Origin of the sequence: Pseudomonas sp. IT-P44 (assembly GCF_949768225.1) — a bacterium.
Classification (GTDB): Bacteria; Pseudomonadota; Gammaproteobacteria; order Pseudomonadales; family Pseudomonadaceae; genus Aquipseudomonas; species Aquipseudomonas migulae.
On record NZ_CATKQM010000079.1, the window covers coordinates 1 to 56,926 of the forward strand.

General features: G+C 60.3%; 51 protein-coding genes and 1 pseudogene (1 of these 52 cut by a window edge). 29 read left to right on the forward strand and 23 right to left on the reverse strand.

Going from position 1 to position 56,926, the window contains the following annotated elements; translation table 11 throughout:
- Window positions 1–75 precede the first annotated feature (75 nt).
- The 6 genes from ACM6IO_RS26735 to arcD (ACM6IO_RS26760) form a co-directional block, all read right to left on the reverse strand.
- Window positions 76–1,584 carry a sigma-54-dependent transcriptional regulator gene (locus ACM6IO_RS26735; protein ID WP_008027814.1) on the reverse strand — a complete coding sequence of 503 codons (1,509 nt, stop codon included), beginning with the start codon at window positions 1,582–1,584 and terminating at the stop codon, window positions 76–78.
- 203 nt (window positions 1,585–1,787) lie between these two features.
- On the reverse strand, window positions 1,788–2,150 hold the full coding sequence (locus tag ACM6IO_RS26740; protein WP_008027817.1) for a DUF5064 family protein: 363 nt from the start codon (window positions 2,148–2,150) through the stop codon (window positions 1,788–1,790).
- 12 nt (window positions 2,151–2,162) lie between these two features.
- On the reverse strand, window positions 2,163–3,092 hold the full coding sequence (arcC, locus tag ACM6IO_RS26745; protein WP_008027818.1) for a carbamate kinase: 930 nt from the start codon (window positions 3,090–3,092) through the stop codon (window positions 2,163–2,165).
- 164 nt (window positions 3,093–3,256) lie between these two features.
- Window positions 3,257–4,267, reverse strand: a complete 1,011-nt coding sequence (locus ACM6IO_RS26750; protein ID WP_008027820.1) for an ornithine carbamoyltransferase — start codon at window positions 4,265–4,267, stop codon at window positions 3,257–3,259.
- A 69-nt stretch (window positions 4,268–4,336) separates the two neighbouring features.
- Complete coding sequence (gene arcA / locus ACM6IO_RS26755) at window positions 4,337–5,593, reverse strand: arginine deiminase (protein ID WP_008027822.1); 1,257 nt, start codon at window positions 5,591–5,593, stop codon at window positions 4,337–4,339.
- A gap of 35 nt (window positions 5,594–5,628) precedes the next feature.
- Window positions 5,629–7,056, reverse strand: coding sequence for an arginine-ornithine antiporter (gene arcD, locus ACM6IO_RS26760; protein ID WP_008038651.1), 1,428 nt, complete (start codon window positions 7,054–7,056; stop codon window positions 5,629–5,631).
- Window positions 7,057–7,514: 458 nt separating this feature from the next.
- Here arcD (ACM6IO_RS26760) and arcD (ACM6IO_RS26765) point away from each other — a divergent pair, with 458 nt between their 5' ends.
- Both arcD (ACM6IO_RS26765) and ACM6IO_RS26770 read left to right on the forward strand, forming a co-directional pair.
- Window positions 7,515–8,942: an arginine-ornithine antiporter gene (arcD, locus tag ACM6IO_RS26765; protein WP_008027826.1), complete on the forward strand. Its 1,428-nt coding sequence runs from the start codon at window positions 7,515–7,517 to the stop codon at window positions 8,940–8,942.
- Window positions 8,939–9,802, forward strand: a complete 864-nt coding sequence (locus ACM6IO_RS26770) for a DNA-3-methyladenine glycosylase family protein (RefSeq protein ID WP_414912543.1) — start codon at window positions 8,939–8,941, stop codon at window positions 9,800–9,802. Before arcD (ACM6IO_RS26765) ends, ACM6IO_RS26770 begins: the two co-directional genes overlap by 4 nt.
- Before the next feature lie 140 nt (window positions 9,803–9,942).
- Here ACM6IO_RS26770 and ACM6IO_RS26775 read toward each other — a convergent pair whose 3' ends face one another.
- The 10 genes and pseudogenes from ACM6IO_RS26775 to gap form a co-directional block, all read right to left on the reverse strand.
- Window positions 9,943–11,274, reverse strand: coding sequence for a CoA transferase (locus ACM6IO_RS26775; RefSeq protein WP_414912544.1), 1,332 nt, complete (start codon window positions 11,272–11,274; stop codon window positions 9,943–9,945).
- Window positions 11,275–11,444: 170 nt separating this feature from the next.
- On the reverse strand, window positions 11,445–12,200 hold the full coding sequence (locus tag ACM6IO_RS26780; protein WP_411738967.1) for a methyl-accepting chemotaxis protein: 756 nt from the start codon (window positions 12,198–12,200) through the stop codon (window positions 11,445–11,447).
- Window positions 12,201–12,350: 150 nt separating this feature from the next.
- Window positions 12,351–13,583, reverse strand: a pseudogene (locus ACM6IO_RS26785) (chemotaxis protein); the annotation flags it as partial.
- Window positions 13,584–13,784: 201 nt separating this feature from the next.
- Window positions 13,785–14,177 carry a YbaN family protein gene (locus ACM6IO_RS26790; RefSeq protein WP_253404686.1) on the reverse strand — a complete coding sequence of 131 codons (393 nt, stop codon included), beginning with the start codon at window positions 14,175–14,177 and terminating at the stop codon, window positions 13,785–13,787.
- Window positions 14,178–14,296: 119 nt separating this feature from the next.
- Window positions 14,297–14,905: a biliverdin-producing heme oxygenase gene (locus tag ACM6IO_RS26795; protein ID WP_414912545.1), complete on the reverse strand. Its 609-nt coding sequence runs from the start codon at window positions 14,903–14,905 to the stop codon at window positions 14,297–14,299.
- A 114-nt stretch (window positions 14,906–15,019) separates the two neighbouring features.
- Window positions 15,020–17,611 carry a TonB-dependent receptor gene (locus ACM6IO_RS26800; RefSeq protein ID WP_414912546.1) on the reverse strand — a complete coding sequence of 864 codons (2,592 nt, stop codon included), beginning with the start codon at window positions 17,609–17,611 and terminating at the stop codon, window positions 15,020–15,022.
- 122 nt (window positions 17,612–17,733) lie between these two features.
- Window positions 17,734–18,699 carry a FecR family protein gene (locus ACM6IO_RS26805; RefSeq protein WP_414912547.1) on the reverse strand — a complete coding sequence of 322 codons (966 nt, stop codon included), beginning with the start codon at window positions 18,697–18,699 and terminating at the stop codon, window positions 17,734–17,736.
- Window positions 18,700–18,780: 81 nt separating this feature from the next.
- A complete protein-coding gene (locus tag ACM6IO_RS26810) occupies window positions 18,781–19,299 on the reverse strand; it encodes an RNA polymerase sigma factor (RefSeq protein WP_008038635.1) in 519 nt (172 codons plus the stop codon).
- Between the two features lie 77 nt (window positions 19,300–19,376).
- The gene (locus ACM6IO_RS26815; RefSeq protein ID WP_008038633.1) at window positions 19,377–19,841 is read right to left on the reverse strand and encodes a methylglyoxal synthase; all 465 of its coding nucleotides are present in this window, start codon (window positions 19,839–19,841) and stop codon (window positions 19,377–19,379) included.
- 168 nt (window positions 19,842–20,009) lie between these two features.
- Entirely contained in the window at window positions 20,010–21,011 is a 1,002-nt protein-coding gene (gap, locus tag ACM6IO_RS26820) for a type I glyceraldehyde-3-phosphate dehydrogenase (protein ID WP_414912548.1), read from the reverse strand.
- A gap of 220 nt (window positions 21,012–21,231) precedes the next feature.
- Between gap and edd the strand changes: the two genes are divergently transcribed.
- The 11 genes from edd (at window position 21,232) to ACM6IO_RS26875 (ending at window position 34,841) form a co-directional block, all read left to right on the forward strand.
- Window positions 21,232–23,058, forward strand: a complete 1,827-nt coding sequence (gene edd, locus ACM6IO_RS26825; RefSeq protein WP_008038612.1) for a phosphogluconate dehydratase — start codon at window positions 21,232–21,234, stop codon at window positions 23,056–23,058.
- On the forward strand, window positions 23,055–24,005 hold the full coding sequence (locus ACM6IO_RS26830; RefSeq protein ID WP_008031013.1) for a glucokinase: 951 nt from the start codon (window positions 23,055–23,057) through the stop codon (window positions 24,003–24,005). Before edd ends, ACM6IO_RS26830 begins: the two co-directional genes overlap by 4 nt.
- Before the next feature lie 172 nt (window positions 24,006–24,177).
- Window positions 24,178–24,909 carry a response regulator gene (locus ACM6IO_RS26835; protein WP_007903365.1) on the forward strand — a complete coding sequence of 244 codons (732 nt, stop codon included), beginning with the start codon at window positions 24,178–24,180 and terminating at the stop codon, window positions 24,907–24,909.
- Window positions 24,899–26,368, forward strand: a complete 1,470-nt coding sequence (locus tag ACM6IO_RS26840) for an ATP-binding protein (protein WP_008031017.1) — start codon at window positions 24,899–24,901, stop codon at window positions 26,366–26,368. Before ACM6IO_RS26835 ends, ACM6IO_RS26840 begins: the two co-directional genes overlap by 11 nt.
- A 216-nt stretch (window positions 26,369–26,584) precedes the next feature.
- A complete protein-coding gene (locus tag ACM6IO_RS26845) occupies window positions 26,585–27,844 on the forward strand; it encodes an AGE family epimerase/isomerase (protein WP_414912549.1) in 1,260 nt (419 codons plus the stop codon).
- A gap of 117 nt (window positions 27,845–27,961) precedes the next feature.
- Complete coding sequence (locus ACM6IO_RS26850; protein WP_008032967.1) at window positions 27,962–29,269, forward strand: ABC transporter substrate-binding protein; 1,308 nt, start codon at window positions 27,962–27,964, stop codon at window positions 29,267–29,269.
- A gap of 171 nt (window positions 29,270–29,440) precedes the next feature.
- On the forward strand, window positions 29,441–30,349 hold the full coding sequence (locus ACM6IO_RS26855) for a carbohydrate ABC transporter permease (RefSeq protein WP_008032969.1): 909 nt from the start codon (window positions 29,441–29,443) through the stop codon (window positions 30,347–30,349).
- Entirely contained in the window at window positions 30,342–31,187 is an 846-nt protein-coding gene (locus tag ACM6IO_RS26860) for a carbohydrate ABC transporter permease (protein ID WP_008032971.1), read from the forward strand. Before ACM6IO_RS26855 ends, ACM6IO_RS26860 begins: the two co-directional genes overlap by 8 nt.
- Before the next feature lie 4 nt (window positions 31,188–31,191).
- Complete coding sequence (locus ACM6IO_RS26865; protein ID WP_008038607.1) at window positions 31,192–32,352, forward strand: ABC transporter ATP-binding protein; 1,161 nt, start codon at window positions 31,192–31,194, stop codon at window positions 32,350–32,352.
- Window positions 32,353–32,525: 173 nt separating this feature from the next.
- Window positions 32,526–33,872, forward strand: coding sequence for a carbohydrate porin (locus ACM6IO_RS26870; protein ID WP_192229117.1), 1,347 nt, complete (start codon window positions 32,526–32,528; stop codon window positions 33,870–33,872).
- 114 nt (window positions 33,873–33,986) lie between these two features.
- On the forward strand, window positions 33,987–34,841 hold the full coding sequence (locus tag ACM6IO_RS26875) for a D-hexose-6-phosphate mutarotase (RefSeq protein WP_414912550.1): 855 nt from the start codon (window positions 33,987–33,989) through the stop codon (window positions 34,839–34,841).
- 129 nt (window positions 34,842–34,970) lie between these two features.
- On the opposite strand, the gene ACM6IO_RS26880 is transcribed toward ACM6IO_RS26875, so the two are convergent.
- Window positions 34,971–35,831 carry a MurR/RpiR family transcriptional regulator gene (locus ACM6IO_RS26880; RefSeq protein WP_177318169.1) on the reverse strand — a complete coding sequence of 287 codons (861 nt, stop codon included), beginning with the start codon at window positions 35,829–35,831 and terminating at the stop codon, window positions 34,971–34,973.
- A 242-nt stretch (window positions 35,832–36,073) separates the two neighbouring features.
- Between ACM6IO_RS26880 and zwf the strand changes: the two genes are divergently transcribed.
- From zwf to ACM6IO_RS26900, 4 genes are all read left to right on the forward strand, one after another.
- Window positions 36,074–37,543, forward strand: a complete 1,470-nt coding sequence (gene zwf / locus ACM6IO_RS26885) for a glucose-6-phosphate dehydrogenase (RefSeq protein ID WP_008032976.1) — start codon at window positions 36,074–36,076, stop codon at window positions 37,541–37,543.
- A complete protein-coding gene (gene pgl, locus ACM6IO_RS26890) occupies window positions 37,530–38,243 on the forward strand; it encodes a 6-phosphogluconolactonase (RefSeq protein ID WP_414912551.1) in 714 nt (237 codons plus the stop codon). The genes zwf and pgl overlap by 14 nt, the downstream gene beginning before the upstream one ends.
- Before the next feature lie 17 nt (window positions 38,244–38,260).
- Window positions 38,261–38,926 (forward strand): bifunctional 4-hydroxy-2-oxoglutarate aldolase/2-dehydro-3-deoxy-phosphogluconate aldolase, encoded by a 666-nt coding sequence (locus ACM6IO_RS26895; RefSeq protein WP_008032978.1) that lies wholly within the window; start codon window positions 38,261–38,263, stop codon window positions 38,924–38,926.
- A gap of 265 nt (window positions 38,927–39,191) precedes the next feature.
- On the forward strand, window positions 39,192–39,917 hold the full coding sequence (locus tag ACM6IO_RS26900; protein ID WP_192417067.1) for an intradiol ring-cleavage dioxygenase: 726 nt from the start codon (window positions 39,192–39,194) through the stop codon (window positions 39,915–39,917).
- A 2-nt stretch (window positions 39,918–39,919) separates the two neighbouring features.
- Here ACM6IO_RS26900 and ACM6IO_RS26905 read toward each other — a convergent pair whose 3' ends face one another.
- Together ACM6IO_RS26905 and ACM6IO_RS26910 are read right to left on the reverse strand one after the other, a co-directional pair.
- Window positions 39,920–41,101: an aminotransferase class V-fold PLP-dependent enzyme gene (locus tag ACM6IO_RS26905; protein WP_414912552.1), complete on the reverse strand. Its 1,182-nt coding sequence runs from the start codon at window positions 41,099–41,101 to the stop codon at window positions 39,920–39,922.
- Window positions 41,102–41,110: 9 nt separating this feature from the next.
- Window positions 41,111–41,347, reverse strand: coding sequence for a DUF3820 family protein (locus ACM6IO_RS26910; protein WP_003213031.1), 237 nt, complete (start codon window positions 41,345–41,347; stop codon window positions 41,111–41,113).
- 204 nt (window positions 41,348–41,551) lie between these two features.
- On the opposite strand from ACM6IO_RS26910, the gene ACM6IO_RS26915 reads away from it, so the two are divergent.
- From ACM6IO_RS26915 to ACM6IO_RS26930, 4 genes are all read left to right on the forward strand, one after another.
- The gene (locus ACM6IO_RS26915) at window positions 41,552–42,019 is read left to right on the forward strand and encodes a ferritin-like domain-containing protein (protein WP_008038590.1); all 468 of its coding nucleotides are present in this window, start codon (window positions 41,552–41,554) and stop codon (window positions 42,017–42,019) included.
- 157 nt (window positions 42,020–42,176) lie between these two features.
- Entirely contained in the window at window positions 42,177–44,165 is a 1,989-nt protein-coding gene (locus ACM6IO_RS26920; RefSeq protein WP_414912553.1) for an FUSC family protein, read from the forward strand.
- Window positions 44,152–44,358: a DUF1656 domain-containing protein gene (locus tag ACM6IO_RS26925; RefSeq protein ID WP_207285447.1), complete on the forward strand. Its 207-nt coding sequence runs from the start codon at window positions 44,152–44,154 to the stop codon at window positions 44,356–44,358. The genes ACM6IO_RS26920 and ACM6IO_RS26925 overlap by 14 nt, the downstream gene beginning before the upstream one ends.
- A gap of 10 nt (window positions 44,359–44,368) precedes the next feature.
- Window positions 44,369–45,229 carry an efflux RND transporter periplasmic adaptor subunit gene (locus ACM6IO_RS26930; protein ID WP_414912554.1) on the forward strand — a complete coding sequence of 287 codons (861 nt, stop codon included), beginning with the start codon at window positions 44,369–44,371 and terminating at the stop codon, window positions 45,227–45,229.
- A 121-nt stretch (window positions 45,230–45,350) separates the two neighbouring features.
- On the opposite strand, the gene ACM6IO_RS26935 is transcribed toward ACM6IO_RS26930, so the two are convergent.
- On the reverse strand, window positions 45,351–45,821 hold the full coding sequence (locus tag ACM6IO_RS26935) for a MaoC family dehydratase (RefSeq protein ID WP_008032990.1): 471 nt from the start codon (window positions 45,819–45,821) through the stop codon (window positions 45,351–45,353).
- Window positions 45,822–45,862: 41 nt separating this feature from the next.
- Window positions 45,863–46,807, reverse strand: coding sequence for a lysophospholipase (locus tag ACM6IO_RS26940; RefSeq protein WP_414912555.1), 945 nt, complete (start codon window positions 46,805–46,807; stop codon window positions 45,863–45,865).
- A gap of 215 nt (window positions 46,808–47,022) precedes the next feature.
- Here ACM6IO_RS26940 and fadD2 point away from each other — a divergent pair, with 215 nt between their 5' ends.
- Complete coding sequence (fadD2, locus tag ACM6IO_RS26945; RefSeq protein ID WP_008032992.1) at window positions 47,023–48,711, forward strand: long-chain-fatty-acid--CoA ligase FadD2; 1,689 nt, start codon at window positions 47,023–47,025, stop codon at window positions 48,709–48,711.
- A 383-nt stretch (window positions 48,712–49,094) separates the two neighbouring features.
- The gene (gene fadD1 / locus ACM6IO_RS26950) at window positions 49,095–50,795 is read left to right on the forward strand and encodes a long-chain-fatty-acid--CoA ligase FadD1 (protein ID WP_008032993.1); all 1,701 of its coding nucleotides are present in this window, start codon (window positions 49,095–49,097) and stop codon (window positions 50,793–50,795) included.
- A gap of 178 nt (window positions 50,796–50,973) precedes the next feature.
- Here the strand turns inward: fadD1 and ACM6IO_RS26955 are convergent, their stop codons facing one another.
- Window positions 50,974–51,351, reverse strand: coding sequence for a hypothetical protein (locus ACM6IO_RS26955; RefSeq protein WP_008032995.1), 378 nt, complete (start codon window positions 51,349–51,351; stop codon window positions 50,974–50,976).
- A gap of 235 nt (window positions 51,352–51,586) precedes the next feature.
- Here ACM6IO_RS26955 and ACM6IO_RS26960 point away from each other — a divergent pair, with 235 nt between their 5' ends.
- Together ACM6IO_RS26960 and def are read left to right on the forward strand one after the other, a co-directional pair.
- A complete protein-coding gene (locus ACM6IO_RS26960) occupies window positions 51,587–52,549 on the forward strand; it encodes a YihY/virulence factor BrkB family protein (protein ID WP_192229124.1) in 963 nt (320 codons plus the stop codon).
- Entirely contained in the window at window positions 52,546–53,085 is a 540-nt protein-coding gene (def, locus tag ACM6IO_RS26965) for a peptide deformylase (protein ID WP_008032999.1), read from the forward strand. Before ACM6IO_RS26960 ends, def begins: the two co-directional genes overlap by 4 nt.
- A gap of 120 nt (window positions 53,086–53,205) precedes the next feature.
- On the opposite strand, the gene ACM6IO_RS26970 is transcribed toward def, so the two are convergent.
- The gene (locus tag ACM6IO_RS26970) at window positions 53,206–53,622 is read right to left on the reverse strand and encodes a GNAT family N-acetyltransferase (protein ID WP_226300147.1); all 417 of its coding nucleotides are present in this window, start codon (window positions 53,620–53,622) and stop codon (window positions 53,206–53,208) included.
- Between the two features lie 327 nt (window positions 53,623–53,949).
- On the opposite strand from ACM6IO_RS26970, the gene ACM6IO_RS26975 reads away from it, so the two are divergent.
- The 4 genes from ACM6IO_RS26975 to ACM6IO_RS26990 form a co-directional block, all read left to right on the forward strand.
- A complete protein-coding gene (locus ACM6IO_RS26975; RefSeq protein WP_414912610.1) occupies window positions 53,950–54,891 on the forward strand; it encodes a fatty acid desaturase in 942 nt (313 codons plus the stop codon).
- A gap of 151 nt (window positions 54,892–55,042) precedes the next feature.
- Entirely contained in the window at window positions 55,043–55,834 is a 792-nt protein-coding gene (locus ACM6IO_RS26980; RefSeq protein WP_414912556.1) for a phosphate/phosphite/phosphonate ABC transporter substrate-binding protein, read from the forward strand.
- A gap of 218 nt (window positions 55,835–56,052) precedes the next feature.
- On the forward strand, window positions 56,053–56,586 hold the full coding sequence (locus ACM6IO_RS26985) for a sigma-70 family RNA polymerase sigma factor (RefSeq protein WP_008038576.1): 534 nt from the start codon (window positions 56,053–56,055) through the stop codon (window positions 56,584–56,586).
- Window positions 56,583–56,926, forward strand: the 5' end (the start) of a protein-coding gene (locus ACM6IO_RS26990; RefSeq protein WP_008033013.1) for an ABC transporter substrate-binding protein. It continues 670 nt past the right edge of the window; 344 of the gene's 1,014 nt are visible here — the first part of the coding sequence; the start codon lies at window positions 56,583–56,585; the stop codon falls past the right edge of the window. The genes ACM6IO_RS26985 and ACM6IO_RS26990 overlap by 4 nt, the downstream gene beginning before the upstream one ends.

The window sequence follows — 56,926 nt, forward strand, 5'->3', positions numbered from 1 at the left end:
CTGCTTCGCCTTCGCCAGCAAGCCGGCTCCAACAGGTTGAGGTTCATCGAAAGAATCCGTTCGAACCAACAGCTATTACGGCTTGTTGGGGATGCCGTACTTACGCAACCGATGGGCAATCGCGGTGTGGGAGGTTTGCAGGCGGCTGGCCAGTTGCCGCGTCGAGGGGTAGCTGACGTAGAGTTTTTCCAGCAGGGTCTTTTCAAACTCTTCCATCGCCTGTTCCAGGCTGTCGACTTCTGTGTCGCTCTGGCGCGCCACGGAGGTGCCGGCGATGTCGAGGTCGCCGATGTCCACCAGGCTGCTTTCGCAAATCGCCGCGGCGCGAAAGATCACGTTCTGCAGTTGCCGCACGTTGCCCGGCCAGCGGTTGCCCAGCAACGCCGGGTAAGTGCCCGGCGCCAGGCGACACACCGGTCGCTGAATCTGCGCGCAGGCCTGCTGCATGAAATAGCGCGCCAGCAGCAGAATGTCCTGGCCGCGTTCGCGCAGCGGCGGGACTTCGACGTTGAGCACGTTGAGGCGATAGAACAGGTCTTCGCGGAACGAGCCTTCGCTGACCATTTTTTCCAGATCGCGGTGCGTGGCGCTGAGGATCCGCACGTTGACCTTCACTTCACGATCACCGCCCACTCGACGGAAGCTGCCGTCGTTGAGGAAACGCAGCAATTTCGCCTGCAAGTACGGCGACATCTCGCCGATCTCATCGAGAAACACCGTGCCCTGGTTGGCCAATTCCATCAGCCCCGGTTTGCCGCCCCGTTGTGCGCCGGTGAAGGCGCCGGGGGCGTAGCCGAACAGTTCGCTTTCGGCGAGGTTCTCTGGCAATGCCGCGCAGTTCAGTGCCAGGAACGGTGAACTGTGCCGCGCGCTGATGGCGTGACAGGCCCGGGCGACGAGTTCTTTGCCGGTGCCGGTTTCGCCCTGGATCAACAGCGGCGCATCGAGGGCTGCAACCCGCTGCGCGCGGGCCTTGAGCGTACGAATCGCCGGGGATTCGCCGAGCAGCGCATCGAACCCTTCGGCATGGTCGTGGTGCAGCGCCGAGAGGCGTTCGCCGATGCGGTTCGGTTGATACAGCGTCAGCAGGGCGCCGGCGTCGGTGATCGGCGTGGCGTCCAGCAACAAAGTCTGGCCGTTGACGGTGATCTCCCGCAGCGGCAGGCGAAAGCCGTGTTCCAGCAGGGCGTCGAGCAATGCGGGATCGGCAAACAGGTCAGCGACACTTTCACCGGCCGGTTCGCGACCGTACAAGGCAATCAATGCCGGGTTGGCCAGCAGCACCTTGCCGGCGCTGTCCAGGGCCAGTACCGGGTCGGTCATGGCCGCGAGCAGCGCATCGAGTTGCAAGTGCCGACGTTGGCCGGGAAGGATGTCGACCACCGTCATCGCTTGCACGCCGCGCACGCTGAGCAAGGCGTCGTGCAGCTCTTCGAGCACGTCCGGGCTCAGGGTCGGGGCGTCGATGTAGACGTTGGGCGGAACCATTTCCACCGCATCCAGATTGAGATTGCGCCCACCGAGCAGGGCCAGGACTTCCTGGGTAATGCCGACGCGGTCGATGAAGCTGACGTGGATACGCATGGGGCGGTTTTTTTATCTGACGTGCGGAGGGTGGCAAGTATGCCTTGGAGGAGGGGTTCAGGTGAAATCCGCTGATGGGATCGCAACCTGTAGGAGCCGGCTTGCTGGCGATCGCATCGCCTCGGTGCATCTGAAAAACCGAGGTGTTGCCATCGCCAGCAAGCCGGCTCCTACAGGTACAGCGTTCATCCAGGGGAATAGGGTTATTCGAAGTGTTCGATGTTCACCGGGTCGCCGGATTTCATATCCAGCTGCTTGCGGATGTCTTCGAACATCAGGTCGTAATGCTTGTGAACCGAGCCGATCTGGCTGTGGGTCTTCGGAATCCCGTATTTCTCGGCGATTTTCGTTACGTTGTTGGCGAAGTTGTAGGCTTCCTCCTTGCGCAGAAAGAAGGGCTCCTTCACGTCCTTTCCTTGAATACTGCCATGCAGGGTGAACTGAATCCCTTTCTCCCCCTTGGGATTCTTGCTGACTTCATAGTCGAGGTGCACGTTGTAGCTGACATCGTCCGGTGTCAGTGCATGGCGCTCAATGTGCAGATGACCGGGCTCGAACTGTGCCATTGACGGTTCTCCTTATAAATAAGTAATGCCAGGTTTTGCCGTGCTGATGCGGGTGCCGGCCGTGCCCTGGACGATCGCCTCGATGTCCGAGAGTGAACCGATCACCGCGACCTTTCCAGTATGGCGCGCGAACTCGCAGGCTGCCTGAACCTTGGGTCCCATGGAGCCGGCGGCGAAGCCGAGTTTTTCCATTTCGTCCGGGTGCGCCTGGCCGATGGCCTTTTGCGTGGGTTTACCGTAGTCGATGAAGGCCGCGCTGACGTCGGTGGCAATCACCAGCAAATCGCTGTCCAGCTGTTCGGCCAGCAGCGCCGAGCACAGGTCTTTATCGATCACCGCTTCCACGCCTTGCAGCTTGCCATGAGCGCCGTACATGGTCGGAATGCCGCCACCGCCGGCGCAAATCACGATGCTGCCTTTTTCCAGCAGCCACTTGATCGGGCGGATTTCGAAGATGCGTTTCGGTCTCGGGCTGGCCACCACGCGGCGGAATTTGTCGCCGTCCGGGGCAATCGCCCAGCCTTTTTCGGCGGCGAGTTTTTCTGCTTCGGCCTTGGCGTACACCGGGCCGATGGGTTTGGTCGGGTTCTGGAAGGCCGGGTCGTTGGCGTCGACTTCGACCTGGGTCAGGAGCGTGGCGAAGGGCACTTCGAAGTCCAGCAGGTTGCCCAGTTCCTGTTCGATGATGTAGCCGATCATGCCTTCGGTTTCGGCGCCGAGCACGTCCAGCGGGTAAGGCGACACCGAGGTGTAGGCCGCCGCCTGCAACGACAGCAGGCCGACCTGCGGGCCGTTGCCGTGGGCGATGACCAGTTCGTTGCCGGCATGGATCTTGGCGATCTGTTCGGTGGCGATCCGGATGTTGGCGCGTTGGTTGTCCGCGGTCATGGGTTCACCACGGCGGAGCAGGGCGTTACCGCCCAGAGCAACGACGATACGCATGATTCAGTCCTTCTAAACAAAGAAATGGCGAGCGACCCGGAGCGGACCCTTGTAGGAGCCGGCTTGCTGGCGATGGCATCTGCTCGGTCTGTCAGATGCACCGCGGTGATGCCATCGCCAGCAAGCCGGCTCCTACAGGGTTAGCGCAGGAACCGGGTCAGCCGTTACAGGTCAGCCAGGGTCGACACCAGGATCGCCTTGATCGTGTGCATGCGGTTTTCCGCTTGCTCGAAGGCGATGCACGCTGGCGACTCGAACACGTCATCGGTGACCTCGATGCCGTTGGACAGGTGCGGATACTGCTCGGCAATCTGTTTACCGACCTTGGTGTCGCTGTTATGGAACGCCGGCAGACAGTGCATGAACTTGGTGCGCGGGTTGCCGGTGGCTTTCATCAGTTCCGCGTTGACCTGGTAGGGCAACAGTTGCTGGATGCGTTCGGCCCAGGCTTCGACCGGCTCGCCCATCGACACCCAAACGTCGGTGTGGATGAAGTCCACGCCCTTGACCGCTGCTTTCGGGTCTTCGGTCAAGGTGATCCGGGCGCCGCTTTCTTCCGCGTACTTCTTGCAGCGCGAGACCAGATCGTCAAGGGGCCACAGGGCTTTTGGCGCGCAGATGCGCACGTCCATGCCCAGCTTGGCGCCGATCAGCAGCAGCGAGTTGCCCATGTTGTTGCGCGCGTCGCCCAGGTAGGCGTAGCTGATTTCGTGGATCGGCTTGTCCGCGTGTTCACGCATGGTCAGCACGTCGGCGATCATTTGCGTCGGGTGGTACTCGTCGGTCAGCCCGTTGAACACCGGCACGCCGGCGAACTTGGCCAGTTCCTCGACGATTTCCTGCTTGAAGCCACGGTATTCGATAGCGTCGTACATGCGCCCCAGTACTCGGGCGGTGTCCTTCATGCTTTCCTTGTGGCCGATTTGCGAGGAATTCGGGTCGATGTAGGTGACGTTGGCGCCCTGATCATAGGCCGCGACTTCGAAGGCGCAACGGGTGCGGGTCGAGGTTTTTTCGAAGATCAGCGCGATGTTGTTGCCTTTGAGGTGTTGTTGCTCGGTGCCGGTGTACTTCGCGCGTTTGAGGTCACGGGACAGGTCGAGCAGGTAACGCAGCTCACGGGGCGTGTGGTGCTCCAGGCTGAGCAGGTTACGGTTGTGGATGTTGAACGCCATGATGATTCTCCTTGAGTTCGGTAATCGGCCCGGCCGCTACCGGGTCAGTGCGGCCGGGGGGATGGTCGTTTAGTAGTCGATTGGGTCGCGGATGATCGGGCAGGTCATGCAGTGGCCGCCGCCACGCCCGCGTCCCAGTTCACCGGCGCTGATGGTGATGACTTCCACACCGGCCTTGCGCAGCAGGGTGTTGGTGTAGGTGTTGCGGTCATAACCGATGACCACGCCGGGTTCCACGGCCACCACGTTGTTGCCGTCGTCCCACTGCTCGCGTTCGGCGGCGAAGCTGTTGCCGCCGGTTTCCACCACGCGCAACGCTTTGAGGTTCAATGCCTTGGCCACCACGTCGAGGAAGTTGCCTTCTTCGCGACGGATGTCGATGCCCCCTTGTTTGCCTTCATCCGGGCGCAGGGTGAAGCCGACGATCTGGTTCACCACTTCCGGGAAAATCGTCACCAGGTCGCGGTCGCAGAAGCTGAACACGGTGTCCAGGTGCATGGCTGCGCGGGACTTCGGCAGACCGGCGACGATGACTTTTTCGACGGCCTTGTTCTTGAACAGGTTCAGGGCCAACAAGCCGATGGCCTGACGGGATGAGCGTTCGCCCATGCCGATCAACACCACGCCGTTGCCGATCGGCATGACGTCGCCGCCTTCAAGGGTGGAACTGCCGTGTTCCTGGTCCGGATCGCCGTACCAGATTTCGAAGTCGGCGTTGGTGAACTGCGGGTGGAATTTGTAGATGGCGGTGGTCAGCAAGGTTTCCTGACGGCGCGCCGGCCAGTACATCGGGTTCAGCGTCACGCCGCCGTAGATCCAGCACGTGGTGTCGCGGGTGAACTGGGTGTTGGGCAGCGGCGGCAGAATGAAGCTGGAGTGGCCGAGGAAATCGCGGAACATCTGGATGGTCTTGCCGCCGAAACTGTCCGGCAGGTCATCGGCGGAGACGCCGCCAATCAGGAATTCAGCGATCTTGCGCGGCTCCAGGCTGCGCAGCCATGACTTCGTTTCATCGATCAACCCCAAACCGACCGAATTGGCGGTGACCTTGCGTTCCAGAATCCAGTCGAGGGCTTCAGGAATCGCGACGATGTCGGTCAGCAGATTGTGCATTTCCAGCACGTCGACCCCGCGTTCACGCATCTTGGTGACGAAATCGAAATGGTCACGCTTGGCCTGGGCGACCCACAGCACATCATCGAAAAGCAGTTCGTCGCAGTTGTTCGGGGTCAGCCGCTGGTGGGCCAGGCCGGGGGAGCAAACCATGACTTTGCGCAGTTTGCCGGCTTCGGAATGTACGCCGTACTTAACTTTTTCCGTGGTCATTACAGTGATCCTCCAGATGACAAAACAATCGGGTATTACAGGGTCAGGAAGCCGTCATACAGCCCGTAAGCTGCCACCAGGGCGCCCACGATGACGGCTGCAAAAATCAGCTTCTCGACGTTGGTGAAAATCGGTTTGCCGAGTTCTCGCTTGGCCTTGGCGAACAGGATGACCCCGGGCGCATAGAGCAGGGCAGACAACAGCAAGTATTTGGTGCCCCCTGCGTAGACCAGCCAGACCGCGTAGATCACCGCGATGGCACCGATGAGCAAATCCTTCGAGCGTTCGCCCGAGTCGTTTTCATAACTCTCGCCGCGCACCGCCAGCAGCAGTGCATAAGCCGCGGACCACAGATACGGCACCAGAATCATTGAAGTGGCGAGGTAGATCAGCGACAGGTAAGTACTGGCGGAAAACAACGTGATGATCAGGAACAGCTGCACCATCGCGTTGGTCAGCCACAAGGCATTGACCGGCACATGGTTGGCGTTCTCCTTGCGCAGGAATTCCGGCATGGTGTGGTCCTTGGCGGCGGCGAACATGATCTCCGCACACAACAGCACCCATGACAGCAACGCACCGAGCAGGGAAATGATCAGGCCGACGCTGATCAGCACCGCGCCCCAGTGACCGACCACGTGCTCCAGCACCGCGGCCATCGACGGGTTCTGCAGTTTTGCCAGTTCCGGTTGGGTCATGATGCCCAGCGACAGCACGTTCACCAGCACCAGGAACAACAGCACGGTGATGAAGCCGATCACGGTGGCTTTACCGACGTCGCTGCGCTTTTCCGCCCGCGCCGAGAAGATGCTCGCGCCTTCGATGCCGATGAACACCCAGACGGTGACCAGCATCATTTTGCGCACCTGGTTCATCACGCTGCCCAGGTCGGGGTTTTTCACGCCCCAGATGTCAGCGGTGAAGATGTCGAGCTTGAAGGCGAAAATCGCGATCAGCACAAACAGTAGCAGCGGCACGACCTTGGCGACGGTGGTCACCAGGTTGATGAACGCCGCTTCCTTGATCCCGCGCAGCACGAGGAAGTGCACGCCCCAGAGCAGCAGCGACGCACCAATCACAGCGGCAACGGTGTTGCCTTCGCCGAAGATCGGGAAGAAGTAGCCGAGGGTGCTGAACAGCAGGACGAAGTAACCGACGTTACCGAGCCAGGCACTGATCCAGTAACCCCACGCGGAGGAGAAACCCATGTAGTCGCCGAATCCGGCCTTGGCGTAGGCGTAGACCCCGCCGTCCAGGTCAGGTTTGCGATTGGCGAGTGTCTGGAACACGAAGGCGAGTGTCAGCATGCCTACGGCAGTGATGGCCCAACCGATCAGCACCGCGCCGACGTCGGCACTGGCGGCCATGTTCTGGGGCAAAGAAAAGATCCCGCCACCAATCATAGAGCCGACAACCAACGCAACAAGTGCACCGAGTTTCAGTTTTCCGGGGGATTCAGACATTGCATGACTCCAATGCAGGAGAAGAGAGACAACAGAGTAGTTCTGTTAGCAATTCAGTCAGCTGACTTAGATCAGTGCATGGCTACATTCCATTGTTAATGAAAGACTTATGAACCTTTTCCGGGCATAACGGTATTTCCGGAAAAGCCCGGTCCAGAGGCCTCGACTCATACAAAAGGAATAACTCCAATTGCTTGGAACTTTTACGCTAGTTCGTTTTCTGCGTTCCGCAAATTTTTGACGCCGGTTTCAGGTATGGAATCGATTAATTAAGATTGACCCACAAATTCGCTCTTTGCCAAGACGCTAATAGAATCATCCGCTATAAATAACGGACATGACTTGGCGTTTTCTAATAAACGTTATTACGCTGTACCTATTTAGTTAAAACCAACCATGTGACGGTTTCCCGGCCGTGGTCATTCCCCGGTCACATCGGGAAAAATGGAGACGCAGGCATGTCGCAACCGACGCAAAAACTTCGCCTGAGCGCACTGATCGCGCTGGTGGTTGGATCGATGATTGGCGGCGGGATCTTTTCCTTGCCGCAGAACATGGCCGCCCGTGCCGATGCCGGCGCGATATTGATCGGTTGGGCCATCACCGCCGTCGGAATGCTGACGCTGGCCTTCGTATTCCAGACGCTGGCCAATCGCAAACCCGAGCTGGATTCCGGGGTGTACGCCTATGCGAAGGCAGGGTTCGGCGACTACATGGGGTTCTCGTCCGCGTGGGGGTACTGGATCAGCGCGTGGCTGGGCAACGTCGGTTACTTCGTTCTGCTGTTCAGCACCCTCGGGTACTTCTTTCCGGTGTTTGGCCAGGGCAACACGCCCATCGCCATCGGTTGCGCCTCGGTCCTGCTGTGGGCCGTACATTTTCTGGTGCTGCGCGGGATCAAGGAGGCGACGTTCATCAATCAGTTGACCACCGTGGCCAAGATCGTGCCGCTGATCATGTTCATCGTCATCGCCGCCGTGGCGTTCAAGGCTGACATCTTTACCCGTGACATCTGGGGCCGCAGCAACCCGAATTTCGGCGGCGTGATGGATCAGGTGCGCAACATGATGCTGGTCACCGTGTTTGTGTTCATCGGCATCGAGGGCGCCAGTGTGTATTCGGCGCGGGCGGAGAAACGTTCGGATGTCGGCCGGGCGACGGTCATCGGTTTTATTGGCGTGCTGGCGCTGTTGGTGCTGGTGAACGTGTTGTCGCTGGGGATCATGAGCCAGCCGGAACTGGCCAACCTGCAGAACCCGTCACTGGCGGCGGTGCTGGAACACATCGTCGGGCCCTGGGGCGCGTTGTTGATCAGCATTGGCCTGGCGATTTCGCTGCTCGGCGCGTTGCTCTCCTGGGCGCTGCTTTGCGCCGAAATCCTCTTCGCCACGGCCAAGGACAAGACCATGCCGGCCTTCCTGAAAAAGGAAAACGCCAACCATGTGCCGGTCAATGCGCTGTGGCTGACCAACGTGATGATCCAGCTTTTCCTGCTGATCACGCTGTTTTCCGCCGGGACTTACACCAGCCTGATCTACCTCGCGTCGTCGATGATTCTGGTGCCGTATCTGTGGTCGGCAGCGTATGCGGTGTTGTTGAGCGGGCGCGGCGAAACGTACGAGCACGCGTCAGCGGAACGCACCAAAGACTTGCTGATCGGTGGCATCGCGCTGAGTTATGCGGTGTGGCTGTTGTACGCCGGCGGGGTCAAGTATTTGCTGCTGTCGGCGTTGTTGTATGCGCCGGGGGTGATTCTGTTCGCCAAGGCCAAACGTGAGCAGGGTGAGCCGCTGTTTACAGCGATCGAGAAAGGGATTTTTACCGCGGTCATCAGCGGCGCCGGGTTGGCGGCGTACGGTTTGTACAGTGGATTTCTGTCGTTGTGAGGTTGCGGCTGGCCTATCAGCCGCCCTATGACTGGCCGGCGATGTTGGGGTTCTTGTCGGCGCGGGCCGTAGCGGGAATGGAAACGGTGGTTGATGGCGTGTATTCGCGCAGCATCGGCCTGGACGGCGCTCACGGTACGTTTTCGATAAGGCCGGTGGCGGGCGATGCGCTGGAAGTGACGCTGGATTTTCCTGACCCGGCGGCGGTGCCGGAGATCGTTGCGCGGTTGCGACGGATGTTTGATCTGGATGCGGATCTAGCGGCGATTCATCGGTCGCTGGAGGCTGACCCGTTGATGGCGCGGTTGATTGCCGAGCGGCCAGGATTGCGGGTTCCGGGGACGTGGGACGGTCTGGAACTGGCGATTCGTGCGGTGTTGGGGCAGCAGATCAGCGTGGTTGCGGCGATCAGGTTGGCGGGGAAACTGGTGGTGCAATATGGACCGCCTTTGGCGTCGGTTTTGCCCGGTATCACGCAGGTGTTCCCGGTAGCTGATGTATTGGCGCAGGCGGATCTGGCGGCGCTGGGCATGCCGAAAAGCCGGGGCCGGACGTTGTCGGGCGTGGCCCAGGCGTTGCTTGATGATCCGTTATTGTTTGAACCGGGGCGTGAGGGTGGTGTGGCTCGGTTGCTGGCGTTGCACGGGATTGGTGACTGGACGGCGCAGTACATTGCCTTGCGACAATTGCGCGAGATGGATGCGTTTCCGGGGGGGGATGTGGGGTTGATCAATGCGTTGTCGGCGCTTGAGGGGGAGCGGGTGACGGCTCGGGAGTTGTTGACGCGGGCCGAAGATTGGCGACCTTGTCGAGGGTATGCGGCGCAGCTTTTGTGGACATCACTGAGTCGGGCGGACTGAGCTGATCCGGGATTTGTGGTAACTGATCTGACGCCTTCGCGAGCAAGCCCGCTCCCACATTTGATTGATGTCGTGCACATAATTTGTGATCGACGAAAACCCAATGTGGGAGCGGGCTTGCTCGCGAAGAGGCCGGAAAGTCACCCCCACTGCGCGCGATGTGAACCCAATTCGGAGGCCGGTATCGCCCACTGCAACGGCGTCCCGGTGATCTTCAATGGCACATGAAGCCGATGCGCCGGCCCCCAAGGCGTCTGCTCTACCAACAGGCCCTGATCGTTTTCATCCTCTGCCCGCAACGGCTCACTCGTTCCCGCACCCTGTTCAATCAACAACTTCGCCGTCCGCGCCAGCGACAACCGTGCCGACCCACCCCGTCCCAACAACGTGATCGCCGCAGCCGCCATCAAATACCCGGTGGCATGATCCAGCGCCTGCACCGGCAACGGCGTCGGCTTGTCCGTCTTCTTCCATTGCATCCCCGCTTCGGCAATCCCGCTGCTCATCTGCACCAGGCTGTCGAAGCCGCGGCGGTTCTGCCATGGTCCGCTCCAGCCGTAGGCGTTCAGGCAGACGTCGATCAGGCCGGGCGCGAGTGCCTGTCGTTCGGCGACGCCGTAACCCAGCCGTTCCAGGGCATCGGCGCGGTAGCCGTGGAGCAGAATGTCGGCGTCCTTGAGCAGGCTTTCGAACAGGATGCGATCTGCTTTGTCATGCAAGTCCAGGCGTGCGCAGCGTTTGCCCAAGGTGACTTCCGGCACCACACCGGGCTCGTTCCAGGTCGGTGGGTCGATGCGCAAAACGTCGGCGCCGAGGCCGGCAAGAAAGCGACTGGCGACCGGGCCGGCAAGCACGCGGGTCAAATCCAGCACCTTGATTCCGGCCAGTGGTCGTGCCACCGATCCTTGCCACGATGGCGACGATTCAGGGTTGCCGGCGCTGAACTGAATCAGTGGTTCAGAATTCACCGCCAGGCCCTGGGGATGCGCCTGCCATTGCGCCCAACTGCGCATTTCGGCGGCACAGCCACCGGCCTCGACCACGGCGTGTTCCAGATCGGTTTTCGCCCATTGCGCAACCTTGCTCGCTACGGCGGCGCGGTCGGCACAAGCACCGAGCACTTTTTCGGCCGCCGCACGGTGATGAGGCGCGTTGGTGTGCAGGCGGATCCAGCCGTCGCTGGTCGGGTAGTCGCCGGCCACCGGGTCCCAGAGTGGAGGAACGCTCCAGCCGACGGGACGGATCGACGTCGCGAACCAGAAAGAGGCGAGGCGACGGTCGACTTCAAGGCCGGGCAAACGACCGGTGTGCTGATTCAGTAACTCGCTGACCGCCTGGCCGGCAGCGGCAATGCTGGCGCTCGCCAGGTCAGTGACGGCGAACGCCGAGGGCAGGGCGCCCTTCGAGGTGAACGGAATCGGGGTGTGGGGCAAGCCGAGTGCGGCTTGAATGGACGTGAGTAAATCAGTCATCGAAGGCCCTCCGGAACGAGAGGCCGAGCATAGATCAAAAATCTTCCAAGCCGGATGAAATCCCCCTGTAGGAGCGAGGCTTGCCCGCGAAGAACGATGATGCGGTCTACCTGGCAGATCGCGTCATCGTTCGTCGCGGGCAAGCCTCGCTCCTACAGGGGCCGTGGCAGCTACACCCGGAACTGATCCATCAATTTCATCTGGTGGGTGGTCAGGGAGTTGAGCTGGCTGCTGATCTGCGCCGATTCGGTGGCCTGGCCGGTCAGGGTTTCGGTGACGGTGCGGATCGCCGAGACGTTGCGGTTGACCTCTTCAGCCACGGCGCTTTGCTGTTCGGCGGCGCTGGCGATTTGCAGGTTCATGTCGCTGATCACCGTGACCGCGTCGCTGATTTTGCTCAAGGCTTGCACCGCTTGTTGAATCTGCCCGGCGTTGCTGTGCGCCTGGGTCTGGCTCGAATGCATGGTGGCGACCACGCCGCGGGTGCCGGTCTGGATGCGTTCGATGACGATGCGGATCTCTTCCACCGAATCCTGCGTGCGTTTGGCCAGGTTGCGCACTTCATCGGCCACCACCGCAAAACCGCGACCGCTCTCGCCGGCACGGGCGGCTTCGATGGCGGCGTTGAGCGCCAGCAGGTTGGTTTGCTCGGCGATGCTGCGGATGACTTCCAGCACCGAACCGATCTGCTCGCTGTTGACCGCCAGCGCTTCGACTTCGGTCACCGCCTTGCTGACTTCGTCGGCCAGTTGATTGATGTCGCGGGTGCTGCGTTCGATGATCGACATGCCATCGCGAGCCGACTGGTCAGCGCCCTTGGCAGCGTTTGCCGCGTTCGACGCACTGTTGGCGACGTCATGGGCCGTGGCGCTCATTTCATTGGACGCGGTGGCGACCTGGTCGATTTCGCGGAACTGCACCTGCATGCCTTCGCTGGTCTGGCGGGCGATTTCTGAAGACTGGTCGGCGGTGCCACGGGCATCGGTGATGCTCTGTTTGATCTGCGCGATGGTCGGTTGCAGCTTGTCGAGGAAGCGGTTGAACCAACTCACCAGTTCACCCAGTTCGTCCTGCTTACTGTAATGCAGGCGCTGGGTCAGATCGCCGTCGCCGCTGGCAATAGCCTTGAGCATCTCGGCGACGCTGTTGATCGGCCGGGTCACGCCCGACGCGGTGAGCCAGATCAGCAGCAGGCCGACGAGGCCGGCAGCGACCGCCACCAGCACGGCTTTGATCGTGCCGCTTTGCTGGGCATCATCGAGCACCGTTTGCAGCTTCACCGAATCGGCCAGCAGCACTTGCTTGGGCAGGTCGATCACCACCCCCCAGGCTTTGGAATCGCTGATCGGGCTGACCGGGTACACCGCACGAATCAAATCACCTTGTTCGAGGATTTTCGGTGCGCCACCGCTGAGCAATTGCAGGACATCCTTGCCCTCTGCGCCCAGGGTCTCACCGATGCTTTTGCCGACCTTGCTCGCGTCGACGCTGTAAGCGGCGAGCACGCCGCTACCGGAGACAATCAGCATGTGCCCGGCGCTGTTGAACAGATCACGCTGGGAACCGACAGCCGCTGCCTGCAAAGCGTCGAGGGCGATGTCCACACCAACCACGCCGATGGATTTGCCGTCCACCAGCAGCGGTACGGAAATGGTGGTCATCAGCATTTCCTTGCCGCCGACGGTATCGGCGTACGGGTCCAGCAAGCAGGTGCGCCTGTTGTCGCGAGGGCAGGTGTACCAGCTGTTGTAAGGCGTTCCGCTGAGGCTCAAGGTGGTTTTGGTCATGTCGTCTTCGACCATGATCGTGTTGAGCGCGGTACCACCGGCGCGGCTCCAGTAACTGGCGAAACGACCGGCTTCGTTGGACTGGCGAGCGGCGTCATTGGCGAACTCGCTGTCCTTGCCGTCCAGACCGTTGGGTTCGAACGCCAGCCAGATTCCCAACACTTTACTGTTGCGCTCGAAGGCAGTTTTCAGGCTCTGGTTCAACTCTTCACGCAGGGCGCCGGCCTCGAGCGAGCGCTTGGCGGCCAGGGTGCGCATGTCCTTGATCTGGTCCGCCAGGGCGGTCACCACCAGCAGGCTTTCGCCAAAGGTTTTCTGCACCCGCACCGCTTGCTCGGCGGCCTTGGCCTGAAGCAGGTCTTGCACGCTGTCGGTGAGCATTTTGCTGCTGGAGGCGCTGACCAGCTCATCGTTCTGGTTGGTCTGGTAGAAGTTCATGCTGACGATCAGGACGACCACGCCCAGCAGGCATAGACCGGAGAGCAGAACGATTTTCAGGCGGATGGACAGAGAGTCGAACATAGGACGAACTCGCGAAGGGATGAAGTGTTGGCTGCGAGTCGAGGTCGACCCGGTTCGCCAAATCCATTCAGCGCCAATCTCTGCGCATCGGCGTGGGGCGAGGATGCATGAAGGTGACTCCGACGAACGGTCATGGTTGAACGTTTGCGCGGAAAAATGTGCCGAAAAGCGCTTTAAAACGGGGATAAATCGCGGAGTGTGTCAGGTGGTTTGCGGCAGTGATTCCGGTCGTGACCAGATCCACAGATTGCCCAGGCTCATGCCGGCGATGGCGAGGTAAACCGGCCAACCGTGATCGAGCATGACCAGCATCAACCCGGCGCACAGCAGCATGCTCACGGTGGCACTGACCTTGGCTCGACGCGCAACGATTTTGCCGTTGCGCCAGTTGCAGAGGATCGGACCGAACAGCCGATGGTTTTCCAGCCAGGCACTCAGGCGCGGCGAACTCTTGGTCGCGGCCCAGGCGGCGAGCAGGACGAACTCGGTGGTCGGCAGGCCTGGCACGACGATGGCGATCAGGCCGATAGCTAGGCTGATGTAGGCCAAGAGACCGAACAGGAAACGGGCGAGTTTTGAGGAGGCGCGAGTCATAAGATCGATTTATGACCTGTAGGAGCGAGGCTTGCCCGCGAAGAATGCGCCGCGGTTTTTCAGATAGACCGCGTTATCGTTCTTCGCGGGCAAGCCTCGCTCCTACAAGGGCGGGGTTATCAGGCGAGTTCGGGGGTGGTGGCGTAGGCGTGTTCCAGCAACACGGTGAAGCGGTTGAACGCATTAATTGCGCCTCTATCCAGCTCGGCTTCTTCCTGTTCGGTGAGTTCCAGACCGTCCAGCGTCTTGACGAAGCTTTTCCAGCCTTCAGCGCGGCCACCGGCCGGTTCGCCGAGGTGACGGGCACCGAAGGTCTCGCTCAGGCCCAGGCCAACAGCCCGTTTGATCAGGAACGCTGCACCGAGCTTCGAGCCTTCTGACACAAACAACCAACCCAGCGCTTCGGCTTTGCTCGGGGTGTTCACTGCACCCGCGACAGGCGCCGGCACTTCGGTGTCCAGATCGGCCAGGTCAGCCTTGGCCGCCTCGGCACGGCAGCGCGCCGCCAGATCGGGAACGATGGCGATCAGTTCGGCATCGTTGTACAGCGCCACCAGCTCCGACTGGAACAGATACTGCGCCACTACGAAACGGGCGAAATTGGCCTGGGTTTCGAACGGCGCATGGGCTTTGACCAGCGCATCGAGTTTGGTGTGGGGCTCATGGGTGATCTGGTTCAAGCGTTGCGAACGCAAAGCCGGGTGTTGAGCAGTGTCCTGGTTAGTCATGAGAAATCCTTGAAGAAAAGAGGCGCTTGGTAACGAGACGAACAAGAAGACGCCTGACAGTAAAAAAACCTCACCGCGCGGCGCTATAAAAAGCCGCGCAGTGAGCGTGCAGGATCAGATGTCCCAGACCAGATTGACCGCGAAGTTGCGACCCGGCTGAGTCAGGCGATCAAGGTTGGCCGGGCTGAGGACCGAAGCCTCGCCGACGCCGTCGTAACCGCGCACGTCATCCCACAGCCAGTACTTCTTGTCGGTCAGGTTGTAGACCCCGGCGCTGACAGTCACGTCGTCCGTCACTTTGTAGAAACCGGTCAGGTCCAGCACGCCGAAGCCCGGCGATTTGAACTGGCTGCTGACGCCGTCCGGCGACTTGAATTTGGTGTCGTCGACGCGATCCTTCTTTTTCACCAGCGTCCAGCTGAGCAAACCACCGTAGTTGTCCTGTTCGTAACCGAGGCCGAACACACCGGTCAGCGGGTTGACGCTGTTGATCGGTTCGCCGTTGTCGTTGTTGCGACCGTAGGCGTAGGCCACCGAGCCCTGGGTGTACAGACCTTGTGGCGCGCCGAAGACGTCGAGGTTCAGACGTCCCTTGACCTCTGCGCCCTTGATCGTGGCGCGCTTGATGTTGGCGCTCTGGAAGGTCAGCTCGTTGTAACCGGGGGAGATGGCATCCTCTTCGATGAAGTCGCGGTACTTGTTGTAGAACACGGCCACATCGAAGGAGCCCGATTCAAATTGACCGCGCAGACCGGTTTCAAAACCTTTGCTGGTTTCCGGGTCGAGGTTCGGGTTGGGTTCCACGCGATAACCGGTGGTGGTGTTCTCGAAGCGTCCGTACAACGCCTTGGCGGTCGGTGTGCGGAAACCTTCGGCGTACTGGCCATACCAGGTGTACTGGTCAGTCAGGGCGTAGGTCAGGCCGAATTTCGGCGACACGCGATGCCAGGTTTTTGAGTCGTTGCTGACGGTGCCGCGGCCATCGGCCGCCACGGTGTTCAAGAACTCCTGGGTGATGTGCGGCTTGAGCTCGGTGTAGTCGTAGCGCAGCCCCGGCAGGAAGGTCCATTTGTCCCAGCTGATCTGATCCTGGGCGAACAGGCTGTAGGTGTTGACGGTCGGGTCGGGGAAGTCGCTGGATTTTTTCAGCACGTCTGCGGTGCTGACGGCGCCGAGGGTTCGGCAGGAGCCAAATACCGCGAGGCAGGTGCCGTTGCCGCTGCGCGAACCGGTGACTTTCTGCTGCTTGATCGTGGTGCCGTAGGTCAGCAGGTGCTCGGTGTCGGCAAGACTGAAAGCCTTGTCCAGTTGTGCGTCAAACACCCACTGCTTTTCTTCATAAAGGGTTTCGCGGGTGCGCAGCACTTTGCGTGAGATCGGGTAGTAGAACTCTTCGGTGCTCTGGTCGGTCTTGGCGACCTGGTGGTTCAGGCTCCACTTGACGTTGTCTGCCAGCAGACTGTCGAGGGCGAAGCTGTGTTCCAGGCCGAAACGCTCGCGGGTGACGGTGTCGTTACCGGTGCGCCACTGGTACATGCCGCCCGGCAGGACGCTGGCCGGAATCGCCGGCTGGCCTTTGTCGAACGGACCGCCGTAGGCGCTTTTCTGATCGGTGTCGCGGTCGTCCTTGTACTTTTCATACGTCAGGCCCAGGCGCGAATCTTCGTTGTAGTTCCAGCCGATCTTGGCCAATACGTTGTAGGTACGCACGTCCTCCGGGTTGGCCGCAGTGCGCGCCAGGCCGGTGCCGTTGTTGCTGCCGTAGGATTCGGTTTCATGACCGTCGCGCTGGCTGTAATGCAGCAAGCCATCGAACTGATCGGCGCGGCCGGCCACCGTCGCGGACTTCAACCAGCTCTCGTCGGCGGAGCTGTAGCCGGTTTTCAGGCGGGCGCCGACGTCTTTGCCGGGTTTGATGATGTCGTCCGGGTCGAGGGTGAAGTAACTGACCGCACCGCCGATGGCGTTGCTGCCGTACAGCACCGAGGCCGGCCCGCGGAGGATTTCGACGCGTTTGATGATCTCCGGGTCGACGTAGTTGCGCTGGGTCTTGGCGTAAGGGCCGTTGAAGAAGTCGTTGGGCACTTCGACGCCGTCGACCTGGGTCAGGATCCGGTCGCCGTCGATGCCGCGGATGTTGTAGCCGCTGATCCCGCCGCGCTGGCCGGCACCACCGACCGAAACGCCCGGTTCGTAACGCACGAGGTTCTTGATGGTGTTGACGTTGTTGCGGTCCAGCTCTTCGCGGGTGTGGACGGTGACGGTGCCCGGCACGCTTTCCACGGTTTGTTCCTGGCGGGTGGCGCTGATGGTCACCTGTTGCAGGTTGAGGGCGCCGCTGTTCGGGCGCTTTTCCAGGACGATGTTGTTGTTGCCCAGTTTGCGATAGCTCAGGTTGGTCCCCACCAACAGGCGATCCAGGGCTTTCTCCGGAGACAAGGACCCGCGCACACCCGGCGAGGCCACGCCTTGCCCAAGTTCTGCCGGCAAGCCGACCTGCCAGCCCGTCACCGCGGTAAAGGCATTGAGTGCCGAGACCAGCGACTGTTGCGGGATCGCAAACGCGTAATCGCCCATGTTGCGCGTCGGTTGTTCGGCGGCGGTGGCGGCCATCAGCGGCGCGCTACCAGCCATGAGGATGGCGGCGGTCAGCAGCGAGAGCACGCGGGACGGTGAAGAGGAGTGACGGGTAAGGCGAGAGGACATCGATAGCGCTCCGAGTCGCACGAATCTTTATAGGTGCTGATTGGCATATGAAGATGCGAATCAATTGCATTGGCTATAACGAGACGTACGAGCTTCAGCTATCGAGTAAAAATAATTCTCATTTAGTTCAGGATCACCAGCGCCGGATATTCCTGGAGCCGCGCCGAGGTGATGTGCGCCAGCGAGCGGACCACGTCCAGCGGCTGGTCGAGACGGTAATTGCCGGTCACGGCGACGTCGGCCAACTGCTCGTTGTTGTTGATGATCCAGCCTGGATAGTAGCGACGCAGCTCCGCCAGCACCTGACTCATCGGGCAGTTTTCAAACACCAGTCGGCCCTGGACCCAGGCCAGGTCAGTCGCGGCATCGAGCCTGGCCGGCCGGTCGAAACCGTTGGGGCCGATGCGGATGCTTTCGCCGGCAGACAGGCGAATCCGTGCGTCGTCGCGGGTCGCCCGCAAGTCGACATCACCACGCTGCACTTGAACCTGCGTCACGCCATCGAGGTAGCGCACCGCAAACGCCGTGTCGTGCACGCTGGCCTTCACCGGTCCGGCGTCGATTTCAAGCGGCTGGCCGCGATGGGCCGGCACTTCGAAAAACGCTTCGCCCTGATAAAGACGGGCGACGCGCTGCTGATCGTTGATGGTGCTGGAAAACGCTGAATTGGTATTGAGCAGGACTTTCGAACCGTCCTCCAGTTGCAGGCGCTGACGCTCACCGACCACCGTCAGGTGATCGGCCTGGAGACGCAGGGGCAGGTTGCTGAAACTGAACAGGCCGAGGATCAACACGGCAGCGGTGGCCAATGGTTTCCAGTGCGGGCGCAGGCGCGACAACACGGTGACTTTGGGTGGCCGTGCGGCCAGGTGCTGCGCGCATTGCACGACTTGCGGGCCGTCCCAGATGGCCCGGGCCTTGGCGAACGCTTGTGCATGCAGAGGGTCGGCGTCCAGCCATGCCTGGAACTGGCGAGACTGTTCTTCGCTCGGACTGCCCAGCACGATCAGCCAGTCCAGGGCCTGGTCCATCGCACTTGCGGGGTCCCGCGCCGGGGAGGGCGGAGGGGAGCGGTGGGTGTCCGTCACGGTGTTTCCTCGGCAGTGTCTGTGCACGGCTGTTTTTTAGTGGAGCTTGAAAGTGGGCAAGGGTAGCAAAGCCTTGCTTGCTCAGTCGCCGTTTAACCGTTCGGCGACACCGATGCAGATGGCCATGATCAGCTTCAACTCCTTTTGCACCGTGCTCAATGACACGCCGAGCTTCTCGGAAATCTCCAGATAGCTGTGCCCGTGCAAACGGCTGAGAATGAAAATCTGCTGCTGACGGGCGCTGAGTTCACTGAGGCTCACGTTCAAACGCTCCAGCAATTGTTTGGCATGGGCGGCGTCCTCGGCACTGCTGGCCGGCGCGGCAATGCTTTCCACCACGTCCATCGGCACGTCGTCGAGCATCGTCCGGGACTGAATGCGCCGCGCACGCAAATGGTCCAGCGCCAGGTTGCGGGCGGTCTGGAAAACAAAGGGTTCAAGGTGGTCGATGGCCCGTTCGCTGAGCGCACGGGTCACGCGCAGGTAGGTCTCCTGCAAGAGGTCTTCGGCGGTGCTGTGATTGTTGACCATCCGCTCCAGCGTGCGCAGCAGAGAGACGCGCTGGGCGATGAAGACGTGATTGAAGCGCGATTGACTCACGGGAGGACCTGATCCATTTTGATCAAATGATAATGCTTATCATCCGCTACGATGGTCAAGTCCTGATTTGTGAAGGTTTATGCGCGGCCCAGCAAATAGGTCGCGTAATCGGGAATGCGATGTGAATGCGCCTGATCCATCAACGGGCTGCTGAGCAGGTAGTCGGCGCTGCATTCATTGCAGGCGACGGGAATGTTCCAGACTGCCGCGACCCGCAGCAACGCCTTGATGTCCGGGTCGTGGGGCTGCGGTTCGAACGGGTCCCAGAAGAACACCAGCATGTCGACCCGCTGCTCGGCGATTTGTGCGCCGAGTTGTTGGTCGCCGCCCAAGGGGCCGCTGATCATGCTTTCCACGGGCAGGTCGAGGCGTTGTTGCAATAACAAACCCGTGGTGCCGGTGGCGACCAGTTCATGTTGCGCGAGCTTGTCTTTGTGCCGCTCGGCCCAGTCCAGCAGGAACACCTTGCAGTGGTCGTGGGCGACCAGGGCGATGCGTTTGCGCGCGGCGACGGTTTTTTGCGTGAAGCTGATACCGATCATGGGGTGTTCCGTAGGCAGGTTACCGACGATGGTTGAGTACGCCATCGCCTGTAGGAGCGAGGCTTGCCCGCGAACCGAGCGGCGCGATGTATCTGTTAGACCGCGTCATCGTTCTTCGCCGGCAAGCCTGGCTCCTACAGAGTCGGGTACGGCGCAACAGCCACAGAGTCACTCTGCGTTGCAAAGCGCCAGGCAGTTATCGAGCATGCGGTTGGAGAAGCCCCATTCGTTGTCGTACCAGGCCAGAACCTTCAGCAGCTTGCCGCTGGACTTGGTGTGGTTGGCGTCAAAGATCGACGACAGCGGGTTGTGGTTGAAGTCGCTCGAGACCAGCGGCAGGGTGTTGTAGCCCAGAATCTTCGAATGCTGACTGGCTTCCTTGAGCAGCGCATTCACTTCATCGGCCGACGCCTCGCGCTTCAGTTGCACGGTCAAGTCCACCAGCGACACGTTGATCACCGGTACACGCACGGCCATGCCGGTCAGTTTGCCCGCCAGTTCCGGCAGCACCAGGCCGACCGCTTCGGCCGCACCGGTCTTGCTCGGGATCATGTTCTGGGTGGCCGAACGGGCGCGGTACGGGTCGGTGTGGTAGACGTCGGTCAGGTTTTGATCGTTGGTGTAGGCGTGGATGGTGGTCATCAAACCACTTTCGATGCCCAGCTCGCGGTGCAGCACCTGGGCCACCGGGGCCAGGCAGTTGGTGGTGCACGACGCGTTGGAAATAATCTGGTGCGATTGGCGCAGAATGTCGTGATTCACCCCATACACCACGGTGGCGTCGGCGCCTTTGGCCGGTGCAGAGATGATCACTTTGCGCGCGCCGGCCGTAATATGCGCGGCGGCTTTGGCCCGGTCGGTGAACAAACCGGTGCATTCGAACACGACATCAATCTTTTCCGCAGCCCACGGCAGCTCGGCCGGGTTACGAATGGCGCTGACGGAAATCCGGTCGCCATTGACGGTCAGGCTTTCCTGATCATGCTGGACATCGGCGTTGAACGTGCCGTGAACAGTGTCGTACTTGAGCAGATGAGCGTTCATCGCGCTGTCGCCCAGGTCATTGATTGCAACGATCTGCAAATCCTGACGGTAGCCTTGGGTATACAGTGCGCGAAGGACGTTGCGGCCGATACGGCCAAAACCATTGATTGCGATTCGAAGAGTCATTTAACAGGGCCGCCGTCGTTTTGTTGTTGGAATTACAAGATTATTCGCATAAAAATAGAAAACAAGCCTTTTTAGTGGCAATATTTTGTTCAATCTACAACGAGTGACCTGAATCAACTGGTCCGAATGATCAAGAAAGCCGTTTGTCATCCCATCAACAACGGCTCTTGTTCAGCATAGACAATCAGGTCGCCACATCCGTTAGCCTGGAGTTCTACACATGCATCCCCGCGTCCTTGAGGTCACCGAACGGCTTATCGCCCGCAGCCGCGCAACCCGCGAGGCTTACCTTGCGCTCATTCGCGGTGCGGCCAGCGACGGTCCGATGCGCGGCAAGCTGCAATGCGCCAACTTCGCCCATGGCGTGGCCGGTTGCGGCACCGAAGACAAGAACAGCCTGCGAATGATGAACTCCGCGAACATCGCGATTGTTTCGTCATATAACGACATGCTCTCGGCGCATCAGCCGTACGAAGTCTTTCCTGAGCTGATCAAAAAAGCCCTGCGCGAAATCGGCTCCGTCGGCCAGTTCGCCGGCGGCACCCCGGCGATGTGCGATGGCGTGACCCAAGGTGAGCCGGGCATGGAACTGAGCCTGCCAAGCCGTGAAGTGATCGCGCTGTCCACCGCTGTTGCCCTTTCCCACAACATGTTCGATGGCGCGCTGATGCTCGGCATCTGCGACAAGATCGTGCCGGGCCTGATGATGGGCGCGTTGCGCTTCGGTCATCTGCCGATGATTTTCGTACCAGGCGGGCCGATGGTCTCGGGCATTTCCAACAAGCAGAAAGCCGATGTGCGTCAGCGCTATGCCGAAGGCAAAGCCTCTCGCGAAGAGCTGCTGGAATCGGAAATGAACTCCTACCACAGCCCCGGCACCTGCACCTTCTACGGCACCGCCAACACCAACCAGTTGCTGATGGAAGTCATGGGCCTGCACTTGCCGGGCGCCTCTTTCGTCAACCCGAACACGCCGTTGCGCGATGCCCTGACCCGCGAAGCGGCGCATCAGGTCACGCGCCTGACCAAGCAGAATGGCAACTTCATGCCGATCGGCGAAATCGTCGATGAGCGTTCGCTGGTCAACTCCATCGTGGCGCTGCACGCCACCGGCGGTTCGACCAACCACACTTTGCACATGCCGGCGATTGCCATGGCGGCGGGCATTCAACTGACCTGGCAGGACATGGCCGACCTCTCCGAAGTCGTGCCGACCCTGAGCCACGTCTACCCGAACGGCAAGGCCGACATCAACCACTTCCAGGCGGCGGGCGGTATGTCGTTCCTGATCCGCGAACTGCTGGAAGCCGGCTTGCTCCACGAAAACGTCAACACGGTTCTGGGTCACGGCCTGAGCCGCTACACCAAGGAACCGTTCCTCGATAACGGTGAGCTGGTATGGCGCGAAGGCGTCACCGACAGCCTCGATGAAACCATCCTGCGTCCAGTCGCTCGAGCGTTCTCGCCCGAGGGCGGTTTGCGCGTGATGGAAGGCAACCTCGGTCGTGGCGTGATGAAAGTCTCGGCAGTCGCCTTGGAAAACCAGATCGTCGAAGCACCGGCAATGGTGTTCCAGGATCAACAGGATCTGGCCGATGCGTTCAAGGCCGGTTTGCTGGAGAAGGACTTTGTCGCGGTGATGCGCTTCCAGGGCCCGCGCTCCAACGGCATGCCGGAACTGCACAAGATGACGCCGTTCCTCGGCGTGCTGCAGGATCGCGGCTTCAAAGTCGCGCTGGTCACCGACGGGCGCATGTCCGGCGCCTCGGGGAAAATCCCGGCGGCGATTCACGTCAGCCCCGAAGCTTACGTGGGCGGCGCTTTGGCGCGAGTCCAAGAGGGCGATATCATCCGCGTCGATGGCGTCAAAGGCACTCTGGAGCTTAAGGTGGACGCCGAAGAATTCGCAGCGCGCACGCCGGCCAAAGGCCTGTTGGGCAACAACATCGGCACCGGTCGCGAGCTGTTTGGTTTCATGCGCATGGCCTTCAGCTCCGCAGAGCAGGGCGCCAGCGCCTTTACTTCTGCCCTGGAGACGCTTAATTGAAACTGGCTTTGGTCGGTGACATCGGTGGGACCAACGCACGTTTCGCGTTGTGGAAAAACCAGCAGCTGGAATCGGTCCAGGTGCTGGCAACGGCAGATTTTCCCAGCCCGGAAGAGGCGATCAGCGTCTATCTGAACGGGCAGGGGCTGGCGCCGGGTTCGATTGGTTCCGTGTGCCTGTCAGTGGCCGGCCCGGTGAGCGGTGATGAATTCAAGTTCACCAACAATCACTGGCGCCTCAGTCGCAAGGCGTTCTGCCAGACCTTGCAAGTGGAGCAACTGCTGCTGGTCAACGATTTCTCGGCGATGGCGCTGGGCATGACCCGTTTGCAGCCGGGCGAATTCCGCGTGGTTTGCGAAGGCACGCCGGAACCGTTGCGCCCGGCGGTGGTGATTGGTCCGGGCACGGGGTTGGGCGTCGGTACTTTGCTCGATCTCGGCGAAGGGCGTTTTGCTGCATTGCCGGGCGAGGGTGGCCACGTCGATTTGCCGTTGAGCAGTCCGCGTGAAACTCAGTTGTGGCAGCACATCTTCAACGAGATTGGGCATGTCAGCGCGGAAACGGCGTTGAGTGGCAGCGGCTTGCCGCGCGTCTATCGGGCGATTTGCGCGGTGGACGGGCACACGCCTGTGCTCGAAACGCCGGAAGCGATCACCGCCGCCGGCCTGGCGGGTGATCCGATTGCACTGGAAGTGCTGGAACAGTTCTGTTGCTGGCTCGGTCGCGTGGCGGGCAACAACGTGCTCACCACGGGGGCGCGCGGTGGTGTGTTTATCGTCGGTGGGGTGATCCCACGGTTTGCCGATTTCTTCCTCGAAAGCGGTTTTGCGCGGTGCTTTGCCGACAAGGGCTGCATGAGCGATTACTTCAAGGGGATTCCGGTGTGGCTGGTGACGGCGCCGTATTCCGGGTTGGTGGGTGCGGGTGTAGCCCTCGACCAGGCATAAGGATCGCGTCGTTCTCTTCGCGGGCAAGTCGGACGCCGCACCGCTCGCTCCTACAGGTTGCTCCGGTGCTTCTGTAGGAGCGAGGCTTGCCCGCGAAGAGGCCGGAACAGACACATAGATTTATGATCGATCAGGCATAATCCTCCAATTCAAACAACAAGGACGCCGCCCCGTGAGCTCAGTCAACAAGTCGATTTTGTTGGTCGATGACGATCAAGAGATACGCGAGTTGCTGGACACCTACCTGACCCGCGCGGGCTTCCAGGTACGTACCACGCCCGACGGCGCCGGTTTTCGCCAGGCGTTGAACGAAGCGCCGAGCGATCTGGTGATCCTCGACGTGATGCTGCCCGACGAAGACGGTTTCAGCCTCTGCCGCTGGATCCGCCAGCACCCGCGGCAGGCGCAAGTGCCGATCATCATGCTCACCGCCAGCTCCGACGAAGCCGACCGCGTCATCGGCCTGGAACTGGGCGCCGACGACTACCTTGGCAAACCCTTCAGCCCTCGTGAATTGCAGGCGCGGATCAAAGCCTTGTTGCGTCGTGCGCAATTCGGCCAGGAACGTTCCGGCAGTGAAGTGCTGGCCTTTGATGATTGGCGGCTGGACATGGTCAGCCATCGGCTGTTCCACATCGATGGCGAAGAAGTGATTCTCTCCGGCGCCGATTTCGCCCTGCTGAAACTGTTCCTCGATCACCCCCAGGAAATCCTCGACCGCGACACCATCGGCAACGCCACCCGTGGCCGCGACCTGATGCCGCTGGACCGGATCGTCGACATGGCCGTCAGCCGTTTGCGCCAACGCCTGCGCGATACCGAAAAACCGCCACGACTGATCCGCACCGTGCGCGGCAGCGGTTATCAGTTGGCGGCCAATGTGGTTGCCAGCAATGGTCACTGAGGTGTTGCGCAAGCTAGCGGCAAAGATTCCGGTCCCGCGTTCGCTGCTCGGGCGGATGCTGCTGCTGACCTTGCTGGCGGTGTTGTTCGCGCAGACGTTGTCGAGCGTGATCTGGGTCTCGCAATTGCGTGCCACGCAGCTGGAAGGCCTGGTCACCAGCGCCCGCAGCCTTGCCCATTCGATGACCGCCAGCGTCAGTTACTTTCGCTCGTTGCCGGTGGCGTTCAGGCCGCTGGTGCTCGACCAGTTGCGCAGCATGGGCGGCACCCGTTTCGTGGTGACCCTCAACGACAAACCCTTGGGCATGGAAGTGCTGCCGATCACCCCGCGCAAAGAGGCGGTGCTCAAAGCCGTGGACGAAGTGCTGCGCCAGTCGCTCGGCCAGGACACCGATATCTCGGTGACCTTCGTCAGCCCCGAAGACCTGCGGATCTTCAACGGTGGCCTGAAACTGGATGAGCTACCGCGTTCCTGGGCGCACTACGCACTGACCCTGGAGCCGGTGAATCCGCCGGTGCTGGTCACGCAAATCCAGATGGCACCGGGCGAGTGGCTGTACATCGCCTCGCTGTTGCCCGAGCCCTACACCAGCCTCGAAGAGCAAGGCCTGCCGGCGCAGCAAGTCTGGTTCATCGTCCTCACCAGCGGCTTTTTGCTGTTGTTCATCGGCTTGCTGGTGCATTGGCAGAGCCGGCCGCTCAAGCGTTTGGCACGGGCGGCGCGGGACATGTCCCTCGGGGCGGAAGTCGAGCCGGTGGCCGAAGGCGGCGGCAGTGAAGTGGTGGAAGTGGGTCGCGCCTTCAATGCGATGCGCGAACGTATCAGCCGTTACCTGACTGAACGCAGCCAGTTGTTCAGCGCGATTTCCCATGATTTGCGCACGCCGATTACCCGCTTGCGCCTGCGGGTGGAATTGCTTGAGGACGAAAAGCTGCAAGCCAAATTCGGTCGTGATCTCGATGAATTGGAGCTTCTGGTCAAAGGCGCGCTGCAATGCGTGAAAGACACCGACATCCACGAAAACATCGAACAGGTGGACCTCAACCATGTGCTCGATTGCCTGGTGGAACCGTATCTGGCGCCTAACGGCAATGGTCGCGTGACCCAGCAAGGCCGGGCGCTGGCGGCGTATCCGGGCAAACCGCTGGCGCTCAAGCGCTGCATCGGCAACCTGATCGACAACGCCTTGAAGTACGGGCAGAACGCGCACCTGCACATCGATGACGACGAGAACGCGTTTGTCCTGCATGTCGATGACGAAGGGCCGGGTGTGCCGGAGCAGCGGCTGGAGCAGGTGTTCGAGCCGCACTTTCGTCTGGCCGGGCAGCAGCAGGGTTATGGGTTGGGATTGGGCATTGCGCGCAACATTGCCCATAGCCATGGCGGGGAAGTCAGCCTGCAAAACCTGCGTGAAGGCGGGTTGCGGGTGACGCTTCAGTTGCCTCGATCAATCGACTGACACACAACCCTGTAGGAGCCGGCTTGCTGGCGATAGCGGCGTGCCTGACACGCCGCGTTATCGTTGATCGCCAGCAAGCCGGCTCCTACAAAAGCAAACAGGCGCCAAGCCCTGAAATTGTCACAGGTTGGTGACATAACTCGCCCCCTTCGTTACAAGCCCGCCACCGCCCGTTGTTTAGACTGCCCGCAGTCATAACAACAAAAAAGGCACCCCATGGACACCTTCCAACCCGCCTTCAGCAGTTGGCTGAACGCACCGGCCCATCAGCAATGGCTCGCCGCCGAAGGCTTGCGCCTGCTGGCATTCGCCAAGGCTTCGAAGCTCCCCGAGGGCTTCGGCAATCTCGACGAAAAGGGCTGTCTGCCGGCCAACGCCCATGCCGAAACCATGAACACCGCGCGCATGACCCACAGCTTCGCCATGGCGCACATCCAGGGCCTGCCGGGTTTCGCCGAGCTGGTGGATCACGGCATCAATGCCCTTCGCGGGCCGTTGCGCGATGCCGAGCATGGTGGCTGGTTCGCCACCGCGCATCCCCTTGACGACAACACCGGCAAGGCCGCTTACCTGCACGCTTTCGTTGCCCTGGCCGCCAGTTCCGCCGTGGTGGCGCGGCGTCCCGGCGCACAGGCCTTGCTCGATGACGCGATTAACATCATCGACACGTATTTCTGGAGTGAGGAGGAGGGCGCAATGCGCGAATCCTTCAATCGCGACTGGCGTGAAGAGGAAAGTTATCGCGGCGCCAACAGCAACATGCACGCCACCGAAGCCTTCCTCGCGCTGGCCGATGTCACGCAAGACAATCGCTGGTTGTGCCGTGCGCAACGGATCGTCGAGCGCGTGATCCATGGTCACGCCGCCGCCAACGATTACCTGGTGGTCGAGCATTTCGACCGCGACTGGCAGCCGTTGCGCGACTACAACCACGACAACCCGGCCGACGGTTTCCGTCCTTACGGCACCACGCCGGGCCACGGCTTCGAATGGGCCCGGCTGTTGCTGCACCTCGAAGCTGCGCGAGTACAGGCCGGGATGCTGACGCCCGGTTGGCTCGCCACCGACGCGCAAAAACTCTTCGAGCACAACTGCCGCCACGGCTGGGATGTCGATGGGCTGCCCGGGATTGTCTACACCCTCGATTGGGATAACCGCGCGGTGGTTCGCCATCGTTTGCACTGGACCCATTGCGAAGCCAGCGCCGCCGCCAGCGCGCTGCTTAAACGCACGGGCGATGAGCAATATGAAACCTGGTACCGACTGTTCTGGGAATTTTGTGACAGTCATTTCATCGACCGCTGCGAGGGCAGTTGGTATCACGAGCTCGATCCGCAGAACCGTCCGAGCGCCGATATCTGGGCCGGCAAACCCGATCTCTATCACGCCTGGCAAGCCGTGTTGATTCCGCGCCTGCCGCTGGCACCGAGCATGGCCAGTGCCTTGGCGAGTCTGTCCCAGAGCGGTTCTATGTAACCATGCGGTGACATTCACGCGTCCCTTCGTTACCTGCGAGGGGATGACTCCTGTTTAAAATCCTATGCAGCGCAAGCACCAGACTTGCATGCATAACAACAAGAAAGGTACTACTAGATGAATGCGATTTCTCGCCTCGCTACTGTCATTTCTCTCGCGTCGCTGCTTCCCCTCAGTGCATTTCCTCTCAGTGGCCTTGCCGCCGATTCCAAAGGTTCGGTGGAAGTTGTTCACTGGTGGACGTCGGGTGGTGAAAAAGCAGCGGTCGATGTCCTCAAGGCTCAAGTCGAAAAAGACGGCTTCACCTGGAAGGACGGCGCAGTCGCCGGTGGTGGCGGTTCCACGGCCATGACCGTACTGAAAAGCCGCGCAGTCGCCGGTAACCCGCCGGGCGTTGCCCAGATCAAGGGTCCGGACATCCAGGAGTGGGGCAGCACTGGCCTGCTCAGCACCGACACCCTGAAAGACGTTTCCAAGTCCGAAGGCTGGGATAACCTGCTGATCAAGAAAGTCTCCGACACCGTCAAATACGAAGGCGACTACGTGGCCGTTCCGGTGAACATTCACCGTGTGAACTGGCTGTGGATCAACCCGGAAGTGTTCAAGAAAGCCGGGATCGACAAAGCCCCGACCACCCTCGAAGAATTCTACGCCGCCGGCGACAAGCTCAAAGCCGCCGGCTTCATCGCGCTCGCCCACGGTGGTCAGCCTTGGCAAGACAGCACCGTGTTTGAAGACGTGGTGCTCTCGGTCATGGGCGCCGATGGTTACAAAAAAGCGTTGGTAGACCTGGATCAGAAAACCCTGTCCGGGCCGGAAATGACCAAGTCGTTCACCGAGCTGAAAAAACTCACCGGCTACATGGACCCGAACCGCGCCGGTCGTGACTGGAACATTGCTGCCGCCGAGGTCATCAACGGCAAGGCCGGTATGCAGATGATGGGCGACTGGGCGAAAAGCGAATGGACTGCGGCGAAGAAAGTCGCCGGCAAGGACTACCAGTGCGTGCCGTTCCCGGGCACCGAAAAAGCCTTCACCTACAACATCGACTCGATGGCTGTATTCAAGTTGAAAGCTGATCGCAAGGGTGACATCGCCGCCCAGCAAGACCTGGCCAAGGTTGCTCTGGGGACCGACTTCCAGAAAGTCTTCAGCATCAACAAAGGCTCGATCCCGGTCCGTACCGACATGCTGAACGAGATGGACAAGCTCGGTTTCGACGCCTGCGCTCAAACCGCCGCCAAGGACTTCCTGGCGGACGAGAAGACCGGCGGCCTGCAACCAAGCATGGCGCACAACATGGCCACTTCCCTGGCCGTGCAAGGCGCGATCTTCGACGTGGTCACCAACTTCATGAACGACAAGGACGCTGACCCGGCCAAGGCCAGCGCCCAACTGGCATCGGCTGTCAAAGCCGCCCAGTAATCCCTGAGGCCGCAGGCTCGCCTGCGGCAATTTTCTGGGACCGTTCCCCTTGTAGGAGCGAGGCTTGCCCGCGAAAGCAGTCTGACATTCAACAGAGTTGTCGACAGTTACGCCGCCTTCGCGGGCAAGCCTCGCTCCTACAGATACTCACTTCTCCAATGGATTATCCCGATGAGCTCTGTGGCGGTTTTCAGCAAAGCCTCACCGTTCGATGCGCTGCAACGCTGGTTACCCAAGTTGGTACTCGCGCCAAGCATGCTCATCGTGTTGGTTGGTTTCTACGGTTACATCATTTGGACATTCATACTGTCCTTCACCAATTCCAGCTTCATGCCGAGCTACAAATGGGTCGGCCTGCAGCAATACATGCGCTTGATGGACAACGATCGCTGGTGGGTCGCGAGCAAGAACCTCGCGCTCTTCGGTGGCATGTTCATCGGCATCAGCCTGGTGTTGGGCGTGTTTCTCGCGGTGCTGCTGGACCAGCGCATTCGCAAGGAAGGCTTCATTCGCACCGTTTACCTGTACCCGATGGCGCTGTCGATGATCGTCACCGGTACCGCCTGGAAATGGCTGCTCAACCCTGGCCTGGGCCTGGACAAAATGCTGCGTGACTGGGGCTGGGAAGGCTTCCGTCTCGACTGGCTGGTGGATCAGGATCGCGTGGTGTACTGCCTGGTGATCGCTGCCGTGTGGCAAGCCTCCGGGTTTGTGATGGCGATGTTCCTGGCCGGTCTGCGCGGTGTCGATCAATCGATCATCCGTGCCGCGCAAGTCGACGGTGCGAGCCTGCCGACCATCTATTTGAAGATCGTCCTGCCGAGCCTGCGCCCGGTGTTTTTCAGCGCCTTCATGATCCTCGCGCACATCGCGATCAAGAGCTTCGACCTGGTGGCGGCGATGACGGCGGGCGGTCCCGGCTACTCGTCCGACCTGCCGGCGATGTTCATGTATTCCTTCACCTTCAGCCGTGGCCAGATGGGCATCGGTTCGGCCAGCGCCATGTTGATGCTCGGTGCCGTGCTGACCATCCTCGTGCCGTACCTGTACTCCGAGTTGCGAGGCAAACGCCATGACTAATCAACTCGGAAAACCGACGCTGAGTTTCAGCCGCATCGCGATCTACGCCACGCTTCTGCTGGCCGCTGCGGTGTACCTGATTCCGCTGATCGTGATGCTGCTGACCAGCTTCAAATCCCCGGAAGACATTCGTACCGGCAACCTGCTGAGCTGGCCGACCGTCATTGACGGCATCGGCTGGATCAAGGCCTGGGACGTGGTCGGCGGCTACTTCTGGAACTCGGTGAAAATCACCGTGCCGGCGGTTTTTATCTCGACCTTCATCGGTGCCATGAACGGCTACGTGCTGTCGATGTGGCGCTTCCGTGGCTCGCAGTTGTTCTTCGGCCTGCTGCTGTTCGGCTGCTTCCTGCCGTTCCAGACCGTGCTGCTGCCGGCTTCGTTCACCCTCGGCAAGTTCGGCCTGGCCAACACCACCACCGGTCTGGTGCTGGTGCACGTGGTCTACGGGCTGGCGTTCACCACGCTGTTCTTCCGCAACTACTACGTGAGCATTCCGGATGCGCTGGTCAAGGCTGCACGCCTGGATGGCGCAGGCTTCTTCACGATTTTCTGGAAGATCCTGCTGCCGATGTCGATCCCGATCGTGATGGTCTGCCTGATCTGGCAGTTCACCCAGATCTGGAATGACTTCCTGTTCGGCGTGGTCTTCGCCAGTGGCGATGCCCAGCCAATTACCGTGGCCCTGAACAACCTGGTCAACACCAGCACCGGGGCCAAGGAATACAACGTTGATATGGCCGCCGCGATGATCGCCGGGCTGCCGACACTGCTGGTCTACATATTCGCTGGCAAGTATTTCCTGCGTGGGCTGACGTCCGGCGCGGTCAAGGGGTAGAAACATGGCAACTCTCGAATTACGCAACGTCAACAAGACCTACGGCGCCGGTTTGCCGGACACCCTGAAAAACATCGAACTGAAGATCGATGACGGGGAATTCCTGATCCTGGTTGGCCCGTCGGGCTGCGGTAAATCCACGCTGATGAACTGCATCGCCGGCCTGGAAACCATCAGCGGCGGCGCGATCCTGGTGGATGACGCCGACATCAGCGGCATGAGCCCCAAGGATCGCGACATCGCCATGGTGTTCCAGTCCTACGCGCTGTACCCGACCATGAGCGTGCGCGACAACATCGCCTTCGGCCTGAAGATTCGCAAAATGCCCGCCGCCGAAATCGACGAAGAAGTCGCTCGCGTCTCCAAGCTGTTGCAGATCGAACACCTGCTGAGTCGCAAGCCCGGCCAGCTCTCCGGTGGTCAGCAACAGCGTGTGGCGATGGGCCGTGCCCTGGCGCGGCGGCCGAAGATTTACCTGTTCGACGAACCGCTGTCCAACCTCGACGCCAAGCTGCGCGTCGAGATGCGCACCGAAATGAAACTGATGCACCAGCGCCTGAAAACCACCACGGTCTACGTGACCCACGACCAGATCGAAGCGATGACGCTGGGCGACAAAGTGGCGGTGATGAAGGACGGGATCATTCAGCAGTTCGGCACGCCGAAAGACATCTACAACAACCCGGCCAACCTGTTCGTGGCGAGCTTCATCGGTTCGCCGCCGATGAACTTCATTCCCCTGCGTTTGCAACGCAAGGACGGTCGTCTGTTGGCGCTGCTCGACAGCGGTCAGGCGCGCTGCGAATTGCCGTTGGGCATGCAGGACGCCGGTCTGGAAGATCGCGAAGTGATCCTCGGCATGCGCCCTGAGCAGATCGTGCTGGCGGGCAGCGAGCCGAATGGTTTGCCGACCATTCGCGCCGAAGTGCAGGTCACCGAACCGACCGGTCCGGACACGCTGGTGTTCGTCAATCTCAACGACACCAAAGTCTGCTGCCGCCTGGCACCGGACGTTGCGCCGGCCGTGGGCGAGACCCTGACCCTGCAATTCGATCCATCGAAAGTGCTGCTGTTCGATGCCAAGACCGGGGAGCGCCTGGGGGTGGCCGGTCTGCCAAAAACCGAAGTTCACAGCGCCAACGTCACCCAGTTCAAAAACCGCTGAAGATCAAAAACTGTAGGAGCCAGGCTTGCCGGCGAAAGCGATTTCAGTGATGCCTTCGCCGGCAAGCCTGGCTCCTACAGGGGGGATATGCGGTGGGCGGCCTGTCGCGCATCGCAACCGATGTAACCGCGTTAGATAAAAACAGTTAATAACAATAAAACGAGGATGTAGGGATGAAGAAGAACAACAACGCTCAGCTTATCTGCCAGTTGTCGGCAATTGCGGCAATGATGCTGGCCGGTAGTGTGCACGCGGCTGACGCGTTCAGCGCCGATTCCGAATGGATGACCGGTGATTGGGGTGGTGAGCGGACCAAGCTGATCGAGCAAGGCATCGACATCAAGATGGACTACGTCGGTGAAGTGGGCAGCAACCTTCACGGCGGCTTCAACGACGACAAGACAGCGCGTTATGCCGACCAGTTTGGTTTGGGCGTGGCACTGGACCTGCAAAAATTGTGGGGCTGGGATAACACCCAGGCGAAGATCCAGCTGACCAACCGTAACGGCGAAAACATCTCCAATGACCGTGTCGGCGACCCGCGTGCCGGCACCTTGAGTTCCTCCCAGGAAGTCTACGGTCGCGGCCATATGGTCCGTCTGACCCAGTTGTGGATCAAGCACCAGTTCCTCGACGGCAAACTGGACGTCAAGGCCGGTTACTTCGGCGAAGGCGAAGACTTCAACACCTTCCCTTGCGAGTTCCAGAACCTGGCGTTCTGCGGTTCCCAGGTGGGTAACTGGGCGACCAACATCTGGTACAACTGGCCGGTCATGCAGGCTGCGGTCCGCGTGAAGTACAACATCTCGCCTGAGTTCTATGCGCAGATCGGCGCGTACAACCAGAACACGTCGCAACTGGAGCACGGTAACGGCTTCAAGCTCAGCGGCAGTGGTACCAACGGCACCGTCCTGCCGGTCGAACTGGTCTGGTTGCCTAACCCTAACAACCTGCCGGGCGAATACCGTGTCGGTTACTACAAAAGCACGGCTGATGCCAATGACGTTCGTGAAGACGACAACGGTGCTGATGCTGCCACCAGTGGCAACGCTTACCGCAGCCACGACAGCAAGTCCGGCTACTGGTTCGTGGCGCAGCAACAGCTGACCGACCACAACGGTGACAAGAGCCGTGGCCTGACCGTTTCGGCCAACGCCACGTTCCACGACAAGGACACCAACTTCGTCGACAACTACCAGTCGTTGATGTTTGTGTACAAAGGCCCGTTCGATGCCCGTCCGAAAGATGACGTCGGTATCGGTTTCGCGCGTATTCATGTCAACGATGACGTGAAGAAAAACGCCGAGCTGGTCAACGCCGCCAACAATGTCACGGACTACAACGATCCACGGTTCTCGCCACTGCGTACCACCGAGTACAACTACGAGATCAACTACGGCTTCCACGTTACCAACTGGCTGACCGTGCGTCCCAACCTGCAATACATCACTCACCCGGGCGGTGTGGATGAAGTCGACAACGCGCTGGTCGCCGGCCTGAAAATTCAGTCGGTGTTCTAACGCTGTTGCGATAAGCTCCTCTCTATGTGCGCATTTTTGCGGACAGCCCAGGCTGTCCGCTTTTTTTTGGGGGCGGCGCACCCCGGTGACAGCTGATTTTCAGGACCGTGGCACATGCATGAGCATCCGCTACAACGCTTCTTCAAATCCTTGCGCGAACGTCCGGTGTTTGCGTGGGAGCGCTATCAGATGCGCGATGTTTTGGTGATCGATCACCCGCTGTGTCAGGCGGTGTTCAGTCGTCAGGGCGCGCAGTTGCTGCACTTTCAGCCCAAGGGTCAGAAGCCCTGGCTCTGGTGCGCGGCGAAGTGGCCGCATGTCGGTGCAATTCGCGGCGGCGTGCCGGTGTGCTGGCCGTGGTATGGCCGCCATCCGAGCGAAAACGCCTGGCCGTCCCATGGCTGGGCACGCTTGCTGGACTGGAAGCTGCTCGACAGCCGTCACGACAATGATGGCGTGCGCCTGCACTGGCAATTGCAGTTGTGCGACTGGCAAGTGGACCTGCATGCCCACCTTGGCGAACGCATGGAGTTGCGCCTGAGCACCGAGCATCAGGACAGCCTGCCGTGCCAATTGAGCCAGGCATTGCACGCCTATTGGCGTATTGGTGATGTCGGTGAGATAGCGCTGTCTGGGCTCGACGGGGCGCAAGGTTACGACCAGTTGAACCGCCAGGTTTGTCAGCAGGAAGGCGAGTTGCGGGTAGAGGGTGGCTGTCAGCGGGTGTTCCAGCATGACGGCGAATTGCAGCTCAAGGACCACGCCTGGCAGCGGCAATTGTGCATCGATACCGGGGATGATGCGGACACGGTGGTCTGGCACCCGGGGACGCGTCCGCTATTGGGCGTGAGCTGGAACGAGATTTCCGAGTTTGTGTGTGTTGAAGCGGCGAGCGGCGGGACCGATAGCTTGAGCCTGGCGCCGGGGCAGAAGGCGCATTTGAGTTTGCAGGCGCGGGTGGGGGTTTAGTTCAGGGTTCGTGGTGTTGTCGCTGGCCTCTTCGCGGGCAAGCCTCGCTCCTACAGGTCACCCTGAACCTGTAGGAGCGAGGCTTGCCCGCGAAGACGGACTATCAGCCGACAAACTACTCAAACCTGATTAATTAAACTCATCCCCAATCGGATACCGACTCGCATTCAAACTCTCTTTGATCTTGCGCAAATGCGGCTGGAAATCCACGCCACGGCGCAACGTCATGCCGGTCGCCAGCACGTCCAGCACGGTGAGCTGAATGATCCGCGAAGTCATCGGCATGTAGATGTCGGTGTCTTCCGGCAGTGGAATGTTCAGGCTCAAGGTACTGGCCTTGGCCAGCGGCGAACCTTCAGCGGTCAAGCCGAGCACCGATGCACCGTTTTCCCGGGCGATACGCGCCACTTCCACCAGCTCGCGGGTGCGACCGGTGTAGGAAATGATCACGAACAACTCGCCGGTGTGGGCCACGGAGGCAATCATGCGCTGCATCAGTACGTCCGCATGGGCGGTGACGGCCAGGTTGAAGCGGAAGAATTTGTGCTGCGCATCCAGCGCCACCGGGGCTGAGGCGCCGAGGCCGAAGAAGTGGATCTGCCGGGCCTGGATCAGCAAGTCGACGGCGCGACTGATCAGGTTCGGGTCCAGCGCCTGCAAGGCACTGTCCAGCGACGCGATGGCGCTGCCGAAAATCTTCTTGGTATAGGCTTCCGGATTGTCGTCGGCCTCGACCGCACGGCTGACATACGCCGCGCCACTGGCCAGGCTCTGGGCGAGCTGAAGCTTGAGTTCCGGGTAGCCGCTGACGCCGAACGAACGGCAGAAACGGTTGACCGTCGGCTCGCTGACCTTGGAGGCCTGGGCGAGGGCGGCGATGCTGAACCGGGTGGCCTGCTGTGGGTTGAGCAGGATCACTTCGGCGACTTTGCGTTCCGCCTTGTTCAGGTCTTCAAGGCGATTCTGGATCTGTTCCAGTAAATTTCGCACGCGGTCCATATGATTTCCTTGGTGCACCTACACGAGTGCACTGCGATGCAAATAAGGGTGTTGCTATGCAAATTGGGCCTTTGATAGGGCCCCAAGCGGTGGCCTATCCTACTGATGGCTCCAACCGACCACCACTCGGAATCTGTATTTTGCGAAAATGTTGTGGTTATTACTACATTTTCTCTTGAGCGATGCCTTGAAAAAAGGTATTTGTAGCTTAACTTGATAAAAGAACAAACATCATGCCTTCGATTACGGTTGAACCGTGCACCTTTGCCTTGTTCGGCGCGCTTGGCGATCTGGCCCTGCGCAAGCTGTTTCCTGCCCTCTATCAACTCGATGGCGCAGGCCTGCTGCATGAGGACACGCGCATCATCGCGCTGGCCCGTGAGCCCGGTAGCGAACAGGAGCATCTGGCGTTCATCGCGTCCGAGCTGCGCCGCTACGTCGGTGCCAAAGAGCTGGACGAGGCGGTGGTCGAGCGCTTCCTGTCTCGTTTGAGCTACCTGCACGTCGATTTCCTCAAGGCTGACGATTACCTCGCCCTGGCCGAACTGGCCGGCAGCGCCCAGCGGGTGATTGCCTATTTCGCCACGCCGGCCGCCGTTTACGGCGCGATCTGCGAGAACCTGGCGAAGGTCGGTCTGGCCGAGAACACCCGCGTAGTGCTGGAAAAGCCTATCGGTTCGGACCTCGAATCCTCGCGCAAGGTCAACGACGCCGTGGCGCAGTTCTTCCCGGAGAACCGCACCTACCGCATCGACCACTACCTGGGCAAAGAGACCGTTCAAAACCTCATCGCCCTGCGTTTCGCCAACAGCCTGTTCGAAACCCAGTGGAACCAGAATTACATTTCCCACGTGGAAATCACCGTGGCCGAGAAGGTCGGGATCGAAGGCCGCTGGGGCTACTTCGACAAGGCCGGTCAGCTGCGGGACATGATCCAGAATCACCTGCTGCAACTGCTCTGCCTGATCGCCATGGACCCGCCGGCCGACCTGTCCGCCGACAGCATCCGTGACGAGAAAGTCAAAGTGCTCAAGGCGCTGGCGCCGATCAGTCCGGAAGGCCTGACCACGCAAGTGGTGCGCGGTCAGTACATCGCCGGTTACAGCGAAGGCAAATCAGTTCCCGGCTACCTGGAAGAACCGAATTCCAACACCCAGAGCGACACCGAAACCTTCGTCGCCCTGCGTGCCGACATCCGCAACTGGCGTTGGGCCGGCGTGCCGTTCTACCTGCGTACCGGCAAGCGCATGCCGCAAAAGCTGTCGCAGATCGTCATCCACTTCAAGGAACCGTCGCACTACATCTTCGCCCCGGAGCAGCGCCTGCAAATCAGCAACAAGCTGATTATCCGCCTGCAACCGGACGAAGGCATTTCCTTGCGTGTGATGACCAAAGAACAAGGCCTGGACAAGGGCATGCAGCTGCGCAGCGGTCCGTTGCAGCTGAATTTTTCCGACACCTGGCGCAGCGCACGGATCCCCGATGCCTACGAGCGGTTGTTGCTGGAAGTGATGCGTGGCAATCAGAACCTGTTTGTCCGTAAAGATGAAATCGAAGCCGCGTGGAAGTGGTGTGACCAGTTGATCGCCGGGTGGAAAAAATCCGGTGATGCGCCCAAGCCGTACGCGGCCGGGTCCTGGGGACCAATGAGCTCCATTGCTCTGATCACGCGGGACGGGAGGTCGTGGTATGGCGATATCTAATTTGCAATTGCCGCAGGGCGTCAGCGCCCATGCGTTCAAAAGCCCGGTGCTGCTGGCCGAAGGCCTGGCACTGCAGGTGGCCAGGCAACTGAGCGAGGCGATCGATGCTCGAGGTACGGCCACGCTGGTGGTGTCCGGCGGGCGCAGTCCGGTGGCGTTTTTCCAGCACCTGGCCAAGCAGACGCTGGACTGGTCGAACGTGGTGGTCAGCCTGGCGGACGAGCGCTGGGTGCCGGTTGAACATGCCGACAGCAATGCCGGTCTGCTCAAGCGTTACCTGTTGCAAGGCCCGGCGGCCAAGGCTCAGTTCCTGAGCCTGTACAGCGCCACCGCGAACCTGGAGCAAGCGGCCGAACAGGCTGATCGCCTGCTCGCCGAGCTGCCGACGATTGACGTGTTGGTGCTGGGCATGGGCGATGACGGCCACACCGCGTCGCTGTTCCCGAACAGCCCGAACCTGGCCGATGCCTTGAAAACCGACGGCAAGCGTCGTTGCTACCCGATGCTGGCGCCGACCGTGCCGCATCAGCGCCTGACCATGAGTCGTGCGCTGCTGACCTCGGCCAAACACAAGATTCTGTCGATTTCCGGTCAGTCCAAGCTGACCACCCTGAGTTTCGCGCTGGCCGGTGACGATGTCGCCGAAATGCCGATCCGCGCGTTTCTGCAACCCACGTTAGAGATTTACTGGTGCCCATGAGCCAAGGAACAGCCGCTATGACAACCCCATCCCCGACCGTTTCCATGGCGGACAAAGTTGCCCTGATCGACAGCCTCTGCGCCAAGGCGCGGATTCTGCCGGTGATCACCATCGCTCGCGAACAGGACGTGCTGCCATTGGCCGACGCCCTGGCTGCCGGTGGTCTTACAGCCCTGGAAGTGACCCTGCGTTCGCAGTTCGGCCTCAAGGCCATCCAGATCCTGCGCGAGCAGCGTCCGGAACTGGTGACCGGTGCCGGCACCGTGCTCGATCGCCAGATGCTGGCCGCTGCCGAAGCCGCCGGTTCGCAATTCATCGTGACGCCGGGCATCACCCGTGACCTGCTCGAAGCCAGTGTCGCCAGCCCGATTCCACTGCTGCCAGGCATCAGCAACGCCTCGGGCATCATGGAAGGCTACGGTCTGGGCTATCGCCGCTTCAAGCTGTTCCCGGCGGAAGTCAGCGGCGGCGTTGCGGCAATCAAAGCCTTGGGCGGCCCATTCGGCGAAGTGAAATTCTGCCCGACTGGCGGCGTCGGCCCGGCCAATATCAAGAGCTACATGGCGTTGAAAAACGTGATGTGCGTGGGCGGTAGCTGGATGCTTGATCCGGAGTGGATCAAGAACGGCGACTGGGCCCGCATTCAGGAATGCACCGCCGAGGCCTTGGCGCTGCTGGACTGACCTGCTTTTACTCAACACTTCGTTGTGTGTTCTACGGCTTTACGGTGCGCTTGGTCGGTGCACCGTTTTTTTTTGCCCAAAGAAAGCCCCCGTAGGAGCAAAGCTTGCTTGCGAAGGCGTCAGTCCAGTCACATCCGATGCTGACTGTACCGACGCCTTCGCAAGCAAGCTTTGCTCCTACAAGGACATCATGCGATACATAGTTACCGCATCTCGCCGCCGGTCCCGCGTTAACCTGCGTTCATCTTATGGAAGAGAGAACGTCATGGACGACAACACCTCAGTGACATCCGCACAACCGGCTTACCTGCTGTCACCCGAACAGATCGCCGGTCCGTATTTTCGCAACCCGAAACTGATCAGACGAAACATCAGCGAAGGACTGGACGGTATTCCGCTGGTGCTGCGATTGACGATCATCGATGCGATGACCCGTGAGCCCGTCAACGGGGCCATCGTCGATATCTGGCATTGCAATGCCCGCGGCGCCTATTCGGGGTGGAGCAAGGTCAACCCGGACAAGGAAGTCGATGTCGGCGATATCGGCGCGATTCCGCGTACCGACGACGACACGTATCTGCGCGGCGGGCAATTCACCGACCAGAAGGGCATCGTGCGTTTCACCACGATCTATCCGGGGTTCTATGCCGGTCGCGCGCTGCACATACACGTCGCGATTCGAGTGACCGCCGGCAACAACTACCTCGAAGAGCGCCACGTTGCCTGGGTCGGCCAGCTGTACTTCCCCGAAGTGGCCTCGCGCTCGGTGCTCAATGCCAGGGAATACAGCGGCCGAACCGTCACCGCGCTGACCAACGACGAAGACTATTTCTACACCAGCATGGGTGGCGAAGCCTCGACCCTGAACGTTCACACCCTCGGTCGAGATTCGAAAGAAGACGGTTTTTTCGGGCAGATGACCATTGGCATCGACACGTTCGCGATTTCATCACAGCTCAAGCCGGAGGACTTCGACAAGTACACCGTGTGACGTCAGCGCAGCTCGTTCAGTGCCTCGCTCAGCGCATCCATGTCTGCTGCAGTGGTGGTCAGCCCCGGCGTGATGCGGATGCACGGGCCACTCGCTGCGCCGCTGCGCACCACGGTAAACAGGTTGAAGTCCTTGAGCAGCCGCCCGGCCATCGCTTGTTGGTCGGTATGCCGGGTAAAGCGCATCGACGTGATGCCGCAATACAGTCGCGGATCGTCCGGGGTCATGACGTCGATGCCCGGCAAGTCACGTACGGCGCTGACCCAGCGGTTGCGCAGGTAATTGAGCCGGGCGCCCTTGGCGGCAGAACCGCCCATCGCCCGATGTTCTTCGAACACCAGCGGCAGGGTCAGCAACGCCGGGATGTTGGGTGTGCTGTACGGCGTGCGGGCGCGAATGTCGGTGATCGGGAAATGCATCTCGCCCATGTCCGGGTCGATGTCGGCAAGGCGCTCCGGGGCGATGTAGATGAAGCCCAGGGTCAGCGGCGCACCGATCCACTTGTGCAGGTTGAAACCGGCGAACGCGATGCCGAGGTCATCGAGGCTGAACTCGATCTGGCCGAGCGCATGGGCGCCGTCGAGGATCACGTCGATCCCGTGTTCCCTGGCGGCGGCCGCAATCGCCTGCACCGGCATCACCAGGCCGGTGCGGTGAGTGACGTGAGTCAGGGCCATCAATTTGAGCTTTGGGTAACGCACGAAGGCGTCGCGGTAAGTCGCCAGCAGGCTGTCGAAACTGGCGGGGTGGGCGTGTTCGATCTCGATCACTTCCACGCCGCGATGCCGGGCCAGCCAACGCATGGCACCTTTGACCGTGTCGTATTCCAGGTCGCAGATCAGCACCTGATCACCGGGTTGCAGACGATTGTAATTGCGGATCAGCGATTGCAATCCGTCCGAGGCGTTGCGGGTGAAGGCGACGGATTCGGTTGTTACGCCCATCAGGTCGGCGAGACGTTTCACGATCGCCAGGTTTTCACCCTGTTCAAAACGCTGGCGTACATGCACCGAGTTGCCGCGGTTGATGAGTTCGATGTTGCGCTGGTATTCCTCGATCACCGTGCGCGACATGCGGCCGAAGTAACCGTTCTCGAGGTTGATCGGGCCGGGTTCGACGGCATAGCGGTCGGCAAAGGTTTGCCAGAACATTTCATCACGGGCACGGCGGGTGTTATCGGGCATGGGGACGGCTCAGTGGCGAGGGGCGGGTTTGCCGTGTTTGGCGCGCAGCGGTTCAAGCAGTTCCGACAAGCCGTTGTGATCGATTTCCTGCATCAGGGCCAGCAGTCCGCCCAGTTCGCCATGGGGGAAACCTTCCCGGGCAAACCAGTTCAGATAGGGGCCGGGCAGGTCGGCAATGATGCGGCCCTTGTATTTGCCGAAGGGCATTTCGCGGGTAATCAGCAGTTCGAGTTTTTCAGGGTTCATCAATCGATCGTCTTGATTCAACAGCCTTGGAAAATACAGGCATTCTGCATGCAGGCCAATTGACAGATCATGCAAAAAAAACGGATACAGATTTTCTCTTTAAAACTAAGTTATTGAAAATTAACAAATAAATTATCAGTTCAAGGCTGGCATGCAGGGTGCAATACCTGTTGCATCTTTCATCAACCCGCAAGGAATTGAAAAATGACCGACATTAATAAAGAAGCGATCTCTGTACTCAACGACCTGATTGAAACCAGCAAAGATGGTCAGGAAGGGTTCAAGACCTGCGCTGAAGACATCAAGCATCCAGAACTGAAAACCCTGTTCATCTCTCGCTCCGCCGACTGCGCCACTGCGGCTTCCGAACTGCAGGCTGCGGTGCGTTCGATGGGCGGCGATCCGGAAACTTCCACCAGCGTCAGTGGAGACCTGCACCGCCGTTGGGTCGACGTGAAAGCGGTGTTCACCGGCAAGGATGAAGAAGCCGTGCTGAACGAAGCCGAACGCGGTGAAGATCATGCACTGAAGGCTTACCGAGAAGCCATCGAGAAAATCAACAAGCACAACCTGGTGGGCATTCGTGACCTGGTTGAACGTCAGTATCACGGCGTGCAACGCAATCACGATCAGGTGAAAGCCCTGCGTAATCAGGCTCGCGCACGCTCGTAAGCGCGCAAAGCCTGTCAAAAACGCCAGCCAGCCTGGCGTTTTTTTGTGCCTGGGTTTTAGTGCTGGACGCCTGATAGATAGCTAGCTAATAATTTGATTTCCCGGTCACTTCGATGAACCCGACTATCGTTAAATCGTCCTTTCAAGAGTGCTTTACGTGCCTATCACTTTGCAGGCTTTATTCGCGCCTGACCGCCGCGCCTTGCAGTTCGCGATCAAGACGTTACTCGGTGGCGGCCTGGCACTGTGGCTGGCATTGCGCTGGGGCCTGGAGCAACCGGCCTGGGCGTTGATGACAGCGTTCATCGTCGCTCAACCGTTGTCCGGGATGGTGGTGCAAAAGGGCTTGGCGCGGCTGCTGGGGACGCTGATCGGGACGTTCATGTCGGTGGTGTTCATGGGCCTGTTCGCCCAGACGCCGTGGCTGTTTTTGCTGGCGTTGGCGTTGTGGCTCGGGTTGTGTACGGCGAGTTCGACGCTGCTGCGCAGTGCCTGGTCCTATTCGTTTGTGCTGGCCGGTTACACGGTGGCGATCATCGCGTTACCCGCCATCAGCCACCCGCTGACGGTGTTCGACCAAGCCGTGGCGCGCTGCACGGAAATCTGTCTGGGCATTCTCTGCGCCACCGCCGCCAGCGCGCTGCTATGGCCGATGCGCGTCGAACGGCAACTGGCGGATCAGGCGCGAACGGCGTGGCAGAGTGGGATGAACGCCGCACGCGCAACCCTGGCCGGCGACGGTCAGGCGCGCAAGGGGCTGCTGGAAATCCTCGGCCGCATCGTCGCGGTGGATGCCCAGCGCGAACATGCCTGGTTCGAAGGCGGGCTGGGTCGGCAGCGTGCGCGGGCCATCAGCGGATTGAGCCAGAAACTGTTGATGTTGCTGCGCATTGCGCGCTCGGTGCGCCGGCAATGGAAGCAGCTTGAACCGCAGGAAGCCGAGCAATTGATGCCGTGGATGACCGAGGTTCAGCAAGCGCTCGCCAGCCCGGACACCGCAGCGCTGCAAACTTTGCGACCGCGCTTGCTCGACGCCAGCCATGACCCGCAGATCAGCTCCGCGCAAAGTTACTGTCTGGTCCGTTTCACCCTGCTGATGGATACCGCGATGGCGGCGAGCGCGGCATTGACGGCGGTGGAGGAGGGCAAGGAAACCGTCGACCCGCCGCGCACCCTGACACCGCACCGCGACCTGTCTTTGGCGCTGGTGTTCGGCGCGCGCAGTGCCTTGGCGTTTCTGGTGGTGTCGTGTTTCTGGTTGGCCACTGCATGGCCCGCCGCATCGGGCGCATTGGTGCTGACGTGTGTGGTGTGCAGCCTGTTCGCCAGTCGCGAAAACGGCGCGCAAATCGGCATGAGTTTCATGCGCGGGATATTTCTGGCGATCCCGGCGGCGTTTTTTGTCGGGCAGATTCTGCTGCCGCAATGGAGTGGTTTTGCGCTGCTCTGCATGGGCATGGGCGTGCCGTTGTTTTTCGGTGCGCTGGGCATGGCCAGGCCGCAGATCGGTGCCACGGCCACGTCGTTCTGTCTGCATTTCATCGTGCTGGTGTCACCGCTCAACGCGATGAAGTTTGATGTCGCGACGTTCTTCAACAGCGCTCAAGCCATGGTGGTGGGCGTCGGTGCGGCGGTGCTGGCCTTCCACTTGCTGATCCTGCGCAACCCGACGTGGCACGGTCGGCGTTTGCTGGCGGCGACCCTCGACGACCTGGTGCGCCTGACCCGGCGCAACCTGCGCGGTGCCGAAAGCTGGTTCGGCGGACGCATGGCCGACCGCTTGCTGCAACTGGCGCGGCACTATCCGGAACTGCCGGAACCGGCGCGCAGCCGCTGGGACGACGGCTTGCTCGGTCTCGATATTGGTGACGAGCTGCTGCATTTGCGCTTGAGCCTGGCGGCGGCGCAGGCACCGGTCAATGCAGCGCAGCGGCGTTATCTCGAACAACTGGAAAACATCCTCGAACAAGGCCCGGCCGGCCACTGCGCGGATGCGCTGGAACAACCCAGCGAAGAATTCTTGAAAACCTTGTACGCGTTGCCACCCAGCGACCCGGTGAAACTGGCCCAGGGCGCGGTGCTGCAATTGCAGAACAGCTGGCGCGCCTGGTGCCATCAACAGGAGCAAAGCCATGGGCTTGCGTGAATGGTCGGTGGGCGGCGTGCTGCTCAGTCCGTTTTTGATTTATGTGGTGCTGGCGCTGCTGGTCACCGGGGGCTTGCGCCTGCTGTTGCGCCTGACCCCGGCCGGTCGCTGGATCTGGCACGAAGCGTTATTCGATTGCGCCTTGTACGTCTGTGTATTGACCCTGATCACCGTCGTCCTCGGACCTTTATAAGGAGTTGAACATGCGTACACCCGTGCGTGTCGCGGTAACCCTGTGCCTGGTGGTGCTGGCGATTTTTGCCGGTTTCCATTTGTGGCAGTACTACATGCTCACGCCGTGGACCCGGGACGCGCGGATTCGTGCCGACGTGGTGGTCATCGCCCCGGATGTGTCGGGCTGGGTGCGTGAACTCAAGGCCTTCGACAACCAGCCGGTGAAGGCCGGCGATCTGTTATTGAGCATTGACCGCGACCGTTTCGAAGCGGCGCTGGAGAAGGCGCAAGCGGTGGTGCAGACCCGTCAGCAGCAACTCAACCTGCGCGAGCGCGAAGCCAGCCGTCGCGCCAGCCTCGGCCCGCAAGCGATCAGTGCCGAGCTGCGCGAAAATGCGCAAATCAACGCCGGTATCGCTCGTGGCGAACTGCGTGAAGCCCAGGCCGAAGCCAAGGTCGCCGAGCTCAATCTCGCCCGCAGTCAGGTCCACGCGCCCCGCAGCGGCCACATCACCAACCTGCGCCTGGCCCAGGGCAATTACGTGAATGCCGGGCAACCGGTGATGGCGTTGATCGATGATTCAACGTTTTATGTGCAGGCGTATTTCGAAGAAACCAAACTGCCGCGGATTCGCGTCGGCGATCCGGTGAAGGTCTGGTTGATGAGCGCGGGCGAGGCGCTGGATGGGCAGGTGGAAAGCATCAGTCGCGGGATTACCGATCGCAACACCACGCCGGATGGGCAGTTGTTGGCGGAGGTGGAACCGACATTCAACTGGGTGAGACTGGCGCAGCGGATTCCGGTGCGAATCAAACTGGACAAGGTGCCCGAGGGGATCAATTTGAGTTCGGGGATGACGGCGAGTGTGCAGGTGCAGGAAGGACCATAAGATCAAAAGATCGCAGCCACTGTAGGAGCCGGTTTGCCGGCGATGGGATCAACGCGGTTTCCTTGAGATACCGAGGCGTACGCATCGCCAGCAAGCCGGCTCCTACAGTTGAGCGCCGTACTTAGCCGATGCTGATCGCCGGCAGACTAGTCAACGTCACGGTCTGCTGTTTGCGCGGTGCCAGAATCTCCGCCTCGCCATCCACCACCAACTCATCGCGCTGGTTGAACACGCGGGTGGCAATGCGCACACGGAATTTCGGCAACTTCTCCAGAATCTCCAGGCGCACCGTCAGCGTGTCGCCAAGCTTCACCGGCTTCTGAAAGCTCATCTGCTGACCGATATAAATAGTCCCCGGCCCAGGCAACTCGCAGGCAACCGCAGCACTGATCAACGCGCCACTGAACATGCCGTGCGCGATGCGTTCCTTGAACATGGTGCCGGCGGCGAATTCGGCGTCCAGATGCACCGGGTTGTGGTCACCCGACATGGCGGCGAACAGCTGAATGTCACGCTCTTCGACCGTCTTGCTGTAGCTGGCGGTCTGGCCGACTTCGAGGGCTTCGTACGGGGTGTTGGTAACCTGGGTCATCTGTTTCAATTCCTGTGACAAATAAAAAAACCACAAAAAAACTATTCGGATCGGGGCGGGCGGCGGTGGTTCAGGGCTTGTGCGATCCAGCCCAGCACATCGGCCGTCACCTCATCGCGGTTGCTCTCGTTGAACAGTTCGTGCCGTGCCTGCGGATAAATCGTCAGTTGCAGGCTCTGGCTGCCCGCGGCGCGTAGCGCATCGGTCAGATCTTTCAGACGCTTGCCTTCGCTCACCGGATCACATTCACCGCCTATCACCAGCAACGGCAGGCCCGGATCGATCTGAGCGAGATTGGACGCTTTGCTGATTTGCTGCAAGCCGCCGAGCAAATCGATCCACAGTTGGTTGGTGCAGCGGAAGCCGCAGAGCGGGTCGTTGGCGTACAGATCGACCTCCACCGGGTCGCGGCTAAGCCAGTCGAACCGGGTGCGGGCCGGTTTGAAGGCCTTGTTGAACGAGCCGAACGACAGCCATTCGATCAGCGCACTACGGCCCTTCGGCCCTTGGCGCAGTCGTTCCAGGCGGGCAATCTGCCGCGCCGCGCGATAAAGCGCCACGGGCTGGAAGTTCGAACCGCTGAGCACCGCGCCGTGCAGGCTGGCGCTGTGATGCAGCAGATAAGCCTGGGCGATGTAGCTGCCCATGCTGTGGCCGAGCAACACGATCGGCACGCCGGGATGATGCTGGCCAATGTGCTGATTGAGGCTGGCGAGGTCGCCGACCACCTTGCACCAGCCATCGTCGTCGGCGAAATGACCGAGTGTCCCGTTTTCGGCAGTTTTGCCATGTCCACGCAGGTCCGGCGCGTACACACCGTAGTCCTGTGCGCAGCACTTTTCTGCCAGGCGCGCATAGCGACCGCTGTGTTCGGCCATGCCGTGGGCTAGCAGGATCACCGCTTTCAACGGTGCAGCGGGCAGCCACTGGTTGACGAAGAGGCGGCTGCGGTCACTCGCGGTCAGCCAGAAGGTGTCGTGGATCATGGCGATTCCTTTGCATGGGCTCGGCCCATTGTATAGCGCATCCTGCGCTTGCCGTCTGATCAGGCCGCACCACGGCAACGAGATTCACACGGTCAATGACGGTTGTTGGCATATTTGCCTGATTCGCCATAGCTGCTAGTGTCCGTGAAGCTCCGCTTTTTCAAAGGTGACACAAAAGCGGCCCCGGATAGGTTCAGGTAAAGAGGACAAGAACAATGCAACCTGATTTCTGGAATGACAAACGCCCGGCCGGCGTACCCCTGGACATTGAACAAGGGGCTTACAAGTCGGTAATCGAGGTGTTCGAGCGTTCCTGCAAAAAATTTGCTGACCGCCCGGCCTTCAGCAACATGGGCGTCACCCTGACCTACGCCGAACTGGAACGCTACAGCGCCGCGTTCGCCGGTTACCTGCAAGCCCACACCGACCTGGAGCCCGGCGATCGCATCGCGGTGCAGATGCCCAACGTCCTGCATTACCCGATTGCCGTGTTCGGTGCGTTGCGCGCCGGGCTGATCGTGGTCAACACCAACCCGCTGTACACCGCGCGGGAAATGCGTCATCAGTTCAAGGACTCCGGTGCCCGGGCACTGGTTTACCTGAACGTATTCGGGCAGAAGGTCCAGGAAGTGCTGGCCGACACCGACATCCAGTACCTGATCGAAGCGAAGATGGGCGACCTGATGCCTGCCGCCAAGGGCTGGCTGGTCAACACGCTGGTCAGCAAGGTCAAGAAAATGGTCCCGGACTACGCTTTGCCGCAGGCGATCTCCTTCAGGAGCGCGCTGCGTCTGGGCCGGGGCCTGGGCATCAAGCCGTTGAACGCCGGACTCAACGATATCGCCGTGCTGCAATACACCGGCGGCACCACCGGGCTGGCCAAGGGCGCGATGCTGACCCACGGCAACCTGGTGGCGAACATGCAGCAGGCGCGCGCCTGCCTCGGCCAGTTCGGCGCTGACGGTCAGCCATTGTTGCGCGAAGGGCAGGAAGTGATGATCGCGCCGCTGCCGCTGTACCACATCTATGCATTCACGGCGAATTGCATGTGCATGATGGTGACCGGCAACCACAACGTGCTGATCACCAATCCACGAGACATCAAGGGTTTCATCAAGGAGCTGAAAAACTGGCGGTTCTCGGCGTTGCTGGGGCTCAACACGCTGTTCGTCGCGTTGATGGACCATCCGGACTTCAAGACCCTGGATTTCTCCAGCCTCAAACTCACCAACTCCGGCGGCACTGCGCTAGTCAAGGCCACCGCCGAGCGCTGGGAGCAACTGACCGGTTGCCGCATCACCGAAGGTTACGGCCTGACCGAAACCTCACCGGTGGCGTGCACCAACCCGTACGGCGACAAATCGCGGATCGGCACGGTCGGCCTGCCGGTGCCGGGCACTACGCTGAAAGTCATCAACGATGAAGGCGTCGAGCAACCGTTGGGCGAGCGCGGCGAACTGTGCATCAAGGGCCCGCAGATCATGAAGGGCTACTGGCAGAAACCCGAAGCCACTGCCGAAGTGCTGGATGCCGAAGGCTGGTTCAAGTCCGGCGACATCGCGGTGATCGACCCGGACGGTTTTGTGCGCATTGTCGACCGCAAGAAAGACATGATCATCGTCTCGGGTTTCAACGTGTATCCGAACGAAATCGAAGACGTGGTGATGGCTCACCCGAAAGTCGCCAACTGCGCCGTCATCGGTGTGCCGGACGAACGTTCGGGCGAGGCGGTGAAGTTGTTTGTGGTGGCGCGTGAGTCGGGGGTCAGCCTTGAAGAGTTGAAGGCTTACTGCAAGGAAAACTTCACCGCGTACAAAGTGCCCAAGCACATCGTGTTGCGTGAGTCGTTGCCGATGACGCCAGTGGGCAAGATTCTGCGGCGGGAGTTGCGGGATATCGCGTAACCGATAAATGGCCGCGTTTCGCGCGGTTCGCGGGCAAGCCTCGCTCCTACAAGGTCAGTGTTGTTCATAAGGTAATGAACGACACAAAACCTGTAGGAGCGAGGCTTGCCCGCGATGCTTTTAAGGCGGAGGCCCCGATTTTCGGGGCTTTCAGCAACATATAGGTTTTTTGCTCTAAAATGACCGCTTGTCATTCTTGAGTCACTAATGTGACTGTAGAGGCCGCTTTTGGCTCTAGTCGGCCCTTGGCAAAGCTGCTACTCTCGGCGCGCTTTGTGACCTCTCGGCCTCTGTAAAAAGCCCAGACTCACCAATAATCAAACACCAATAATAATCGCATCAAATGCGGTATTTGAATTCGCGTTGCTGAGGAGTGGGCTTCCATGATCGAAGACTTCTGGAAGGATAAGTACCCTGCCGGGATTGCTGCCGACATCAATCCGGACGAGTATCCGAATATTCAGGCAGTGTTGAAACAGTCCTGCCAACGCTTCGCCGACAAGCCGGCATTCAGTAACCTGGGCAAGACAATCACCTACGGTGAACTGTACGAATTGTCCGGTGCCTTTGCCGCTTACCTGCAACAGCATACCGACTTGCAGCCGGGCGATCGAATCGCCGTGCAACTGCCCAACGTCTTGCAGTACCCGGTCGCTGTGTTCGGTGCCATCCGCGCCGGGCTGATCGTGGTCAACACCAACCCGCTGTACACCGCGCGGGAAATGGAACACCAGTTCAACGACTCCGGCGCCAAAGCCCTGGTCTGCCTGGCCAACATGGCGCATCTGGCCGAGGCCGTCGTGCCGAAAACCGGCGTCAAGCACGTCATCGTCACCGAAGTCGCCGACCTGCTGCCACCGCTCAAGCGCCTGCTGATCAACAGCGTCATCAAGTACGTGAAGAAGATGGTCCCGGCGTATCACTTGCCCAAAGCCATCAAGTTCAACGACGTGTTGAGCAAGGGCCATGGCCAGCCAGTGGCTGAAGCCAACCCGGCCAGCAGCGACGTGGCAGTGCTGCAATACACCGGCGGCACCACCGGCGTGGCCAAGGGCGCGATGCTGACCCATCGCAACCTCGTCGCCAACATGTTGCAGTGCAAGGCGCTGATGGGTTCCAACCTGAATGAAGGTTGCGAGATCCTGATCACGCCGCTGCCGCTGTACCACATCTATGCCTTCACCTTCCATTGCATGGCGATGATGCTGATCGGCAACCACAACATCCTGATCAGCAACCCGCGCGACCTGACGGCGATGGTCAAGGAACTGTCGAAGTGGAAGTTCAGCGGCTTCGTCGGCTTGAACACGCTGTTCGTGGCCCTGTGCAACAACGAAGGCTTCCGCAAGCTGGATTTCTCGGCGCTGAAAGTCACCCTGTCGGGCGGCATGGCCCTGCAACTGGCCGCGGCCGAACGCTGGAAAGCGGTCACCGGTTGCGCCATCTGCGAAGGTTACGGCATGACCGAAACCAGCCCGGTGGCCACCGTGAACCCGATCCAGAACATCCAGATCGGCACCATCGGCATTCCGGTGCCGTCGACCCTGTGCAAAGTCATCGACGATGCCGGCGTTGAACAACCGTTGGGCGAAATCGGCGAACTGTGCGTGAAAGGTCCGCAGGTGATGAAGGGCTACTGGCAGCGTCAGGAAGCCACCGACGAAATGCTCGACAGCGAAGGCTGGTTGAAGACCGGTGACATCGCGCTGATCCAGCCTGACGGCTACATGCGCATTGTCGATCGCAAGAAAGACATGATCCTGGTGTCCGGTTTCAACGTGTACCCGAATGAGCTCGAAGACGTGCTCGCGACCCTGCCGGGCGTGCTGCAATGCGCGGCCATCGGCGTGCCGGACGAGAAGTCGGGCGAGGCGATCAAGATTTTCATCGTCGCCAAACCGGGCGTGACCCTCACCAAGGAGCAAGTGATGGAGCACATGCGTGCGAACGTCACCGGCTACAAAGTGCCGAAAGCCGTCGAGTTCCGCGATGCGCTGCCGACGACCAACGTTGGCAAGATCCTGCGTCGGGAATTGCGTGATGAAGAGCTGAAGAAGATCAACGCGAAGAAGACCACCGCGTAATCCAGCAAAAAGCCCCGCAGATGCGGGGCTTTTTGTTGGCTGACTTGAAAGGTTCGTTGTCTGATCGATTGCCATCGCGAGCAGGCTCGCTCCCACATTTTTGTCCGCGTTCTATCAGGATGAATGCGATCAACTGTGGGAGCGAGCCTGCTCGCGAAGCTTTTGATTTTCTTTTGGGTTATTGGCGGAACGGCGCGAAATTGACGTTGGTGCCCGCCGGGCGCATGTCCTGCAGGTACGAATCCTTGTCCGCACTCAGTTCCAGGCTCAGCGCAGCCTTGCGCTTGCCCTGGTTACGCACCACCAGCCCTTCGAGCTTCTCGCGCAGGAACACCGTCGGCACTTTCAGGTGCAGCAGTTCGTCGGTGTCCGGCGTGTGCATCAGCAGGTGAATCCATTCGTACTGACCAATGGCCAGGCGCGCCACCGGGAGATCGAACCACCAGATGTTGCGGTTACGGTTCAATTCGGCGAAATGGCAGTTGTTGACGCCAAGCACAGCACCGCCGAGTTCCTGGTTTCTGCGGGCAATGGCCTGCTTTTTATCGAGTTTCATAACATTCCTACGGGATTGGATCTTCAGGGCCGTGGCCTGAATACGTTGCGCATTCTCGGGGGTTGGTCGGCAAACATAAAGCCCAACCTGCACGGAACGATGAAATGTCGTTTTTGTGTCAGTCTGAACTTGCACACGGAAATTGTTTCAAAGTCGCCAAGTAGGCTACTTTGATGTAGAAAACGGCCCCTGAGTCGCCACGACTTCAACCCCATTGCGGCGAAAGGAGACGCTAATGATTTTCCCGGACATGAAAGGTGTGCCCCTCCATCGCGTGATGGTGCGCACGGTCACCGAGTTCGTCGCCGACGAGATGTCGACCTATGCCTCGGCGTTGGCCTATCAAATGCTGTTTTCGTTGTTTCCCTTCATTCTTTTTCTGATTGCCCTGATCGGTTTCCTGCACCTGCCGGACTTCTTTTCCTGGCTGCGCCTGCAATCGGAACTGGTCTTGCCACCCCAGGCGCTGGAGCAGGTGAACCCGGTGATCGACCAGCTCCAGCAATCCAAGGGGGGCTTGCTCTCGGTCGGTATCGTCATCGCGCTGTATACGGCCTCGGCCGGCGTGCGACTGATGATGAGCGCGATGAACGCCGCGTATGACGTGGTCGAAGGCCGGCCGTTCTGGAAGCGTTTTCCGCTGTCGGTTTTCTACACGATCGGCATTGCCGGGATGTTGCTGATTGCCGCCGCGCTGATGGTGCTTGGGCCGCAAGTGATGGGCTGGATCGCCGCGCAGGTCGGCCTTGAAGACTTTATTGTCACGGTCTGGACCATCGCTCGCTGGCCGGTCATCGTGATCCTGATGATGATTGCCGTGGCGCTGATCTATTACGTCATGCCCGACGTCAAACAGGAGTTTCGTTTCATCACCCCAGGCTCGGTGCTGGCGGTGGTGGTGTGGATCATCGCGTCGTTGGGCTTTGCGTTTTACGTCAAGACCTTCGCCAACTACAACGCCATGTATGGCAGTATCGGCGCGATCATTGTGCTGTTGCTGTACTTCTATATTTCTGCGGCGGTGTTGTTGCTCGGTGCGGAGATGAATGCGGTGATCGAACACATGTCGCGCGAAGGCAAAGACCCTGGCGAAAAAGTCGCCGGTGAACACGGTCCTGTCCACGAAGAGAAACATCACGTTTCCGGACTGGGCCGGGATCACTCGGTGAAACCACCCACTGACGAAGTCATCAAATGATCCGTGAAATCCTGAAAATGGGCGACGAGCGCCTGCTGCGCATTGCGCCGCCGGTCCCCGCCGAGATGTTCGACAGCCCCGAGCTGTGGCAACTGATCGACGACATGTTCCAGACCATGGAAAGCGTCGGCGGGGTGGGCCTGGCCGCGCCGCAGATCGGCGTTGACCTGCAACTGGTGATCTTCGGCTTCGAGCACAGCGAGCGTTATCCGGACGCTGAAGCGGTGCCGCAGACGATCCTGATCAATCCGCTGATCACGCCGTTGAGCCCGGTGATGGAAGAGGGGTTTGAAGGCTGCCTGTCGGTGCCGGGATTACGCGGCGCGGTGAGTCGGTATCAGCAAATTCGCTATGAAGGTTTTGACCCGAAAGGCGAGCCGATCGTGCGCATCGCTTCGGGGTTTCACGCCCGAGTGGTGCAGCACGAGTGTGATCACCTGATCGGCCGGTTGTACCCGTCACGGATTACCGACTTCAGCAAATTCGGGTTTACCGAAGTGATGTTTCCGGATCTAGATCCCAACGCCGACGATTGAAATCACCATAATCCCCTGTGAGAGCGGGCTTGCTCGCGAATGCGCAGTGTCAGGCTACATCAATGCTGACTGACACTGCGCATTCGCGAGCAAGCCCGCTCCCACATTGGGTCCACACGCCTATCCAACCGGCTCCAGGCCCATCGCTATCATCGGTTTGCTGCGCGCATAACGGCTCAAGCGTTCGACCATCGCGTATGGCATGGGCGGATCGAAGGTAAACCCGCGACGCTCATAAAAACCCCGCAAGTCCGGGTGGCAGAACAGCCACACCGGTTGGTCGAGACCGTTCACCGCTTCGGCAATCAGCGTCGCTGCGATCCCTTGTTCACGACAGGCCGGGTCGACAAACAAACCGGTCAACCAATGCCCGCCCGAGACCGGACGCAAGCACAGCGCCGCAATGATCTCGTTGCGCCGGGCCACCCACAATTGAGCGTCGCGGACCGCTTTCATCGACGATTTGTGAGCGCGATAAAACTTGTTCATCAGGGGCCACAACGGCTCGGCGAGCAAGGTGTATTGAGTGTCGGTCATGGGGCGGGTCTGTGTGTGCGCAAAGCGGGCGATTATAAAAGAACGGGCGGCCGGGGATAGGTGTATACCTGATCTCACATCCCGTATGAGTGGAGTACGTATCATGGCCAAAGGCATGGATTCAAAAAAAGCAGCGAAGAAGAAACCGGCGAAAACCGCCGATGAAAAACGCGCGGACAAGAAGGCCAAGAAGGTGGGTGTGTTCGGCCATTGATCCCGCTTTAATCGATCGTTCCCACGTGAGCGCGGGAACGATCATCAAATAATCTGCAAGATTTCCCGATGCCATTGCACAGAAGGGGACTGGTCCCCGATCTGAGCAACGCCATGCCCCATTACTTCGATAGTGCCCACCGAGAAGAAATCGAAACCCTGCGCCAGCGCCTGACCGCTCGCACCGAGTGGCCGACCTGGTTTCTGCTGATCGGCGTGTACGGCGGCTGGTTCGGCATCATGCTGGCCAGCAATCGATTGGGCGTCTGGTGGAGCACGTTGCTGCTGATTCCGCTGGTGGTGCTGTGGTTGTCGGTGCAGCACGAATTGCTTCACGGTCACCCCACCCGCTGGACCACGCTGAACAAAATCCTCGGTTACGCACCGTTCGCCGTCTGGTACCCCTACACGTTGTATCGCGACAGTCATCTGCTGCATCACCGCGACGAAGACCTGACCTTGCCGGGCATCGATCCGGAAAGCCGTTACCTGAGTGCCGAGCGGTGGCAGGGCAGTTCCGTGTTTGAACAGAGCCTGCATTGGTTGAACAAAACCGTACTCGGACGCTTCATCGTCGGTGCGCCGCTGGCCTTGCTGGCGCTGGCGCGCGAAGAGCTTCAGCGCCTGAGATCGGGTGATCGACAGGCCTGGTTGATGTGGCTGACCCACGGCGCACTGACCGTGTCGATGTTGCTGTTCATCGCCCATTACAGCGTGGTGCCGGTGTGGCATTACCTGTTGCTGATCAGCGTGCCGGCGCTGTCGATTGCAATGATCCGCTCCTACTATGAGCACCGTCCCCATGCGCAACCCGAGCAACGCACCGTGCTCAATGAAGCCGGCTGGCCATGGCGCTGGTTGTTCCTGAACCTGAATTTTCATCTGGTGCATCACGACTTGCCGGGTCTGCCCTGGTACGACTTGCCCCGCGCCTACCACGCACGCCGCGAGCAATGGGTGGCGCGCAGCGGCGGGTTTCTGGTGCAGGGTTATGGTCAGTTATGGCGTGAGAACGGGATAAAGGCGATCGACAGCCCGAAACACCCCTTCCACTGATTGCCAACGCATCCCCCCTGTAGGAGCCGGCTTGCTGGCGATGGCGGTGTATCAGTCCCATCAATGCAACATGACACACCGCTATCGTCGGAACGCCGCCCGCAGCAAGCCGGCTCCTACACGGGGAATTTTGTTGTATGGGAAAATTTTGATGACTCAACACATCACCGAATTACTGATGTACGTCGCCCCCGAACCCATCCGCCAGGCCAACGAGCGTTGGCTGACGCGAATCCTCGCACGTCTGGGTGCCACCCGCCGCAATGCCGATGGGCTATCGCTGATGGACCTGTGGCTGGCCCCGCAGTTGCTGCTGACCCAAACCTGCGGCTATCCGCTGATGACCGCATTGCGCGGCCAGGTTCGGGTTATCGGCCGGCCTCGTTACGAACTGCCGGACAGCAGCGGCGGCAACCATTGCAGCCTGCTGTTGAGCCGTGCCGATGATTCACGCCGGACCTTGCCCGCGTTTTTCGGCAGCCGTGGCGTGATCAACGGCGAAGACTCCAACAGCGGCATGAACCTGCTGCGTCAACGACTCGCGCCGTTGCACCGCGACGGTCAGTTCTTCGCCAGCGTCGGCATCAGCGGCAGCCACCGCGAGAGCCTGCGCTGGCTGCGTGAAGATCAAGCCGACCTCGCCGCCATCGACAGCGTGACCTTCGCCTACCTGGCGCGGCACGCCGAAGAGGAAGTGGCGGGATTGCGCGTGGTGGTGCGTAGCGCGTTCAGCCCGACCTTGCCGTATATCACCGTTGCGACGGCGACCGATGAACAGGTAGAGGCGCTGCGGCAGGTGATGAACGATACGTTGCGGGAATTGCCCGATGTCGTCGAAGTCCTTGGGTTGCACGAGGTGTTGCCGGCCGGCGAGAGCGACTATCAGGTTGTTCTCGATTATCAGCAGGAAGCTGAGGCGTTGGGGTTTGGGCGGTTGCGTTGAGTAGAGATCGCCTTCGCGGGCAAGCCACGCTCCTACAGGTCTAGCGCTGCACCTGTAGGAGCGAGGCTTGCCCGCGAAGGCGATCCATCAAATTCCACTTTAATTCCTTAAATGAATATAAAAATGCATTTTAAGTATTATTAAAGAATAAGGCTCCTTGCTAGGATTCGCCTCACCGGACCACCGGACATTCAGCGACCCTAACCCTTGGAGCCTCTATGTCCGGCACCGACGTATCCCATCGAAACGACGTGGGCGGATTGTTCCGCGCCCATTACCCCTGGCTGTGCGCTCGGTTGCGCCAGTTTCTCGGGGCCAGTTCCAGCGTCGAAGACATCGCCGCCGAGACCTTCGCGCAACTGCTCGAATCGCCGGGTCTGACCCCGATCCGCGAGCCCCGCGCCTTGCTCACCACCATCGCCCGCCGGTTGATTTATCAGCTCTGGCGCCGTCGCGATCTGGAGCGTCAGCACCTCGATCAACTGCAACACCTCGATCAGCCCCAAGCGTCCTCGCCCGAGGAATTGCTGCAACTGACCCAGGCGTTGCACCGCCTCGACCGAACGCTTGAGCGTTTGCCGGGCAAAGTCCGGGCGACGTTCCTGTTGTCGCGCATCGATGGCCTGACGTACCCGCAAATCGCTGCCGAACTGGGCATTTCCCAGCGTTCCGTCAGCGTCTACATGACCCGCTCCCAAGCGTTGTGCGCCCAGCACAGCGCCAATGAACCCTTGCACCAGAGGTCCGCATGAAATCGATCAAAACCCTGCTCGGCAGTTCGCTGCTGGCCCTGAGCCTTGTGGCGACCCACGTTCCCGCCGCGGAACAAACCAAGCCGATCCACTTTGGTGACATCACCTGGGAAAGCGGCAGCCTGATCACCGAGATCCTGCGGCTGATCGTCGAAAAAGGTTACGGCTACCCGACCGACACTTTGCCGGGCAGCACCGTCAGCCTCGAAGCGGCATTGGCCAAGAACGACATTCAAGTGATCGGCGAAGAGTGGGCCGGGCGCAGTCCGGCGTGGGTCAAGGCTGCATCGGAAGGCAAAGTGTTCGGGCTGGGCGACACCGTCAAAGGCGCCACCGAAGG

What these genes read in the sequence shown, in the direction of transcription:
- ACM6IO_RS26735 (WP_008027814.1), bottom strand. Translation starts at nt 1,584, where the DNA reads ATGCGTATCCACGTCAGCTTCATCGACCGCGTCGGCATTACCCAGGAA.
- ACM6IO_RS26740 (WP_008027817.1), bottom strand. Translation starts at nt 2,150, where the DNA reads ATGGCACAGTTCGAGCCCGGTCATCTGCACATTGAGCGCCATGCACTG.
- arcC (WP_008027818.1), bottom strand. Translation starts at nt 3,092, where the DNA reads ATGCGTATCGTCGTTGCTCTGGGCGGTAACGCCCTGCTCCGCCGTGGT.
- ACM6IO_RS26750 (WP_008027820.1), bottom strand. Translation starts at nt 4,267, where the DNA reads ATGGCGTTCAACATCCACAACCGTAACCTGCTCAGCCTGGAGCACCAC.
- arcA (WP_008027822.1), bottom strand. Translation starts at nt 5,593, where the DNA reads ATGACCACGGAAAAAGTTAAGTACGGCGTACATTCCGAAGCCGGCAAA.
- arcD (WP_008038651.1), bottom strand. Translation starts at nt 7,056, where the DNA reads ATGTCTGAATCCCCCGGAAAACTGAAACTCGGTGCACTTGTTGCGTTG.
- arcD (WP_008027826.1), top strand. Translation starts at nt 7,515, where the DNA reads ATGTCGCAACCGACGCAAAAACTTCGCCTGAGCGCACTGATCGCGCTG.
- ACM6IO_RS26775 (WP_414912544.1), bottom strand. Translation starts at nt 11,274, where the DNA reads ATGACTGATTTACTCACGTCCATTCAAGCCGCACTCGGCTTGCCCCAC.
- ACM6IO_RS26780 (WP_411738967.1), bottom strand. Translation starts at nt 12,200, where the DNA reads ATGCAGGTGCAGTTCCGCGAAATCGACCAGGTCGCCACCGCGTCCAAT.
- ACM6IO_RS26790 (WP_253404686.1), bottom strand. Translation starts at nt 14,177, where the DNA reads ATGACTCGCGCCTCCTCAAAACTCGCCCGTTTCCTGTTCGGTCTCTTG.
- ACM6IO_RS26795 (WP_414912545.1), bottom strand. Translation starts at nt 14,905, where the DNA reads ATGACTAACCAGGACACTGCTCAACACCCGGCTTTGCGTTCGCAACGC.
- ACM6IO_RS26800 (WP_414912546.1), bottom strand. Translation starts at nt 17,611, where the DNA reads ATGTCCTCTCGCCTTACCCGTCACTCCTCTTCACCGTCCCGCGTGCTC.
- ACM6IO_RS26815 (WP_008038633.1), bottom strand. Translation starts at nt 19,841, where the DNA reads ATGATCGGTATCAGCTTCACGCAAAAAACCGTCGCCGCGCGCAAACGC.
- gap (WP_414912548.1), bottom strand. Translation starts at nt 21,011, where the DNA reads ATGACTCTTCGAATCGCAATCAATGGTTTTGGCCGTATCGGCCGCAAC.
- edd (WP_008038612.1), top strand. Translation starts at nt 21,232, where the DNA reads ATGCATCCCCGCGTCCTTGAGGTCACCGAACGGCTTATCGCCCGCAGC.
- ACM6IO_RS26840 (WP_008031017.1), top strand. Translation starts at nt 24,899, where the DNA reads ATGGTCACTGAGGTGTTGCGCAAGCTAGCGGCAAAGATTCCGGTCCCG.
- ACM6IO_RS26845 (WP_414912549.1), top strand. Translation starts at nt 26,585, where the DNA reads ATGGACACCTTCCAACCCGCCTTCAGCAGTTGGCTGAACGCACCGGCC.
- ACM6IO_RS26850 (WP_008032967.1), top strand. Translation starts at nt 27,962, where the DNA reads ATGAATGCGATTTCTCGCCTCGCTACTGTCATTTCTCTCGCGTCGCTG.
- ACM6IO_RS26855 (WP_008032969.1), top strand. Translation starts at nt 29,441, where the DNA reads ATGAGCTCTGTGGCGGTTTTCAGCAAAGCCTCACCGTTCGATGCGCTG.
- ACM6IO_RS26860 (WP_008032971.1), top strand. Translation starts at nt 30,342, where the DNA reads ATGACTAATCAACTCGGAAAACCGACGCTGAGTTTCAGCCGCATCGCG.
- ACM6IO_RS26865 (WP_008038607.1), top strand. Translation starts at nt 31,192, where the DNA reads ATGGCAACTCTCGAATTACGCAACGTCAACAAGACCTACGGCGCCGGT.
- ACM6IO_RS26870 (WP_192229117.1), top strand. Translation starts at nt 32,526, where the DNA reads ATGAAGAAGAACAACAACGCTCAGCTTATCTGCCAGTTGTCGGCAATT.
- ACM6IO_RS26875 (WP_414912550.1), top strand. Translation starts at nt 33,987, where the DNA reads ATGCATGAGCATCCGCTACAACGCTTCTTCAAATCCTTGCGCGAACGT.
- zwf (WP_008032976.1), top strand. Translation starts at nt 36,074, where the DNA reads ATGCCTTCGATTACGGTTGAACCGTGCACCTTTGCCTTGTTCGGCGCG.
- pgl (WP_414912551.1), top strand. Translation starts at nt 37,530, where the DNA reads ATGGCGATATCTAATTTGCAATTGCCGCAGGGCGTCAGCGCCCATGCG.
- ACM6IO_RS26895 (WP_008032978.1), top strand. Translation starts at nt 38,261, where the DNA reads ATGACAACCCCATCCCCGACCGTTTCCATGGCGGACAAAGTTGCCCTG.
- ACM6IO_RS26900 (WP_192417067.1), top strand. Translation starts at nt 39,192, where the DNA reads ATGGACGACAACACCTCAGTGACATCCGCACAACCGGCTTACCTGCTG.
- ACM6IO_RS26905 (WP_414912552.1), bottom strand. Translation starts at nt 41,101, where the DNA reads ATGCCCGATAACACCCGCCGTGCCCGTGATGAAATGTTCTGGCAAACC.
- ACM6IO_RS26910 (WP_003213031.1), bottom strand. Translation starts at nt 41,347, where the DNA reads ATGAACCCTGAAAAACTCGAACTGCTGATTACCCGCGAAATGCCCTTC.
- ACM6IO_RS26915 (WP_008038590.1), top strand. Translation starts at nt 41,552, where the DNA reads ATGACCGACATTAATAAAGAAGCGATCTCTGTACTCAACGACCTGATT.
- ACM6IO_RS26925 (WP_207285447.1), top strand. Translation starts at nt 44,152, where the DNA reads ATGGGCTTGCGTGAATGGTCGGTGGGCGGCGTGCTGCTCAGTCCGTTT.
- ACM6IO_RS26930 (WP_414912554.1), top strand. Translation starts at nt 44,369, where the DNA reads ATGCGTACACCCGTGCGTGTCGCGGTAACCCTGTGCCTGGTGGTGCTG.
- ACM6IO_RS26935 (WP_008032990.1), bottom strand. Translation starts at nt 45,821, where the DNA reads ATGACCCAGGTTACCAACACCCCGTACGAAGCCCTCGAAGTCGGCCAG.
- ACM6IO_RS26940 (WP_414912555.1), bottom strand. Translation starts at nt 46,807, where the DNA reads ATGATCCACGACACCTTCTGGCTGACCGCGAGTGACCGCAGCCGCCTC.
- fadD2 (WP_008032992.1), top strand. Translation starts at nt 47,023, where the DNA reads ATGCAACCTGATTTCTGGAATGACAAACGCCCGGCCGGCGTACCCCTG.
- fadD1 (WP_008032993.1), top strand. Translation starts at nt 49,095, where the DNA reads ATGATCGAAGACTTCTGGAAGGATAAGTACCCTGCCGGGATTGCTGCC.
- ACM6IO_RS26955 (WP_008032995.1), bottom strand. Translation starts at nt 51,351, where the DNA reads ATGAAACTCGATAAAAAGCAGGCCATTGCCCGCAGAAACCAGGAACTC.
- ACM6IO_RS26960 (WP_192229124.1), top strand. Translation starts at nt 51,587, where the DNA reads ATGATTTTCCCGGACATGAAAGGTGTGCCCCTCCATCGCGTGATGGTG.
- def (WP_008032999.1), top strand. Translation starts at nt 52,546, where the DNA reads ATGATCCGTGAAATCCTGAAAATGGGCGACGAGCGCCTGCTGCGCATT.
- ACM6IO_RS26970 (WP_226300147.1), bottom strand. Translation starts at nt 53,622, where the DNA reads ATGACCGACACTCAATACACCTTGCTCGCCGAGCCGTTGTGGCCCCTG.
- ACM6IO_RS26975 (WP_414912610.1), top strand. Translation starts at nt 53,950, where the DNA reads ATGCCCCATTACTTCGATAGTGCCCACCGAGAAGAAATCGAAACCCTG.
- ACM6IO_RS26980 (WP_414912556.1), top strand. Translation starts at nt 55,043, where the DNA reads ATGACTCAACACATCACCGAATTACTGATGTACGTCGCCCCCGAACCC.
- ACM6IO_RS26985 (WP_008038576.1), top strand. Translation starts at nt 56,053, where the DNA reads ATGTCCGGCACCGACGTATCCCATCGAAACGACGTGGGCGGATTGTTC.